This window comes from Nocardia sp. NPDC051981, from assembly GCF_040680715.1.
Taxonomy (GTDB): Bacteria; Actinomycetota; Actinomycetes; order Mycobacteriales; family Mycobacteriaceae; genus Nocardia.
On the sequence record NZ_JBFAXK010000018.1, the window covers coordinates 56,453 to 114,123 of the forward strand.

The following is a 57,671-nucleotide window of genomic DNA, read 5'->3' on the forward strand; positions in this document are numbered from 1 at the left end:
AACCGCACTGCGTCCGGTCCGCGACGCACTCGACGATGCCGCGTGGCAGGACTTCCGGGCCGAGCTCGCGCCACTGCTGCGAACGGCCTATCCGCAACAGCCGGACGGTGTCACCTGGTTGCCGTTCCGTCGCGTGTTCGCGGTCGCGCACAAACCGGAGTGAGAGGAACCGGCCCCCTCAGAACGACCAGTCGGCGCCGAATCCGGCAAATGTCGGAAACCCACCCTTCGATGCGATTCACGATCACGGCGTACGCCGCTGTGCCACGCTGGAAGTCGACACTTCCGGGTCAACCGAAGGATTCCGCCATGCTCTCGACACTCGCTCAGATCGTAGGCACCCTCGGCCGCGACATCCTGTCCATCGGAGGAGCGGCAGTGCAGCTCGTACAGGATCTCATCGCCTCCGGCGCACAGGGCCAGGGCGGCTCGGTTCCGCCCGGCCAGTACCCGTTCAACTGATCTCGATCGGCATCAGCACCCCGCCGGTGGTGGCATCCTCGTGATGCTGCCACCGATTTCTCTGTCCGCGAGGCTGGCGAGCATCGAGCACGCAGTAGCCCGCATCGTCGGCGAGGCGTACGACCTGGGGCTCACGCACCGGCAGGCGCAATCCGGCGCGGTCCAGGCCACGCGGGTCGGGCGGGCGCAGGCGGGCGGTGCGACCGCCGGGCTCCAGGGGCGGGGTGGGCGGCTGCGGGGGTCGGTCCGGCAGCCGGACCGGTTGCGGCACAGTGATATCCGACCAGGTGATGACGGTCTGGCGTTCGGCGCGGAAGAGCAGGCCGCCGCGAATCCAGTGCGAGGCCAGGATCCGCCCGGAGAGCGCGACCTCGAGCACGGTGAAGCGGCCGCCGTAGGGTTCCGGTGCGGCTTCGGATACGGCGTGGAAGCCGCAGCTGCAGTCCTCGTCCGGCACCGCGTGACTCCGGCCGCGCCGGCACTCGGCGATCGCGTCACGCGGGTAGGGCGCGCCGCCGGTCGCCGGTATGAACCGATCCCCGTCGATGTGCCGGGCCACCTTGCGGGCCATGACCACCCAGACCCCGTCGTCGGTCCGGCGCAGGCTGGGCCGGACCTCCTCGGGAACGTGAGGCCGCTCCCGCGTCCCGGCTTCGAAGGATCCGATCAGTCCATAGCCTTCGCACATGTGCGTTCCTTGCTCGGGGATGTCCTTCCTACCGAGCGTACGCCCGCACCCGCACCCCACTACCGCAATTATCCTGCGGCACAGTCCGATTCAGGCCAGCTGTTCGATCTTGGCAGCCAGCTCCGCGCCGGTCGTGGGCTCGCGGGCAATGACGGCGATGGTGTCGTCGCCCGCGATGGTGCCGACCACCTCGGGCAGGGCAGCGCGGTCGAGGGCGCTGGCCAGGAAGTGCGCGGCGCCCGGCGGCGTGCGCAGGACGGCGATATTGCCGCTGGCGTCGGTGGAGACCAGCAGGTCGCCGAGCAGTTTCGAGAGGCGTTCGGTGCCGCCGGTGACGCCGCGGACGGGGCTGCCGTCCTCCGGGACCACGTACACGCCCGCGCCGCCGTCGGCCGCGCGCAACTTGACCGCGCCGAGTTCGTCGAGATCGCGGGACAGTGTCGCCTGGGTGGTCTCGATGCCCTCGGACGAGAGCAGCACGGCCAGTTCCGACTGGCTGCGCACCTCGTGCTGGGAGAGGATGGCGACGATGCGGGCCTGCCGGCCGGCGCGGGTGCGGGCGATGGCCGCACCGGACTTGCTCGACACCGGTGCGGCCGTGCGACGTTCGCCGCTGCTCACCTCTCGCCTCGCTGGTATCGCTCCAGCAGCCACACCAGCAGCGCCTTCTGCGCGTGCAGGCGATTCTCGGCCTCGTCCCAGACCGCGCTGTGCGGGCCGTCGATGACCTCGTCGGTGATCTCCTCGCCGCGGTGCGCCGGAAGACAGTGCAGCACGGTCACATCCGTGGCCGCGCGGGCCAGCAGCTCGGCATTGACCTGGAACGGACGGAACGGGGCGACCCGGTCGCGGCCGTCGTTCTCCTGACCCATGGAGGTCCAGGCGTCGGTGACCAGCGCGTCCGCGCCCTCGGCCGCGGCCTGCGGGTCGTGGGTGATGGTGATGGTCGCGCCGGTCTCGGCGGCCCGCTTCTGGGCGGCGTCGACGATCCAGCCGAACGGCTCGAAACCCTCCGGGGCGGCGATGGTCACGTTCATGCCCGCGGTGACGCCGCCGAGCATGAGCGAGTGCGCCATATTGTTCGCGCCGTCGCCGAGGTAGGTGAGGTTGCGGCCGCTCAGGTCGGAGCCCTTGCGCTCCTTCAGCGTCTGCAGATCCGCCAGCACCTGGCAGGGGTGGAACTCGTTGGACAGCGCATTGACGACGGGAACCGTTGCGGCGCCGGCCATCTCGTCCAGGCGCGTCTGCTCGAAGGTGCGCCAGACGATGGCGTCCACATACCGCGACAGCACGCGGCCGGTGTCGGCGAGGGTCTCCTCGCGTCCCAGCTGGGTGTCGCGGCCGTCGACCACGACGGCGTGCCCGCCGAGCTGGGCGATGCCCATCTCGAACGAGAACCGGGTGCGGGTGGAGTTCTTCTCGAACATGACCGCGACGCCGCGCGGGCCCTCCAGCGGCCGCCGCGACTGCGGTGCGGCCTTCAGTTCCGCTGCCAGCGCGAGGATCTCGGCCTGCTCGGCGGGGGTGACGTCGTCGTCACGCAGGAAATGCCGGATGGTCACTTGGTCTCCTTCTGGGCCTGGGCGGCATCGAGGATGCCGGGCAGGTCGGACAGGAAGTTCTCCGCCTGGGTCTCGGTGAGCACCAGGGGCGGAGCGAGGCGAATCACGTTGGGCTTGGCCGGATTCAGCAGGTACCCGGCCTCCCGGGCGGCCAGCTCCACGTCCGTGGAGGCATCGGCGGTCAGCTGGATGCCGATGAGCAGACCGGCACCGCGCACGTGGTCGACCAGCGGGTGGCCGAGGTTCTCGATCCCGTCGACGAGGATCTTGCCCACCGTCTCCACGTGTGAGAGCAGGCCGTCTTCGTCGATGGTCCGCAGCACGGCCAGCGCCGCCGCCGCGCACACCGGATTGCCGCCGAAGGTGGTGCCGTGCATGCCCGGCTGCAGCAGCTCCGCGGCCGGGCCCTGGGCCAGCACCGCACCGATGGGCAGGCCGCCGCCCAGGCCCTTGGCCAGGGTGATGACATCGGGCACGATGCCCGCGGCCTGGTGCGCGTAGAACGCGCCGGTGCGGCCGATGCCGGTCTGCACCTCGTCCAGGATCAGCAGCGCGCCTTGCTCTTTGGTGATGGCGCGGGCCTTGGCCAGGTAGTCGGCCGGGGGCACCACGACGCCGCTCTCCCCCATGATGGGTTCCAGGAACACCGCGGCCGTGTCCTGGTCGACGGCGGCGGCCAGCGCCGGCGCGTCGCCGTAGGGCACGTGGATGACGCCGGGCGGCATGGGCTCGAACGGTTCCCGCTTCGAGGGCTGGCCGGTCAGTGCGAGCGCGCCCATGGTGCGGCCGTGGAAGGCCTCCTCGCAGGCGATGATCTTCCGGCGCCCGGTGAGCCGCGCCATCTTGAAGGCGGCTTCGTTGGCCTCGGTGCCGGAGTTGCAGAAGAACGCCTTGCCGTGCCCGTCGCCGAAGTGCGCGAGCAGCCGCTCGGCCAGCTCGATGACCGGTTCGCTGGCATACAGATTCGAGACGTGGCCCAGGGTGCCGAGCTGCTGGGTGACCGCGTTCAGGATGGCCGGGTGCGCGTGACCGAGGCTGTTGACCGCGATGCCGCCCAGGAAGTCGAGGTAGCGCTTGCCGTCGGCGTCGTAGACGACCGCGCCGGCGCCGCGCACCAGCGCCACCTTGGGGGTGCCGTAGTTGTTCATCAGCGCGGTGTTCCACCGCTGCTGGATGTCGGCTGTGCTCATGCTTCCACCTCGCTAGCGCTCGGCTCCAGCACGAGCACACTCGTGGCTGTGTTCATTTTCCGCTCGCTACGCTCGCTCATGAGATCTCCTGTGCGGGGGTGACCATCGTGCCGATGCCTTCCCCGGTGAACAGTTCCAGCAGGACCGAGTGGGCGACGCGCCCGTCGATCACGTGCGCGGTCGGGACGCCGCCCTCCACGGCGCGCAGGCAGGCTTCCATCTTGGGCACCATGCCCTCATCCAGCGACGGCAGCAACTTGGCCAGCTCGTCGGTGTCGATGCGGCTGGTCAGCGAGGACCGGTCGGGCCAATTCGTGTACAGGCCCTCGACATCGGTGAGGATGACCAGCTTCTCCGCGCCGATGCCCTGGGCCAGCGCGGCCGCCGCGGTGTCGGCATTGATGTTGTGCACCACGCCGTCGGCGTCCGGGGCGATGGTGGAGACGACCGGAATCCGGCCCGCCGCAATGAGATCCAGCACAGCGTCGGGATTCACCTCGGTGACGTCGCCGACCAGGCCGATATCGGTGGCCTCACCGTCGACCTGCACGGTGCGACGGGTGGCGGTGAACAGCCGGGCGTCCTCGCCGGAGATGCCGACCGCGTACGGGCCGTGGGCATTGACGAGCCCCACCAGTTCCCGGCCGACCTGCCCGAACAGCACCATGCGCACGACGTCCATGACCTCGGGCGTGGTGACGCGGAAGCCGCCGCGGAATTCGCCCGTCATGCCGAGCTTCTTCAGCATGGCGCTGATCTGCGGGCCGCCGCCGTGCACCACCACCGGGTGCACGCCGACGGTGCGCAGGAAGGCCATGTCGGCCGCGAAGGCCCGCTTGAGCTCGTCGTCGACCATGGCGTTGCCGCCGTACTTCACGACCACGATCTTGTCGCGGAACTTCTGCAGCCACGGCAGCGCGTCGGCGAGGACGTGCGCCTTGTCGAGGGCCGAAAGCTGTTTCACCACATCGCTCATGAGCTGTAGGCCGAGTTCTCTTCGACGTAGCCGTGCGAGAGGTCGGTGGTGCGAACAGTGGCCGCGCCGTCGCCCAAACCCAGCTCCACCAGCACCTGGATGTCCGGGCCGGACAGGTCGACCTCGCGGGCGCCCGGTGCGCCCACGCCGTCGATGCACACCGGAGATCCGTTGAACGACACCGAGACCCGGTTCGGATCCAGTTCGATAGGCGCGATGCCGATGGACGCCAGCACCCGGCCCCAGTTCGGGTCGGAGCCGAAGAACGCGGTCTTGACCAGGCTGTCGCGGGCCAGCGCCCGCGCACCGATGAGCGCTTCCTCTTCGCTGACCGCGCCCTGCACGGTGATGTGCACGCGCTTGGTGACACCCTCGGCGTCGGACATGAGCTGCTCGGCCAGGTCGTCGCAGACCGCGAGCACGGCCGCGTTCAGATCCGCCTGGCCCGGGGTGACGCCCGAGGCGCCGTTGGCCAGCAGCAGCACGGTGTCGTTGGTGGAGCAGGAGCCGTCCACGTCGAGCCGGTCGAAGGTGTACTTCGTGGCATTGCGCAGCGCCTCGTCCAGCTGCTGCGGGGTGGCGACCACATCGGTGGTGAGCACCACGAGCATGGTGGCCAGCGACGGCGCGAGCATGCCCGCGCCCTTGGCCATGCCGCCCACGTTCCACTTGTCCCGGTGGTGGAAGGCGGTTTCCTTCGGCACGGTGTCGGTGGTCATGATGGCCCGCGCGGCCTCGGCGCCGCCGGACAGGCCGCCGCCCATCTCGTGCACGATCTCGGTGACGGCCGGGATGAGCCTGTCCATGGGCAGCCGGTCGCCGATCAAACCGGTGGAGCAGACCGCGATCTCGCCCGCGCCGGTCTCGGTTCCCCAGTTGCTCAACGCCTTCGCCAGTTCCTCGGCGGTGGCGTGGGTGTCCTGGAAGCCGCCCGGGCCGGTGCACGCGTTGGCGCCACCGGAATTCAGGATGACCGCGCGCAGCCGGCCGCCGGTCAGCACCTGCTGCGACCACAGCACCGGCGCGGCCTTGACCTTGTTGCGGGTGAACACGCCGGCGGCCGCGTACTCCGGGCCCTCGTTGAACACCAGCGCCAGGTCCGGTTTGCCGCTCTTCTTGATGCCGGCGGCGATGCCCGCGGCCCGGAAGCCCAGCGGTGCGGTGACGCCCTGGGTCCGCACCAGCTTGCCGTTGTCGATCGTCACGGTGCCACTCCTACGGTGGAAAGTCCTGCGGTCTCGTCGATTCCGAGAGCCAGATTCATCGATTGCACCGCGGCGCCCGCGGTGCCCTTGGTCAGGTTGTCGATCGCGCCGATGACCACCAGCAGCCCGGCGTCGGTGTCCACGGTGACCTGGAGGGTGACGGCATTGGAGCCGAGCACCGAACCGGTCTGCGGCAGTACGCCTTCCGGCAGCAGATGCACGAAAGGCTCGTCGGCGTAGGCCTTCTCGTAGACGGCGCGCGCGGTGGCGGCGTCCACAGTGGTGGGGGCGGTGCAGGTGGCCAGGATGCCGCGCGGCAGCGGGGCCAGCACCGGGGTGAACGACACGCTCACGTCGGCGCCGGATCCGGTGGCGGCCTTCAGGTTCTGCGCGATCTCGGGGGTGTGCCGGTGCGCGCCGGCGATGCCGTAGGCCCGCAGCGAGCCCATCACCTCCGAGCCCAGCAGGCCCACATCGAGTTTGCGGCCCGCGCCCGACGTGCCGCTCACCGCAACCACATTCACACGCGGTTCGATGATTCCGGCCGCGACGGCCGGGGCCAGCGCCAGGCTCGACACGGTCGGGTAGCAGCCGGGGACGGCGATCCGGGTGGCGCCGCGCAGCTTCTCGCGCCCGCCGGGCAACTCGGGCAACCCGTAGGGCCAGCTGCCGGCGTGCGGGGTGCCGTAATACTTCTCCCACGCCGCCGGATCGGTCAGCCGGAAGTCGGCGCCGCAGTCGATGATGATCGTGGACTCCGGCAACGCCGTGGCGATCGCCGCGGACTGCCCGTGCGGCAGGCCGAGGAAGACCACATCGTGGCCGGAGAGCTCCTCGACGGTGGTCGGCGCGAGCACCCGATCGGCCAGCGGCAGCAGATGTGGCTGCAGCTCACCCAGGGTGGTACCGGCATTGGACCCCGCGGTCAGCGCCCCGATCTCGAGGCGCCCGCTTCGGTAGGCTGGATGACCGAGCAGCAGGCGCAGGACTTCACCGCCCGCGTACCCGCTCGCACCAGCTACCGCGACCCGCAGGGGCCCGTTCGAGGTATCCACCATGTGATGATTATGCACGACTGTGCAAGCTCATTCACAACCGGGCGGAAATCTGACAGAGAGCGCCGCTTACGGCACACTCGAGGGCGCCATGTACGACGACGCCACCCAACCGTTGCCGGTCGTCGGCCCCCAGCCGGGCCGCACCCGCCGGGCACCGGAGACGCCAAACCCGACTCCCCGCCGTTCGCGGCGCGCCGAGACGGACTCCACCAGCCGGCGCGCGGACAAGCGGCGTGCCGCTGGTAAGCGTGATGACACCGATGGCAAGCGTGATCGCAGCGGCGGCAAGCCCGATCGCACCGCGGCCCAGCGCGAGCGCGACAGGCGCCTGCGCCTCGCCGGACGCGGCATCACGGCCCTGGTAGCCGCGGGTGTGATCGGCGTAACAGGCATGGTCTGGTACGGCCGCAACGACTTCGATGCCGGCTTCGTCCGCTCGGGCGCGATCGCGCCGGAGGACGTCAATCTCGACGGCGACATCAACATGCTGCTGATCGGCCTGGACACCCGGAAAGACCTGAACGGCAACGATCTACCCAAGGAGATCCTCGACCAGCTGCACGCCGGTGACGGCTCAGAGGGCGGCTACAACGCCAATTCTCTTATCCTGGTGCATATTCCGAAGGATCTGAAGCACATCATCGCGTTCTCCATCCCGCGCGACGACTACGTTCCGGTGCAGGGCATTCCGGGTTACGACCACGCCAAGATCAAGGAGTCCTACGGCCTCAAGAAGTACACGGTCGAGGAGAAACTCAAGGCGAAGGGCATGGCCGACGGGCCCGATCTGGAGCGTCAGGGCCGAGAAGCGGGCCGCGCCAGCATCGTTCAGACTGTGAAAGCGCTCACAGGCGTGCCCATCAACCGGTTCGCGGAGATCTCCCTGGCCGGCTTCTACGACCTCGCGACCGCGCTCGGCGGCGTCGACGTGTGCCTCAATCACGCCGTGGACGACAGCTACTACTCCGGCGCGCAGTTCCCCGCCGGGCACCAGCACCTGGACGGCTCCGACGCGCTGGCGTTCGTGCGGCAGCGGCACGGGCTGGAGAACGGCGACCTCGACCGCACCCACCGGCAGCAGGCGTTCCTGACCTCAGTGGCCAATTCCTTGAAGGGCTCGGAGACGCTGGCCAATCCGGGCCGGCTCAAGGCGCTGATGGATGTGGCGCACAAGGACGTGGTGCTGTCGGACGGCTGGAGCCTCACCGATTTCGCCACCACGCTGGGCCGCGCGGAGAACCCGACGGTGGAGTTCCGCACGCTGCCGGTGCTGCGCTACGACACGGTCGACGGCCAGGACGTGAACGTCATCGATCCAGTGGCGATCAAGAAGACGGTGCGCGAGGCGTTCGGCGTCTCCACCCCGGCCGCGCCCAGCGCGCCGGCCACCACGCCCACCTCGACGCTGGACGTGGCCAATGCCAGCGGCACGCCCGGCCAGGCCGCCAAGGTGTCGAAGTTGCTGACCGCCAAGGGATTCCCGGCCGGTGACGTCGCCAACGCCACCTACGCCGACGGCACCACCTCGACCATCTACTACGGCACCGGCGCCGATACCGACGCCAAGCAGCTGTCGGAGATGTTCGGCGGGATCCCGGTGAGCCCGTCCACCGAGGTATCCAGCGGGCACGTGAAGCTGGTCGTCGGCGCGGATCTCGAGATTCCGGCGTCGCTGGACCCGACCGCCGCCACCACCAGCCCGACCACCACCGCGGGCGGCTCCTCGACCAGCGCCGCGGCCACCGACACCACCACGGACGCACCCGATTCCGGCAACCCCGTCACCACCCAGATCGGTTCGAAGATCCCCTGCGTGAACTGATCCGCCCGCGGCCGGCCGCTGAAATCTCCAGTCACACAACGGTTCAGCGACCGCCGAGCGCCCGGGTCACCGTTCCAGGGCGCGGGTCAGTTCGACGGTCCCCAGCTTGTCCGGGTTGCGGATGACGTACAGCCCGGTGATGCGGTCGCCGGAGGTCTTGATCAACTCGACGGTGCCGAGGCGTCCATCGGCGGTGCGCAGCAGCAGGGCGGGCAGCGCGTTGTAGGTGCCGACCTCGACGGTCATGTCCGCCATGGCTTTCCGGCTCAGCCCGATCAGATAGTGAGCGACGCGCTCCGCGCCGATGACCGGGCGGCGCGCCGCACTCACCTTGCCGCCGCCGTCGGAGATCTGGACGACATCGGGGGCCAGCACATCCATGAGGGTCCGCAGATCACCGGTTTGCGTGGCCCGCAGGAACCGGCCGATCACCTCGCGGCTGGTCTGAGCACGGCACCACCCTTCAGGAGCCACTACGTCAACTCACTGGACACCATGTACATTGAGCCCGTACGACCGCCGACCCGAGGGGACCTCCAATGCCCGGCACCGATTCCGGCCCGCTGACCCTCGCGGGTCGGTTCAACTACTACTCCAGCACCCATCTCGGCGCGGTCGCCCGCTTCTATGCCCGCCTGCACCGCCGCCTCTTCGACCGCTTCGGCGGCACCCGCTTCGCCACCCTCTTCGGCCACCCGGTCCTCGAATTGACCGTCCCCGGCCGCAAATCCGGCCAACCCCGCCCCGTCATGCTCATGCTGGTCCGCTCCGGCGACACCCTCCTGGTCTGCGGCTCCAACGGCGGCAACCCCGGCACCCCGAACTGGTGGAAAAACCTCCTGGCCGCCGACCACGCCAGCGTCCGCATCGGCCGCGAAACCTTTCCCGTCACCACCCGCGTAGTCACCGACGACACCGAATACGCCACCCACTGGCGAACCCTCACCGCCGCCTACCCCCACTTCACCACCTACCGAGCCCTCAGCCCCCGCCACTTCCCCATCGCCGTCCTCACCCGCGCTGACGCCTGAACCCAGCAGCGACCTGGGCGGAGACGGTTGAAAATCAGTTCTTGAATCTGGTTCAAGAAGTTGGTTAGGCTGCGAGGGTGGCCGAAGTTGAACGGGGTTCAAAAAGTGGGGCCCGGGCGGTTCAGGTGAATCGGCGGGGGCGGGAGTCTCGGGCGGCGTTGCTGGAGGCGGGGCGGAGGGCATTCTCGGACCGGCGGTACGAGGAGGTGTCGATCGCGGAGATCGCGGCGGCGGCGGGGGCCGCGGTGGGGTCGATCGGATATCACTTCGGGGGGAAGTACGAGTTGTATCTGGCGGTGCACGAGGCCGTGTTCGAGGACTTCTGGGATCGGCTGCAGGAGTTGCGGGGTTCCGCGATGGAGCGGCTGACGCTGGGGTTCGGGATCTATCTGGATTTCGTGCAGCAGCACGGGACCGCGCTGATCATGACGCCGCGCGCGGGGGCCGACGAGCGGTTGCTGGCGCAGCACGAGCGGCATCGGGACCGGCTGGTGGCGGCGCTGCTCACCGAAATCGTCTCCGCGGGTGAGGGTTCCGCCATCCGGATCGCCATGGACGGGTGGCTGGCCTTCGTGGAGGGCGCCACGGCGCGCTGGCTCACCGAGCCGGAGCCGGATCGCGCTCAGCTGCAGAGCCTGGTGCTCGCCGCCGGATTCGCCACGGTGCAAACGACTTTGGCGCTCGACCCGTCCATCACCCTGACCTCCCGCACCATCGCCGCCCTGCTGGACCCGACCGGCGCGCAGCAGCGCACCGAACCACGAGAACAGCGGACCGAACGAAGCGAGACGAGCTAGTGGAACTCCTCCACCGACCCAACAATGCCCTGGCGGCGGGCCCCGTCGGCCGGGCCGTAGCGTGGCTCATCGGCCCGCGCGGCATCGCCGACCCCGCCCGCCTGCGCCGCGAGGTGGAGGGCAAGATCGCCGTGGTCACCGGCGCGTCCCACGGCCTGGGCGCCGAGACCGCCCGGATGCTCGCCGCCGCCGGCGCGACCGTCGTGCTCGGCGCGCGCTCGGTCGATCAGCTGCGGGCGGTGGCGGACGAGATCACCGCGGCGGGCGGCAAGGCGGTGGCGATCCGCCTGGATCTGGCCGAGCCGGCATCGATCTCGGCCTTCGCCGAGGATATCTTCGCCCGCTTCGACCATGTCGACTATCTGATTCACAACGAGGGCAAGTCATTACGCCGCTCGATCCACCTGTCCTACGACCGGCCGAAGGATCTCACCGCCACCTCGACCGCCAACTATCTCGGCCCGATCAGCCTCACGCTGGCCCTGCTGCCGGGCATGCGGGCGCGCGGCAGCGGCCACATCGTGAACATCTCCACAGTCGGCGTGCTCTTTCCGGTGGTCCCGAAGTGGGGTTTCTACCTGTCCTCCAAAGCCGCCTTCGATGTGTGGATGCGCGCGGTGGGCATGGAGGCGCGGCCGGACGGGGTCACCCTCACCACCATCTACGCCGGGCTCATGCACACCCGGATGAGCGCGCCCAGCCGCTGGATGTCCGCGATGCCCGGCCAGTCCCCCGCCGAGGCCGCCAGGGGTGTGGCACGGGCGCTGATCACCAAGCCGCGCATGATGATTCCCGCCTACGGGTATGCGACCTCGATACTCACCCCGATCCTGCGCGTGCCACTGGAGATCGCCTTCACCGCCGTCTACCAGCGGCTCGGCGACACCGAGGCCGCTCTCCGCGCGGTGCACGGGAAGGGCACGGGCGATGCGCACTAGTACGCTCCTCTATTGGGGCACAGCCCTTTCCGCGATCACCACCTCGGGCGCACTGCACCCGATCGGCCCGGCTGCCGCGGTGTCGATCGCCCGCGGCTACCACGCCTACGGCCCGTCACTGGGTCTGCTCATCGCCGTCTCCGCGGCCCGCCACCCGGATCGGATCGCCCTGATCGACGAATCCGGCGCGGTCACCTACCGGGAACTCATGCGCCGCTCCGAAGCCATTGCCGCAGCGCTGCATTCGCTCGCGCCGGACCTGCGCACCGTGGGCATTCTGTGCCGCAATCACCGCGGCTTCGTCGAGGCGGTGATCGCGGGCAGCCGTCTGGGCTGCGAGCTGGTCTTCCTCAATACCGAACTCCCCGCCGCCCAGCTGGCCCGCATCCTGGAACGGCACGCGCCGGACATCCTCGTCCACGATGACGAATATCTCGCGGTGCTCGCCGAGGCGGGCTACCCCGGCATCCAGGTGCGCGGCTGGCGCGACGCCCAGGTCCGATCCGAGCTGCCGACGCTGGATCAGCTTGCCCGGCAACGGCATCCGTCCCCGCCGCTGGCCCGGCAGCCCGCCCGGATCACCCTGCTGACCTCGGGCACCTCCGGTATGGCCAAGGGCGTCGCCCGCAAGATCGGCCTGCGGCCCGCGCTGGAGGCTGCCGCCTCGCTGGCCGCCGCCGCACGCCTGTCCCACCGCGATATCGCGATCGTCGCGCCCCCGTTCTTCCATGGTTTCGGCCTCGGCGCGCTGGCCGGTCAGCTGGCCCTGGGCGCGACAGCGGTCACGCGCCGCCGCTTCGATCCCGAACTGGCCCTGGCCGATATCCAGCGCCACCGCGCGACCGTGTTCATCGGCGTCCCGATCATGATCCAACGGCTCGCCGCCCTGCCCGACGAGATCCGCCGCCGCTACGACCTGTCCGCACTGCGCCTGGCGTTGACCGGCGCGGCGCCGATCTCACCGAACACCATCGCGAAATTCCTGCGCGACTTCGGTCCCCGGCTGGTCAATGGTTACGGCTCCACCGAGGCGGGCGTCGTCTCCATCGCCACACCCGCGGATCTCGCGTACTCCCCCAAAACCGTGGGACGCCCCATTCTCGGTGTCTCCGTACGCATTCTGCGCGCCGACCGCACCCCGGCCGCGATCGGCGAGACCGGCACGGTCTTCGTGCGCGGCGGTCTGGGCTTCAACGGCTACACCGCCGATCGCGCCGGCTCCGCCCCCATCAAGGAGGTGCGCGACGGCTACGTCAATGTCGGCGATATGGGCCACCTGGATGCGCAGGGCCGCCTCTACATCGACGGCCGCGACGACGAGATGATCGTCTCCGGCGGCGAGAACATCTATCCCCGCGAGGTCGAGAACGCGCTGTCCGAGCATCCCGCCGTCGCCGATGTCATCGTGGTCGGCATCGCCGATCCCGAGTACGGCCAGGTGCTGCGGGCCTACCTGGTGACCACCGACGCCGACCCCGGCGACGACGCCCTCGCACAGCACATCCGGACCCGCCTGGAACGCTACAAGGTGCCCAAGCAGTTCATCCGTCTCCCCGAGCTCCCCCGCAACCCCAGCGGAAAAGTGCTGCGCCACAGGCTCGGCGAGCAGGCCGCCTCGTGACGCGTCGCTTGCGGCCTCCGGTCCGCGTTGGTACCGTGCCGTGGACCGTGACATCACGAAGGAGGTGAGACCCATGAACGACGTATCGAGGTGGGTGCTCCCCATCGTGGTCGCGGTTGGGCGTACGAAGTAGCTGTCGCCGGGAGTGCCTGTGTTGCAAGGCATCCCGAGAGGCAGAACATCATGCACCTGAACTTCACCGCGGAGACGTCGGAAAACGGCGTCCGTGAACGCGATTTCCTGCTGGGCGAGATCACCGGCGTCCTGTGGTCGCCTGAATCCGCGTCCGAGGCTACCGGCTCAGATGGTGGCGCATGAACGCCGCCGCGAAATCGGGCTGGGCTCTGGCCAACTGGTTGTGCCGGCCCAGATTCGCCAGCAGCGTCTTCTCCTCCGACGCGAACGCCTCGAACATCCGGCAACGGATGACGATCGACAAAGGGAAGCGGTGATCCCCTTCCCTTTTCAACTTATATCGCACCCCCGGGCTTGCGGCAAGACCCCCGGTATGCCGCAGAATCGCTGGCCGTAACCAGAATCCGCGGAATGGAGTAGCGCGAGTGCGTGTGACGAGTGCCGACGTGATCATTGCGGGCGCGGGCCCGACGGGTCTGATGCTGGCCGCCGAACTGCTGGCAGCCGGGGTGCGGCCGGTGGTCCTGGAGCGCAGTCCGGTGCTGCGGACCGTGCCGAAGGCCAATGGATTCAGCGGGCAGATCCTGCAATTGCTGAGCTATCGAGGATTGCTGGACCGGTTCGAATCGGCCGGCGCGGCGGTCGCCCCCGCGGCGGCCTTCCCGTTCGGCGGACTGCAGGTGGACCTGAGCCCGCTGCCGGATCCCCCGCTGCGCGCACTGCACCTCGCGCAGCCGCGACTCGAGCAGCTGCTCGACGAGTTGGTGCGCGAGCGCGGTGGGGAGGTGCGGCGCGGGCACACCGTGACCGGGATCGAGCAGGACGACGCCGGGGCCACCGTGGCGGTGTCGGGCCCGGACGGCCGGTATCAACTGACCGCCCACTATGTCGTGGGCTGCGACGGTGCGCGCAGCAAGGTCCGGGAGTTGGCGGGAATCTCCTTCCCCGGCATCACCTATCCGGAGGTCAACCGCCTGGGCCAGGTCACCGTAGCAGCCGGGGTGACCATGCTGGACAACGGCGATCTGGACGTTGTCGGGCACGGTGTCGTCCCCGCCGGTTTCACCCGCACCGAGCGCGGCGTGTTCGCGGTCGGCTCGCTCGCCGCCGGCATGCTCATGGTTCAGACCACCGAGGACACCGCCACGGAGACCGATGACAACGAGCCGATGACCTTGGCGGAGCTGAGCGACAGCATCCGCCGCGTCCTGGGCGTCGACCTGCCGCTCGGTGATCCGATTCGGTTGTCCCGCTACCAGTTCCAGGCACGCCGGGCCGAAAGCTTCCGCACCGGAAGGATTCTGGTGGCGGGCGATGCCGCGCACACGTTCCCGGCCACCGGTGTCGGCCTCAACGCGGGCATGCTCGACGCGGTCAACCTGGCCTGGAAGCTGGCCGCGGACATCGACGGCCGGGCCCCGGACGGGCTGCTCGACAGCTACCACGCGGAGCGTTCCTTCGCGGCGGCCCGCACCATGGTGCACACCCAGGCGCAGGCGGCGCTGCGCCGCGGCGACGATCCGGCGGCCGAGGCACTCCGGACGCTGTTCCAGGAACTGCTCACCGACGCACCGGCCCTGCAGCGGCTGGGGTCCATGATCGCGGGCGCCGACATCCGCTATCCGCTGCAGAATCCCAACGGCCACAACATGATCGGAGCCTTCCTCCCTGATCTGCGCCTGCACACCGGCATCACCCAGTCCCTGCACGACGTCCGCCCCGTGCTGCTCGATCTCGCCGACCGCGCGGACCTGCGCGAGATCGCCGAGCAGTGGGGCGACCGCGTCGACATCCGGACCGTCGCCACCGACGACCGGCCCGCCGATGCCGTCCTCATCCGCCCGGACGCCCATATCGCCTGGGCCGCAACGGTCGGCGAATCCCCCGCCACCGCCGAACCCGGGCTGCGGGAGGCACTGATCACCTGGTTCGGCGCTCCGACACGAGTGACTGTCCCGAGCGCGGGAAACACGGTCAGCGACTGACCGGATCGGCCACACCGCTGATCCGTCCGGCCCGAGCCCTCGGTCCGGATCGAATTCCGGCGTTCAATTCCGGCATGCCGCAAACGCGGCCGGAACGAAATCGCTTGGAAGGACCGGGAAATGACCGAGTTCGTAACGCTCGAGCACGGGCGGATCGCGTGTGATGTGGCCGGGGACGGACCGCTGGTGGTGCTGTCGCACGGCATGGGAACCTGGCGGCGGGAGTTCCGGCACCTGGTCGGGCCGCTGGTCGCGGCCGGATACCGGGTGGTGAACGCCGATATGCGCGGGCACGGCGAATCCAGCTCGAACTGGCCCTCGGTGACCGGGAAGGAAGCCATCAGCCGCACCGACGTTGCCCACGACCTGCTGGGTGTCATCCGGCATTTCGGGGGCCCCGCGGTCATCGTCGGGCATTCGCTGTCGGGCGGCTCGGCCACCATCGCGGCGGCGGAGGCCCCCGAGTTGGTGAGCGCCATCGTCGAAATCGACCCGTTCACCCTCACCCAGCAGCTGCACATCGGCACGATGATCACCAGCCGCCGGTACCGTCGCGGCATGGTGCGCCTGCTCGCCACCCAGGGCCTGCGGTCGTTCCGGTGGTGGTTCCGCTATCTGGAGATCGCCTACCCGACCAAGCCCGCCGATCACGAGGAGTTCCTCGCCGGCCTGCGGACCATCCTGCGGCAACCCGACCGCTGGGCGGAATTCATGAAGACCGGCGCCACCACCCCGGCCGACGCGCACGCTCGCATCGCCGACATCCGCTGTCCCGCACTGGTGCTCATGGGCACCCAGGATCCGGACTTCGCCGACCCGCGGGCCGAGGCCGAGGCGATCGTGGCGGCCATGCCGGCGGGACTGGGCCGGGTCGCCATGGTGGAGGGCGGCGGCCACTACCCGCACGCGCAGTGCGCCGACCGGGTAGCCGAACTGGTCATCCCGTTCCTCGACCGGCACACCGCCCGCCGCACATCCGAATCGGTCAGCCACTGACCATGGCGGCCGGGCCCGGCGGCTGCGATGATGGCGGGATGCCCGCCCCCCGCACCATCGTTTTCGTTGTCTACCAGGGCATGCAGCTGTCCGAGCTGGCCGGGCCGCTGGATGTGTTCGCGCTCCTCAACGGCGTCCGCGAGCGGCCGCCCGCGCAACTGCCGCCGGTGCTGCGCGAACATCCGATCAGCGCGGCGCACGGACCTGCCGAAATGAACGGCCGCCCAGCCGAAATGGACAGCCGCACGGCCGAGACCGACGCCGCGGCGGCCCCGCTTCCCTACCGACTGCTGACGGCCTCGCCGGGTGGCCGCCCGATCACCGCGGACGGCGGCCTCACCCTCTCGGTGGAGCATTCGCTGCACGACATCGCCGCCGGCGACGACTTCGACACCCTGATCGTGGTGGGCGGCATGGCCTCCGGGCCGGCCGGGGCGGAGGTGGTGCGGGAACTGCCCGCCCTGGCCCGCAAGGCGCGGCGGGTGACGTCGGTGTGCGCGGGCGCGCTGCTACTGGCCGCGGCCGGGTTGCTCGACGGCTACCGGGCCACCACCCACTGGGCCTCGACCGACCTGATGGCCCAGCGCTATCCGCGGGTCACGGTCGAACCGGATCGCATCTATGTGCGCGACCGCAATCGCTGGACGTCGGCGGGCATGTCGGCGGGCGTCGACCTGGCGCTGGCACTGGTCGAGGACGACTTCGGCCGCGAGGTCGCCGCCATGATCGCGCGGCTGTACGTGGTGTTCACCCGGCGTCCCGGCGGGCAGACCCAGTTCAGCGCGCAACTGCGCACCCAGCCCGCGCGCACGCCCGCCATCCGCGCGGTGCAGCAATGGCTGCCCGATCATCTCGACGCGAACCTCGGGGTGGCCGAGCTGGCCCGCCGCGCGGGCATGAGCGAACGCAACTTCGCCCGGGCCTTTCGCATCGAAACCGGTAGCACGCCAGCGGCTTTCGTGGAGGATCTGCGCGTCGAGGCGGCCCGCCGCCTGCTGGAGTCCACCGAGCTGACCATCGGTGCGATCGCCCGCCAGGTCGGCTACCGCCACGGCGAAACCCTGCACCGGGTGTTCGGCCGACGCCTGGCCACCACGCCCGAACGCTACCGGCAGCATTTCGCCACCGGTGCTGCTCAATTGGCCGGGACCAGCGAGTAGATCCACCAGGGGCGTTGCGGCAGTTCGAATTTGAATATCTGCATGCGGTAGCTCACCCACTCGCCGGTCTCGGGCGAGCGCACCCGCACCGGCCGGCGGGCGACCTTCTCGGGCGGAATCTCGGTGGACCAGAAGCGATCCCACTCCGGGGCCGCGCGGCAGCGGTCGACGATGGCCGCGAGTCGTTCGGGCGAGTGGGTGGCGGAGGCCATGTACCGGAATCCGTACACCATGAAGTGCGCTTCGCGTTCCCAGTCGTCGATGATCTCGCGCGCCCGCGGGTCCAGCAGCATCCATTCGACGATGACGTCGCCGGGCGCGAGTCCCGGAAACGCCCGCAGATAGGCGTCATTGGCGGCGACCAGGTCTATCGCGGGCATGGTCTGGAAGCAGGCGGGGTGCGGCATGGCATGCAGGAAGTCGAGCTCGTAGGGCTCCGGCGGCGTGATTTCGGTTCCGAAGCTGGCCAATTCGGGCTGCAGCAGGGTGGCGACGTGGTCTCGCACCTGCGCCGGCACCTGGAGCGCGGTGAACAGCGCGCCGAGGGCGACCGCGGTGGGCTGGCGAGTGCCCTGCTCGATCTTCTGGATCAGCGCCTCGGAGACACCGGCTCGCCGGGACAGCTCGGCTCGGGTCAGGCCGGCCGCTTCGCGACGACTCCGCAAATAGTCGGCAATCTCCGAGCGTGCCGCGGTCACCGATACCTCCAGAAGCCATGAAACGTTGTTCCGTCGCACAAGGTACCGGAACACCCGCGGTCGACGCAGTCCGCGAACTCCGAGGAATAAGGCAATCCAGCCGCTATTTTCGCTGGGACAAATTGGGACAGGAGTTCACCTTGACCCGCACCCGCGCCGATCGGGATGCTTGCCACGCCGTGCGGCACACCGCACGGCGACACCGGGTGTCCGCGAGGGGACGGCACGAACGCGGACCGCATCGCTGTCGCCGATGGATCGCGCCACGTGCCGCGAGGCATCCGTCGTCGCGGCGGTGGACCGGACCTCGAGGTCCACCCGCCGCGGCCGAAGCGGAGCGGCTGCGACATCCCGCTCAGAAATAGGTGTGCAGGAAGTCGACGATCCGCGGCCGCTCGGCGTCGGCGTCATCGATCACCGGGATGAGACGCCACTTGTCGAACGCGGTGCAGGGATGCGAAAGCCCCAGTCGCACCACACTTCCCACCGGCACCTGGTCGTCCGAGGCACCCGGCAGCCGCAAGAAGGCGTGCTGATCGTTCAAGGCCGAGACATGCGCGCCGGCCGGCAGCGAAGTGGCCGCAACCGTCGAGAGCCCGCTGGTCACCGGTTCGGTGATCCGCTGCGGAACAGGTAAACCCAAGTCGTACGGAATATCACGCTTGCCCGCATCGAGCAACGCGAGTTCCGCTTCCGGGCGGGACACACAGCGTGCCCATCCGTGCATCGCCGACCGCAGCGGACGCTCGGCCTGACCATCCGCCAGTGGCGAAATCCCGGAGTAGAACCCGTCATCGTGCACCAGATACGCGCCGGACCGCAGCACCACCACTGTCGGAGCTCCGTGCACGCCATCCTCATCCGCCAGTCCGGCCAGTCGCTCCACGACGAGGTCCGGATATGCGCTGCCGCCGGCGGTCACGATCACACGATCGTCGTATCTGCCCGCGGCCATCAGCTCCTGGTGCAGGATCGTGAGCTCGTCCAGGTAGTGCCGCACGGCCGCAAGGGCTTCCGGAGAGCGATCGTGGGCGAGTGCGGCCTCGTAACCGCCGACCCCTGCGAGTCGCAGGCGCGGTGACCTGTGGACCGCCTCGGCGACCGCGTGGGCGGCGGCCAGCCCGCGGGCGCCGGTACGGCCGTGCGGGCCACCGAGTTCCACGACGACGTTCAACTGGACCCCGTCGGGGGCGGACGCGAGGTGGCGCTCCATCTCCCGGACCGCGTCGACGCCGTCGACCCAGCTGTAGAGCTCGAAGTCGGGGTCACGCGCGATTTCCGTTGCCGCCCAGTGCAACCCGATCGGATCTACGAGCGTGTTGGCCAGCACGATGCGGTCGAGGCCGAACGACCGCCCGACCTGGGCCTGCCAGCCGGTGGCGAGGGTGATGCCCCAGGAGCCGGTCTCGAGCTGTTCGGCCCAGAGCTGGGGCGACATGGAGGTCTTGCCGTGCGGGGCGAGCCGGACGCCGGCGGCGCGCGCCCAGTCGGCCATGACGGCCCGGTTCGTGTCCAGCGCGGAGCGGTCCATGGTGAGCACCGGCGTCTGCAGGTCGTCCAGGTGCGGATTCGTGGCCAGGTATTCGCGGACGGTCAGTCCCCAGGCGGCCGGGGGCAGCGATTTGTGCCGCGGACCCAGGACAGCGTCGCCACAGGCGCGGACGCTGTCACTGAGGGCTGCGGCGACTCCCTTGTCGAGGGCCACGACGCTCCTTTCGGTCGAAGCAACCTTGCATTGCTCGAGTCGAAGCAATCATGCATGGCACGATCCGCGACGTGTGCACCCGCTCACGGGCTCGAGGCCCTACTCGACGCCGATGTGCTGGTGGTCGGTGCGGATGCGGCCGTCCTCGTCCAGCGCGAGGACATCCATCCCACCGCCGACCACGGTGCCATCGGCGGTCACCATCGACCAGGTGACAGCGATGACCCGCTTCAACAGCACCGTCGCTTCCCCACGCTGGACGAAGCGGTGTTCGCCCGCTGCCAGGAACATCTCGTAGGCCCGCTCCACACGCCGTTCCAGCGCATGATGCCCCCGCACCTCGAGCGACGGGATAGGAAAGTTCAAGCGAGTGGCGGCATCTCGCATATCCTCCGGCGGATCGACGAGAATCTGCGCGCCGTCCTCGGCCCACAATTCGCGAATGAGTTTGCGGCGCGGCTCCGGGTCGGGCTCGTTCCACATGACCAGGTACCGGTCGGCGAGTTCGTTGATGTCGATGTTCGTCATGGCATCGAGTCTGTGCGAGTGCGATGCGCTGCGCGATTCCCTCCAGGGAATGAGCGGGTTCTCCCGTCAGGGAATGAAACAGGGCCGCACGCGGTTTCAGCATGCGACCCTGTTCGCAGGTCTCGGGTCAGTTCCCGGCGAGCACCGCCAGCACCGGCTCGGACAGGAAGAACGGTTCCAGCCGCTCGCGAATCAGCTTGGCCAGCACGCCGTTCCGCTTGGCGGCCTCCACCACGGCCGGGCCGTAGCGCAGGATCTCCTCGGCGATGACCGCCTCGGACAGGCCCAGCTCGGGCAGCATGGCCGCCAGGGTGTGGTCGCCGTACTTCTCGAAGAACACCTCGACGCCCTCGTCCACCAGCACGCCGACGTATTCCTTGTTGCGGGTGGTCAGCGCGATCCGGTGGATGATCAGGGCCAGGTCGCGGAGATCCTGCTGGGACAGGTACTCGCGCAGGCCGCTGACCGGCTCACCGGCGTGCAGGTCCCAGAATTCCATGGCCGCGTCGTGCACCGGGGCGTCGCGCAGCATTTCTCGAATGGCGTTGTTGGTGCGTTTGAGCGCGAATTGCGCGCCCTTGCCGGCCATTTCGCCGATGAAGGTGCCGCCGGCCTTCTCCGCCGCCTTGCGCGCGGACTTGGCGGCATTGGTGCCCATGGAGACCAGGGAGCCGACGCCGGGAATCTTCGAGGCGATCTGCTTGTTGGTCTCCATCAGATCGTCGACCAGCTTGTCCACGAACTTGGCGGCCACGGTCGCGATGAGGGGGCTCTCGGTCAGTCGCTCCAGGATGCGTTCCTGGGCCTGGTGCATGCCGAAGAGCTTCTCCAGCAGCTGCTCGACCGGCTCGCGGTCCACCACGTCGCCGAGGGTGTAGTCGTGATTCCCGGCGATGTTCTCGTACAGCGAATCGGCCAGCGTGCCGACCATTTCGCCCAGTACCGGGCTGCCGCCGATCAGGTCGATGACATTGGCGACGGTCTGCTTGGCCTGATCGATCTCCACCACGTCACGGAAGATGATGGTGTCGGCGACACCGATCACCGCTTCCACATCGCGGGCGATCACTTCGGCGAAGCGGTCACCGCTGACCTCGGCGACAATGAAGTCGACCTGCAGATCCAGGAGCTTCTCGGCGATTTCGCGGGGCGCCCGGGACGGCGTATCGGACTCGGTCAAGGTTCCACCCATCAATTGAAGACGGAACGCCTGATCACTCGGAATCGTTGCCGTGCACCGATTTTCGAATCTGTTCCAGACGTTCCCGCGCGGCCTTCGCCCGCGCATCCCACTGTTCCTCGACGCTACGGCCCACTGGTGTCTGCCGATCGAGTTCGCCCATCCCCTGCGATGTCCCGTAGCGCTGCTCGACCTTATCGCGAACTGACTCGAAAGTAGGGACGCCGCCCGAGGTATACCCGCCGATGGCCGGACCTGCGGGGATACCCGCAGGCGGTACCGGTATCCCGGTGACCACGGGACCCGCTCCCACCTGCCCGGATGTCGAGACCGTCTCAGACTGCGGATAGCCTTCCACCGGAAGCGTGTCTGGAGTCACATCGATGACATCGGGTGCATGACCCAGGGTGGCCGCCAGTGACTGCGCCACCGCGTGCAGCGCGGCCAGCCCGGCCTTGCCGTCGGTGGCGGCCTCGACCACCGCCGCGAGTTCGGCGTCCGGCAGCTGCGCCAACAACGCCGCGAGTTCCTTGGCATCGCTCATGGGTTCCAGGCTACGCATCGCGAGGACCGCGGGGGCCTGGCACAGCGGCGCGGAGATCGGAACATTGCGCGGGAATCGAGGACGGCGTACGGTGAGGGCGTCGCAATCCCGTGGATGCAGGTCGACGCCGAGTCCCTCCCATGCGATTTCTTCCCTCCCCGAGCCGGTTACCCGGTGGCGCTGTAGCTCCCGCCCAGTGCTGCTCCGCCATTCGCGAATCACTCGGATTCACCGGCGGTTTCCTACCGCCTTCGGCCGCATCCGGCCACACCAATCACTCACTCCCGGTGCACAAGTCACCTGATCCCTACAAGGAGAACTCACATGACCACCATCGATCCCAGGCCGCGGGTCGCCCATACCGACGCGACCCCGGCCCTCGAACACATCGAAACCCTCACGCCCGCAACGGGAATCCTGGATATCCACGGCCAGAGCGGTGTGTTGCGCCGCAGCGGATACCTGCCCGGCCCCGAGGACATCCACGTGCCCACCCGATTGATCCGGAGCCACGGCCTGCGCCGCGGCGATGCCCTCACCGGCCTGGCGCAGCCGAACACCAAGAACGGCAAGCTCGCTCCCCTGGTACGGGTCGACACCGTGAACGACCTCCCGGTCGCCGAGATCTCCCCGCGACCGCACTTCCAGGACCTGACCCCCATCCACCCCAATGAGCGGCTGCGACTCGAAACCGGGCCGCACCAGCTCACCACCCGCGTCACCGACCTCATGATGCCGATCGGCAAGGGCCAGCGTGCCTTGATCGTGGCACCACCCAAGGCGGGCAAAACCTCTGTGCTGCAGGCGATCGCACACGGCGTCGCCGCCAACCACCCGGAGGCGCACCTGATGCTGGTACTGGTCGGCGAACGCCCCGAGGAGGTCACCGACCTCTCACGCGGGGTACCCGCCGAGGTGATCGCCGCGACCTTCGATCATTCCCCCGCCGAACAGACCGCCCTGGCCGAACTGGCCATCGAACGCGCCCAGCGGCTGGCCGAACAGGGCCGCGACGTCGTCGTCCTGCTCGACTCCCTGACCCGACTCGCCCGCGCCTACAACATGACCGGATCCGCCTCGGGCCGAATCCTTTCCGGCGGTGTGGATTCCATGGCATTGACGCCGCCGAAGCGGTTCCTGGGCGCGGCCCGCAATATCGAACACGGCGGATCGCTGACCATCATCGCCACCGCACTCGTCGAAACCGGTTCGCTCGCCGACACCGTCATCTTCGAGGAGTACAAGAGCACCGGCAATGCCGAGCTCAAACTCGACCGCGGGCTGGCGAGCCGCCACGTCTTCCCGGCGGTGGACATCGCCAAGTCCAGCACCCGCCGCGACGAACTGCTGTTCGCCCCCGACGAGCGGCTCGCCGTGGACAGACTCCGCCGCACCCTGGCCGAACTGGACGATCAGCGCGCCCTCGACCTGCTCCTCGACGGCCTGCGCAGGACCGGCAGCAATGCCGAATTCCTCGCCAATATCATCCGGAAGTGAGGCGCTTGGGCGGCAGCACCCCGGCCGCCCAGGTCGCCACCGTCTCCGCCCAGCCCGGGAATCCGATGAGGTCGTTGTGCATGCCGCCGGGATAGATCACCAGCTGTTTGGGCTCGGGCGCGGCGGCGTACAGATCGCGGCCCATCTGTACGGGCAGGAGTTCGTCCATGTCGCCGTGCATGATCATGACCGGGCAGGTCAGCATACGAATTCGCGGCAGGCTGGGATAGGCGTTGGGCACGAACAGCTTCGGCAGGAACGGATACACCGCGACCGCCGCGTCCCGCATGCCGGTGAAGGTCGACATGAGCAGCAGCGCGGCGGGCGGAAAGGCATTCGCCAGCTCGAGCATCACGCCGCCGCCGAGCGACTTTCCCAGATACACCACCCGGTTGGCATCCACACCGGGCTGCGCGAGCAGTGCCTCCCGCGCCGCCCGCACGTCCAGATACGTCCCACGCTCGTCCGTCCGGCCGGTGCTGCGCCCGTACCCGCGGTAATCGAAAACCATCACATCGAACCCGACCGCCGCGAGCATGCCCAGCATCGGCGACCGATCCCCGATGTTCCCGCCATTCCCGTGCGCGAACAGAATGTGCCCCAGCGGCTCCCCCACCGCCGGCACGAACCAGGCCTCGACGGTCTCACCATCGGTCGTGCGCAGCGACATCTCCTCATAGTCGAGGCCATACGTCTCCGGAGTCTCCAGAATCCGCCGGTCGCCCGGCTGATAGCTGAGCGCGTTGAGGATGGGGGTCGCCGGATGCCACATGGTTCTTTCTTACCTCCCTACCTCCCCGCCCGCGGAGAGACCTCACCTTCAATTCCCGATTCGACCAATTCGTCACCTTCGATTCGGACGATGCATTCGAACCGGACGGTTCTGTCAGTTACTCGAGATATGTTGCGGCACATTCCATTCGACGAGTATGACCTGATTCGGACAGACACCCTCGCCGGTCCCGAATCCCCCGACGGCGTGGTCATCCGGTCCGACCTGCTGCCGCCCGGCACGCACGGTTCCAGTATCCGCGGCCTCGTGGACCGGAAGATCTCGGATGCCCCGCGCATTCCGGTCTGCACAGCCGCCGGAGATCGCTGCGAGATCTGCGGCGACCAGGCGATCCGCAACGGCCGCATCGGACGCCCCGACTGCCACGAGAAATGGATCTTCGAGTTCCACGCCGACCGCCCCATCCAACGCCTGATCGCCCGCTGCCCCGGCTGCCACCAGGTCCAACACTCCGGCCTGGCCCGGGTAAAGGCCGGGAACAAGAGGTTATCGAGCGACCGTGCCGCCTGAACCGCTGGTCCAGCCGGCAAGCAGAACTCGACCTGAACCGCTCGACCTCCCGATGCACCCACCTCAACACTTCAACTCGGACCTCGACCTGTCAGCACTGCACAGCCGCCTGATCACCCACAGCTACCCGACCCTCCACATACCCGCCGCCGACCGAGTCACCCTCGACAATTCCTTCTTCGCACTCCCACCACGCAGATCAGCTCACCTCACTCGACCCAATTCGCCTGAAACATATGAAATTCTGAAACACATTGCATCACAATAGAATTCGCCAAAAACGCGATCATGTAAGCGGTAGAATTAGCGCATGGATTCGAAAGGGGAAACACTCGACACGTGCGGCATCGCCGACCTGGCAGCCGCCGTGGAAACCCTGTCGAATTCCGTCCTCCACGGAAACCTGAACCCGTTTTCCGATGGTGATGTCGTGGAGTTGATGCAGCGGCTGGAAACCTGCAAACGTCAACTGTCGGCGCTGGATTCACGCCTGATCGTCGAAGCCTGCAATCGTTCGCTGCCCGAAGGCAGTGGGGCAAAAGATGTGGTGTCGTTCCTGCGGCAGACGTTGGGCCTGTCGCGGTACGACGCGTCGGTGCGGGTGAAGATCACCCGCCGGTGCGGGGAATTCTTCGAGCCCACCGGTCATCTGCGCCCGGCCGCGTTGGAGAAGACCGCCGAAGCCTATGAGGCAGGCGATATCTCGCGCGATCACGTCCGCAACATCATCGACGTGATGACCCACCTGCCTGCCGACATCCCCGCCGAGACGCGCGCGGAGGCCGAGAACATCCTGGTCAGCCACTCCCGGGTCGGGTGGCCCGATGACCTGCCCAAGATCGGGCGCGACATCCTCGCCCGCATCGACCCCGACGGCAAGGTCGTCACCGACACCGATCGCCGTCGCCGCCGCGGCCTGATCCTGGGCCGCCCCGGCGTCGATGGCATGTCGTGGATCGAAGGCTGGATCACCCCCGAACTGCGGGCCCTGCTCGATGCGGTGTTCGCCAAGCTTGCCCGTCCGGGCATGTGCAACATCGACGACACCGACAGCGTTTCCGCCACGACCAAGGTCGTCGATTCGACGGTCCTCGAGGCTGCTGCGCGTCGTGACCGTCGTCATGCCGGGCAGCGCACCCACGACGCGGTGTTCGCGTTGCTGCAGCCCGGCGTCGACCCCGCCAGGCTCGGTTCGCACCGTGGTCTGCCGGTGCAGGCCATCCTGACCATGAACCTCGCCGACCTCGAGCGTGGGGCCGGGGTCGCGACCACCGCCTCCGGCGGCCACGTCTCGATCGACGAGGCGTTGAAGATGGCCGAGGGCAGGCGTCCGGTGCTGGCGGTCCTCGACGCCGACGGGCTGCCGCTGTATCTGGGGCGCTGCCAGCGACTGGCCACCCCCGCTCAGCGGTTGGCGTTGATCGCTCGCGACAAGGGCTGCACCCGACCGGGATGCGAGGCACCCGCGAGCATGTGCGCGGTGCACCACATCACCGACTGGGCCAAAGACGGCCCCACCGATCTGACCAACCTGACCCTGGCCTGCGACCACTGCCACGCGCTGGTGAACGACAGTGCCGGGGGCTGGAAAACCGTTGTCATGGGCAAGGATTCCCCGTATCGGGGGCGTACCGGGTGGATTGCCCCGAAACATCTCGACCCGACCGGCACGGCCCGCGTGAACGATCGACATTACGTGGGGCAGCAGGTCGCCGCTGCGATCGATTCCAGTTGCCGGAGGTGGGGTGCACGGGCGGCGTGATTCCCGGCTGCTCGTGTGCTGCCGGTGTGCGCAGGGACCGGGCAAGTGTGGTCACCTCGCCTGCCCTGCCGGACTGGGGGCTACCGCCGGGCTGGGAGCCATCTCCCGCCGATCCCGGCCCACGGACGGCACGCATCACCTTCTACAGAACCCCCCGCTACCGCACCAATGATCCCGAACCCCAACGCCCACAGCGATATACCCGCTGCCGCGATCGGCACGATCATCGCCACCGTGACCACCAATGCGACCGCGATTCCGACCGCCATCCATCATCACCGCGACCGTGACCGCCATGACCCGCCCCGCGGGCTCATCGGTTCTCGCCTATCCCCGGACGCCCGCGCCGACATTCCTGCCTCTGCTTCTCCGATCTCAACCGCGACTGCGAAGCCGACACCGTCATGTGGCGACCCAACCCCGTGATCTGAGGGAATACCTCCTGCAGCAACCCCACATGCGGCTTCAAAGGTGAGAGGGCTGGTAGGTGCGGACGTGAGCCCGGCCTTCTCCCTTCTCCAGGCAGCGGTGGCCGGGAATTGGGCCCAACCCAGCTCCCGGCCCACCGGATCGATCGCCGCAGCGGTGTGGGTGTCGTTATGGGTGTCCACGCCGGCGATGATCTCGACGACCGGATCGTTCATGATGGAGTTGTCCGTTCTGCGCTGTGACCAGGGGCAGGGCGGCACCACCAGAACGAGCGCACGGGACAAAGCAGTAACGGGACTCTGCTGGCACAGGCTCCTATCAAGTCACCAGCGCCACGACCGGGCAGTGCGTGAACCCCGCGACGGGACCGACCGACAGATCCTGTACACGACACCACGGTCAGCATCTTTTCGAGCCAGGACGACCACCGCGGGGGTTCACCCGCATCATCACTGCATCTTTTGTCTTTTCAGTTTTCGTTCGGGGCCAAGGCGCATACCTTCGGGCTGGTCGATACTGTGCTGCGAACGGTGAGTGCTGAACAGTGCCGGGAAATCTGGCTGCGAATCACCCCTACCGGCGGTGTCGAAGTTGAGCAAACCGGGGAAATGACAACGGAGGCCCCGGGTTCGGAGCCTCCGTTGTGTTTGCCGGTTCGGGTCAGGCGCGGATGACCGCTCCTACCGCGGAGGACGCGGCGGCGACGGCTGCGTCGCGGGCGGCGCTGGCCTCGTCCTCGGTCAGGGTGCGATCGATGGCACGGAAGCGCAGGGCGTAGGTCAGGGACTTGCGGCCCTCACCGGCCTGGGCGCCCTCGTAGACATCGAAGAGCGAGATGTTCTCGAGCAGTTCGCCCGCGCCGGTGCGGAGGGCGGCCTCCACGGCGGCGGCGGGCACGGCCTTGTCGACGCTGATCGACACGTCCTGCAGCACCGCGGGGAACGCGGAAACCACGGGGGTGGGCCGGATTTCGCGCAGCGGCAGGGCATCGAGGTCGAGTTCCACGGCGCAGGTGCGCGGAGGCAGGCCCGAGCGCTCCAGGACGGCGGGGTGCAGCTCACCGGCGTGGCCGACGACCACCCCGTCGACGACGAGCTCGGCGCACCGGCCCGGGTGCCACGGAAGGTATTGCGCGGCACGGCGTTCGATCACCAGGCCCGAAGCATCGGCGATCGCGTCCACCAGGGCGAAGGCGTCGCCCGCCTCGACCGCACGACCCGCACCCCACGGGCCCCGCGGCTCGCGGCGACCGGTGAGCACGGCACCGATGTGGATCGGCTGCTCCGGCAGCGACCGCAGCAGCATGCCGATCTCGTCCTCTGTGGGACGGCGGTCGACGGGCAGCGGGCCCACCGGCACGGTCTGCTCGTTCGGCAGCGTGACCTGGCCGATGCCGTAGATGGCGAGGTCCCGCTCCCCTCGGGAGATATTGCGGACGGCGATCTCCAGCAGACCGGGCAGCAGCGTGGACGACAGCTCGGCGCGCTCGACATCGAGCGGGTTGAGCACCCGCAACGTCTTGCGGCGCGAGTCATCCGCGTCCAGACCCCAGGTGTCGAAGACACCGCCGGGCATGAAGACCGGCGCGGGCACCTCGACACAGCCCTCGAATGCCAGCGCCTTGCTCACCGCGCGGCGGCGACGCTGCTGGGCGGTGAGGCCGCGGCCCGCGGGAGCGGTGGGCAGCACCGACGGGATCTTGTCCAGCCCCTCCAGGCGCAGCACCTCCTCCACCAGATCGGCGGGCTGGGTGAGGTCGGGCCGCCAGCTCGGCGGGGTCACGACCAGCTGCCCGTGCCCCGACTCGCTGACGCCGACCTCGATGGCGCAGCCCACCTGCTGCAGGCGGCGGGTGGCCGCGCCGGGCGCGTAGTGCACGCCCGCGGTGCGGTCGGCCAGGTCGATGTCCATGACGATCGGCTGCCCGGCCGGCGTGGGCACGCGCACGTCGGTCAGCACCGATTCGACTGTGCCACCGGCGATCTCGGCCAACAGCGTGGCGGCGCGATCCAGGGCGGCCACATTGACCTCGGGGTCCACGATCCGCTCGAACCGGCGGCTGGCCTCGGAACCGAGCTTGTGGCGGCGCGCGGTGCGGGCCACGGCCACCGGATTCCAGGTGGCGGCCTCGAGCAGGATGTCGGTGGAGGTGCCGGACACCTCGGTGCTCGCGCCGCCCATGATGCCCGCCAGCGAGATGACGCCGCTGTCATCGGCGATCACCACGTCCTCGGAGTCGAGGGTGCGCTCGGCCTCGTCGAGGGTGCGCAATGTTTCGCCCTTGTGCGCGCGGCGCACCACGAAACCGCCCTGCACCTTCGTGGCGTCGAAGGCATGCAGCGGCTGGCCGAGCTCGAGCATCACGTAGTTGGTGACGTCGACGGCCGGGGAGATGGGCCGCACGCCCGAGAGCAGCAGGCGACGCTGCAGCCACCACGGGCTCACGGCCGTCGGGTCGATGCCGGTCACCCGGCGCACCGCGAAGCGCGTGCACAGCGAATCGGGCTCGAGCTTCACCGACCAGGCATCGGCCTCGTCGTCCGGCAGCAGCCGCACGGCCGGATCGCCGTATTCCAGGTCGAAGCCGCAGGCCAGTTCACGCGCCAGGCCGCGCGCCGAGAAGGCGTAGCCGCGGTCGGGGGTGATGGCCAGCTCGATGACCGTATCGTCCAGACCCAGCAGCTCATTGGCGTCCGCGCCCGGCTCGGCGGTGCCGGGCTCGAGCACCAGGATGCCGCTGTGATCCTTCCCGATCCCCAGTTCGGCGACCGAGCAGATCATGCCATTGCTGGTGTGGCCGTAGGTCTTCCGCGACGCGATCTGGAAGCCACCGGGCAGCACGCCACCGGGCAACACCACGACCACCAGGTCGCCGACGGCGAAATTCCGTGCACCGCAGACGATCTCCTGCAGCTCGGGATTGCCGACGTCCACCTTGCAGAAGCGGATCGGCTTCTTGAACTCGGTCAGCTCGGTGATCTCGGCGACCCGTCCGACCACCAGCGGGTGCTCGATGTCACCCTGCACCTGGTGCAACCGGTCGACCTCTTCGACCTCCAGCCCGACCCGGACGAACCCCGCGTCGAGCTCCTCCGGCGTCACCGACCACCCGGGGGTGGTTCGCTGCAGGATTTCCGTCAGCCAGGACTGCGCTACTCGCACTTGACGTTTCGCTTCCTCGTATCGGGGTCAGGTCAGGGCTGGATGCCGAACGGCAGCGTGAAGCGCACATCGCCCTCGACGATGTCACGCATGTCCGGCAGGCCGTTGCGGAACTGCAGGGTCCGTTCCAGACCCATGCCGAACGCGAAACCGCTGTACACCTCGGGATCGATGCCGCTGGCGATGAGCACCTTCGGGTTCACCATGCCGCAGCCGCCCCACTCGACCCAGCCGGGGCCGCCCTTCTTGTCCTCGAACCACACGTCCACCTCGGCGGACGGCTCGGTGAAGGGGAAGAAGCTGGGCCGCATGCGCGTGGTGGTGTTCGGACCGAACAGCGCCCGCGCGAACGAGTCCAGGGTGCCCTTGAGGTGCGCCATGGTCAGGCCCTTGTCGATGGCCAGACCCTCGATCTGCGAGAACACCGGGGTGTGGGTGGCGTCCAGCTCGTCGGTGCGGAAGGTCCGCCCTGGGCAGACCACATAGATCGGCAGCTCGCGAGACAGCATGGAGCGCACCTGAACCGGCGAGGTGTGCGTGCGCAGCACCTGCCGCGAACCCTCCGGCGCGATGTGGAAGGTGTCCTGCATGGTGCGGGCCGGGTGGTCCGGCAGGAAGTTGAGGGCGTCGAAGTTGAAGTGCTCGGTCTCCACCTCGGGACCCTCGGCGACCTCCCAGCCCATGGCCACGAACACGTCCGCGACCCGCTCGGACAGCACCGAGATCGGGTGCCGCGCGCCCTCGGCGTGCCGACGGGCGGGCAGGGTGACGTCGATGGTCTCGGCGACCAGGACCGCCGCGTCGCGCTCGGCGAGCAGCTCGGCCTGGCGGGTCTCGTACGCCTGCGATACCCGGCCGCGCGCGACATTGACGCGCTTGCCGGCGTCGGCCTTCTCCTCCTTGGGCAGCGTGCCCAGCGAGCGCTGCGCCAGCGAGATCGGCGACTTGCCACCCATGTACTCGGTCTTGGCGGCAGCCAGCTCGTCCAGGGTCGAGGCCGAGGCGAACGCCTTCTCAGCAGCTTCCGCGGCGGCGGAGAGCGACTCCTCGCTCAACGCAGCGGTCTGCTCGGCACTGTTGTCATCGGCCACGATGGTTCGTCACTCCCCAGGCTGGTTACGGGTCGGGCGGATACTCTTCGGCAGCATCGGTACTGCGTACCCATTCTTGCTGGTCGCATCGTAATCCTTGTAATCAGGCCACCTCACCCGGATTTTCCCAGCTCGCGGACCCCTTCCTGGCGTGGTGCGCCCAGCTGGGCACGCAGCTCGGCGATGTCGGCGCGCAACGACCGCACCTCGCCGATCAGCTCGTCGAGTTCGCGGTCGGCCCGTTCGACACCCTCGTCCACCGTGCGCAGCTGGTCGATGACCCAGCTGGTGACGGTACCGATGACGAAGGAGATCAGGCCGATTCCGACGGTCATCAGCACCACCGCGATCAGCCTGCCCTGGACTGTCACCGGGTAGAAGTCCCCGTAACCGACCGTGGTGACAGATACCACCGACCACCATGCCGCCTCACCGAGACTGTGGATATTGCTCCCCGGGGCATCCCGTTCGGCGTCGAAGATGGCGACGCTGCACAGCAATACGAGCAGCATCGAACTCACGCCGACGAACATCGTCAGACGCACCCGCGCCTGGAACCGCGTGTGCCGGTCGACCGCGTCGATGATCAGCAAGGCCGCACGCAGCAGTCGCAGCGGGCGCAACGGTGGCACCAGCACGATCGACAGGTCCAGCCAGTTGTTGCGCAGGAAGCGCCTCCGATCGGTCGAAATGCGAAGGCGGAAAAGGAAATCGGCGGAGAAGAGCAGCCAGATCGCGATATCGACCCGGGTCAGCCAGGCATCCAGCGACGGGGTGCGGCCGTGGTCGAGCACCTGCCACACATAGGAGACCAGGAAGGCGACGGCCAGGACAGTGAAGGGGGCGGTGGTCGCCCGCTCCCAGCGCACACGCCGGCTCGGGTGGCGGGCGAACATCACGACCGCGGTATCGGTCTCGGGCATGGGCTGACCATCTCGTGTCCTATCGATTGGATGTCGACGAAAGGCGGCGTCGACACACAGCAGGATCGCATTGGCGGCCGGGCCCGGGCACGCCGGGCGGCGGTGGTACCAATGAAGCTGTGAAGTCCCGGCCGCTGACCCTCATCGACGACACCGACAGCCTCATCGAGTACTCGGCGGCGATGGACCGCATGCAGGAGATGTGGGAGGAGCGCGTCGCCGACCAGCGGCCTGACACCCTGTGGCTCCTGAGCCACGAACCCATCTTCACCGCCGGGGCCCGTACCCCCGAGGCCCACTTCCCCGCCCCCGAGACCGATATCCCGGTCCTCCTGACCCGCCGCGGCGGCCAGCTCACCTATCACGGGCCCGGCCAGCTCGTGGGCTATCTCATCGTCAAACTGCAACCCGGCGAGGGTGTCGTCGACCTCATCCGCGACGTCGAGCGCCGACTCGTCACGGCCCTGGCCGAGCTCGGGATCCCCGCCGAACGCCGTGACACCCCACCTGGTTCCGAGCTCCTCACCGGCGTCTGGACCCGCGACAGCGGCCGCAAGATCACGTCGATCGGTATGCGCGTCGGCCGTAATGTCTCCACGCACGGTTTCGCTCTCAATGTCACCGGCGACCTCACCCCCTGGAAGCTCGCGGTCGCCTGCGGCATGCCCGATGTCGACATGACCTCCGTCGAGCGGGAACTTTCCGGGCAAGAGCCGCCGACAATGGATCGGGTGGTCGCCGCCATCACCACCGCCTTCGAGGCCGCCGCTGCTCCGAGCCCGGCTCCGTAGCCACCTCCCGAGTGCACCTGAATGCGTTGCCGGAGACGCCGTTCGAGGGGCGAATCGGATCGTCGATGCCGATCCGAGGGTGGTGAACAACGCTACGCCGATGTAGATCAGTTGTTCGGGGATGCGGAACCACAGCGGTGTGGCCGCCCGATCTGCCCGTCAGTGAGCGACAGCCGCTGCACCGGTGGATGATTCGGCGATCGCCTGCCGACTGGGCAGCAGCAATGCAACCAGCGCACCGACCGCCACGATGGCCGCGCCCACCTTGACCGCCGGAACGAGGCCGTCCACGTATTCCTGCGGGCTCAGATACGAACCGTGCGAGGCGAATACCGACGCCAGCACTGCGACACCCATGGCGACACCCACCTCACGGATGGTGTTGTTGGTGCCGGAGGCCATGCCCTGATCGGCCGGGGCCGCACTGGCCATCACGGCGGTGGCGGTGGGCGCGAAGGTCAGGCCCATGCCGATGCCGCCCAGTACGAAGGGCAGGACGAAGGAGCTGTAGGAGACGTCGACCGTCGTGATCAGCGCCATCCACAGCAGCGCCGCCGACAGGAACACCTGGCCGATGGCGATCAGCGGCCGCACACCCACCCGATCGACGATCAGCCCGGCGAGCGGAGCCACCACCATCGGGGCCATGGTCCACGGCAGCGTCCGGATACCGGACTGCAGCGGCGTGTAGCCCTGCACCACCTGGAAGTACTGGGCCAGCAGGAAGATCGAGCCGAAGACGCCGACGGAGAAGGTGAAGAGCACGGTATTGACCGCGGTGAAGCTGCGCGACCGGAACAGTCGCAGCGGCAGCATGGGATCGGCCGAGCGGTTCTCCCACAGCACGAATGCCGCCAGCAGCGCCGCGCCGCCGATCAGTCCGGTCAGCACCTTGGCCGAGGTCCATCCGTCGTCTGCGCCGTGGATCACGCCCCAGACCACCGCGAGCACGCCACCCGCCGAGAGCAGCAGGCCGATCGGATCCAATTTCCTTGTGCCGCCGAAGGATTCGTTCAGGATGCGGGCAGCCAGCGGAACGGCGACGATGCCGATCGGAACGTTGATCCAGAAGATCCACTGCCAGCTGAGTCCGTCGACGACCGCGCCGCCGACCACGGGTCCGAGCGCCACGCCGAGCCCGGAGATGCCGCCCCAGATGCCGATGGCCGCACTGCGCATCTTCTCCGGCACCGCCGCCGACAGCAGTGTCAGCGACAGCGGCATCACCGCCGCTCCGCCGAAGCCCTGTACCGCCCGCGAGGCGATGAGCATCCACGGCTCGGTGGCCAGCGCGCACGCCGCCGAGGCCGCCGTGAACAGGGCGATGCCCATGACGAACATCCGCCGGCGGCCGATCCGGTCGCCGACCGCGGCGGCGGTGAGCAGCAGCGAGGCGAAGGACAGCGTGTAGGCGTTCACGAACCACTGCAGGTCGGTGAGCGATGCGTGCAGTTCGGTGCGGATGACCGGCAGCGCGTTGGTGACCACGAGATTGTCCAGCGTGACCATGAACATCGGGATGCCCACCGCCGCCAGGATCGCGGCCAGCGGCCGCTGCCGGGCGGCATCGACGACCTTGTCGGTGAGATTCGAGGTTTCGAGTGTTTCAGCCATGACCAATCCTTGTTGTTATCGACTGATAACTAGAGAGTATGCATTGACTGATAACATGTCAATGGCATACGGGATCGCCGACGACGAGGAGGCACGACAGCCATGACCAGAACCCGGATGACGGCGACCGAACGCAGCGCGGAAGTCCTCGCGGCGGCAACCGCCGCCTTCGCTGAATCCGGTTACGCCGCAACGAAAACCGACGATATCGCGCGCCGGGCGGGGGTCTCGCAGCCCTATGTGATCCGGCTGTTCGGCACCAAGCAGCAACTGTTCCTGGCAGTGCTGGACCAGGTGTGCGGGCGCATCGAGGAGCTCTTCCGCACCGGGGCCGCCCAGGCCGCACCGGACGCCTCCCCCAAAGACCGCCTCGATTCCCTCGGCAGCCACTTCGGCGACCACTTCCTCACCGACCGCGATCTGCCCAGGGTCTTCCTGCAGGGCATCGCGGCGGCGAGCGAGCCGGCCATCGGCGACAACATCCGCGATCACTTCGGACGCCTCTACAACCTGGCCAAGGAGCTCACCGGCGCGACGACCTACGAGGTCCGCCGCTTCTTCGCCACCGGCATGCTGCTCATCGACCTGACCGCGCTCCAGGTCACCGATCGCGACGACGCCGACACCCCGCCGTGGGCCACCGAGATCCTCGCCAACCTCAGCGAGGACGGCATCTGATCAGATCCGGCCGGCTCGCCGGGTTTCGGCACCGCGTCGGCCTCGACGATGGCGTCGGCAGACTCGGCCGACGTCACTTGGCGTGCTGGACCCGAGAGCTCGCATAGAGGCAAATGGCAGCCGCGGCAGCGAGATTCAGACTTTCGGCGCGGCCGTGAATGGGGATCCGGACCCGGTGGGTGGCGCGGGCGGCGATGGCCTTGTCCAGGCCGTGCGCCTCGTTGCCGAACAGCCAGGCGACCGGGCCGCGCAGGATCTCGTCGGCATCGTCCAGGTCGACCTCGCCCTTGGCGGTGGTCGCCAGCACGGCGATCCCGGCGTGCTCGAGGGCGTCGAGGGTGGCATCGATATCGCGGGAGCGGGCCACGGGAACGTGGAAAAGGCTTCCGGCACAGGCGCGCACGCATTTGCCGTTGTGCGGATCCACCGAATCGCCGGCCAGCACCACGCCCTCCGCGCCGACCGCGTCGGCCACCCGGATCAGGGTTCCGGCATTGCCGGGGTCGGCGATCTCGACCGGGACCGCCAGTATGCGCGGGGACGCGTCGATGATCTCCGACAGCGGCACATCCACCTGGCGGCACACCGCGATCAGGCCGGGCGGCGTCACGGTCTCCCCCAGCATCTCCGCGGCACGGTCACTGACCAGCGTGGTCCGCACCCGTTGCGCCGCAGCGCCGGCCACCAGCTCGTGCTCGCGTTCGGCGGCCTTGGAGGAGTAGAACAGCTCCTCGATCCGCCCGGTATCAAGCGCGGCCTCCACCGAATTCGCGCCCTCGGCCAGGAACAGGCCGGTCTTGCGGCGCACCGGTGCGCGATGGAGCTTGACCGCAGAAACGACCCGCGGGTTGTGCTCGGAGAGCACGTCCGCGGGTCGCTTCGAGTGTTGCGTCGTCACGCAGGCCGAATCAGGCGGCCGGGGCGTTGACGTCGGCGGGCAGCGCGGCCTTGGCGGCGGCCACCAGCTGGGCGAACGCCTCGGCGTCGTTCACCGCGAGCTCGGCCAGGATCTTGCGGTCCACCTCGATGCCGGCGGCCTTCAGGCCCTGCATGAAGCGGTTGTAGGTCATGTCGTTCAGACGCGCGGCGGCGTTGATACGAGTGATCCACAGCTGGCGGAAGTCACCCTTGCGCGCCCGGCGGTCCCGGTAGGCGTAGGTGAGCGAGTGCAGCTGCTGTTCCTTGGCCTTGCGGTACAGGCGCGACCGCTGGCCACGGTAGCCCTTGGAGGCCTCGAGAACGGAACGGCGCTTCTTCTGAGCGTTGACGGCCCTTTTGACGCGTGCCACTTGTCAGTCCTTGATCGAATAGGGGGCGCTGGGTCTTTCGCGTGAACCCGGCGTGTGCGCCCGAGGTTGGTCGGTGATGCGTTCCGCGAACGGATCGCGAGCGGCTGGCTCAGCCGAATTACTTGGCGAGCAGCTTCTTGACGCGAGCGACGTCCGCCTTCGCGACGACCTCCACGCCGTCCAGACGACGAGTCCGGGTGGACGGCTTGTGCTCGAGCAGGTGGCGACGGTTCGCCTGCTGGCGCAGCAGCTTGCCGCTGCCCGACACCTTGAATCGCTTCGAGGCGCCGCTGTGGCTCTTCATCTTCGGCATGGATTCCTCAATCTGTCGTGCCGGAGGCGCGCGTCAGCGCGCCACCGGAGCTTCTCGTTATTACTGCTGCGGGGTGGCCGGTTCGGCAGCCGGGGCTGCGGTCTCGGCCGGGGCCGGAGCCGGGGTCTCGGCCGGGACGTTGCCGCCCTGGGCCGCAGACTGCTGGGCCTTCACCCGCGTCTTCGCACCCTTGTGGGGCGCGAGGACCATGGTCATGTTCCGGCCGTCCTGCTTGGCGGAAGTTTCGACGAAACCGAGGTCGGCGACGTCGGCGGCCAGTCGCTGCAAGAGCCGGAAGCCTAGTTCCGGACGCGACTGCTCGCGACCGCGGAACATGATGGTGACCTTGACCTTCGACCCGGCCTCGAGGAAGCGCATCACATGGCCGCGCTTGGTGGCGTAGTCGTGGTCATCGATCTTCGGCCGGAGCTTCTGCTCCTTGATCACGGTCTGAACCTGGTTCTTCCGGGACTCACGCGCCTTCTGCGCGGTCTCGTACTTGAACTTGCCGTAGTCCATGATCTTGCACACCGGCGGGCGTGCATCCGGCGCGACCTCGACCAGGTCGAGGTCAGCTTCCTGAGCGACGCGTAGTGCATCTTCAACACGCACGATCCCAACCTGCTCGCCACCCGGTCCGATGAGTCGGACCTCGGGAACGCGGATGCGATCGTTGATGCGGGTCTCAGTGCTGATGGGGCCTCCTAGGTCAAGCGGTTCGTCAACGACCGCAAGCAATAACTGCAACCCCAATTTCAACACGAAAGCCCCGTGCTGGTATTTCACCACCACGGGGCCCGAGTCGACCGATCCGCGACGCAAACAGCTGGCATCGCACCACACGCAGGGCAAACCCATGTGCAGAACCCATCAGGTAAATGATGGGCGACCGGACCGCCTGATCTGACCGGAAGGGCCGATCGACGGTGGGAGTCGGGCTCCACTTGATGCCCCGAGTCGGTTACAGGAACCAGTCCGGGACGGTCGTCGCGGAAGAGTCTAACACTCATAGCCGTGAGCTCCGAATCGACGGCCCCCGCGACCAGCGCCGACCCGCACGATGGGATGCTCTACCGCATGAGCGAGGCAATCACCAGCGACGAATCGGCCCTCATCGACGGCGAGGTCGTCCGCGAACTGGCCGACATCCCTGCCGTCGAGGTCATCAGCCGCGCCGCCGTCATGTTGATGAGCTCCGCCGCCGAGAAGCTCGGCCTCGGCGAAGCCGATCCCGCCACCAGCCCCCACCTCGACCTCGACGAGGCCCGCCGCGTCATCACCGCCCTCGCCGGCCTGATCACCGCCTCCGTCGAATACCTCGGCCCGCACGCCGGCCCCCTCCGCGAAGGCCTCCAATCCCTCCAGCGCGCCTTCCGCGAATCCTCCGCCTACCCCGACGCCCCCGGCGCCGGCCCGGGCGAGAAGTACACCGGCCCGGTGTACTGAGCCAACCGCTCGGCCCCTGGGTCGACCGTGACCCAGCGGCGGAAATCGCAATCGCCGTGTTGGCGGTCCGCGCGACGCCGGCCTGGGTTCCCCGAATCAACTGTGGCGCAAAGCCTTCAGTTCAATAAGGTCTCATCGGCTGAGCAAGGTCGCGACAGTGGCGGCAGCCGGATGCCTCAGGGGTGGGGTGCGATTCCGGCGAGGAGCGTCGCGACTACTGCGTCAACCTCGACTTCGGCGTGCGGGGTGCCGGGGAGCATGGCGGTGAGGACTGCGTCGTGGCAGATGCCGACGAGGATGGCGGTTGCGGCGGCGGTGTCGGCGGCGGGGGCGAGGCGGGACAGGTCGCGTTCGGCCCGGAGGTAGCGGGCCAATAATTCGCGCCAATCATCGTCGCGGGCTTCGGATTCGGCGTAGCGGGCCAATACGGATGGGCTGGCCAGCAGGCCGGCGAAGACCGGGAGGACTGCGCGATGCAGGGCGAGGCCGGCGGATAGGTACAGCGCCAGGTTCTCCTGGACGGTGGCGGTACCTGGGGCCGGCAGGGGGCCCAGGGCGGCGTGGGCGGCGGCGACGTGGGCGCTGAGGGCTGCGGCCAGGAGGGCGTCCTTGTCGGGGAAATGGTTGTAGAGGACGCCGTCGGCGACGCCTGCGGCGCGGGCGATGGCGCGGACGGTGAGGCCGGGTGCGCCCTGGTCGGAGAGGAGGCGCTGGGCGGTGGTGACGAGGTGGTCGCGGAGGTTGCGGTCGTCGTCGGTGCCGCGCAGCGCCGCTGCCTTTCTCGGGGACATGGGTGGTTACGGTAGCGGGCGGGTCGCGGTGACCAGGTAGGCCGCGTTGCGGAGGCGGACGCCGCCGGGGGTGACGAAGGGGGCCAGGGCGGTCGAGATGGCTGCGCGGACTGCGGTATCGGTGGTGAAACCGGACAGCGAGCGGTGGTAGCGCAGCGGGCCCCAGTCGATGATGAAGTCGGTGGCGTCGTCCAGGTCGTGGCCCCAGAGACCTTCGGCCTCAAGGTATTCGACGTCGATATCGCGGAAAACGGCGGCGCTCAACAGGTCTCGGATGACGTCGGGGTCGGCGAGCGGGCCGCGGGTGTGCGTGATCTCGAAGTCGGCGAGATGCTGTGCGGCCGCGCCGAATACGGCGCCGAGGTCGGTGCCGGGCATGGGCGGCATGGTGACGAAGGCGAGCCGGCCGCCCGGGCGCAGGGCGCGGGCGATATTGGCGAAGGCGGCCACCGGGTCGGCGAAGAACATGATGCCGAAGCGGCTCAGAGCGGCGTCGAAAGCGTTGCCGGGGAAGGGGAACACCTGGGCGTCGCCTCGTTCGAAGGTGACATTGGGGACGACCTCGGCCGCGGCGAGGGTGCGGGCCCGGGTGAGCATCGGACCGGAGAGGTCGATTCCGGTGGCGGATCCCGTGCCGGCCCGGCGGGCGACGACGCGGGTCAATTGGCCATTGCCGCAACCGATGTCGAGGACGTGGTCACCGGCGGAGATGCGGGCGGCGGTCAGCAGGGGTTCGTTGAAGCCGTGGTTCACCGCGTCGTAGCGGTCGTGGTTGCCGGCCCAGTGTTCGCCCTCGTAGCCGTTCCAGGCATCGGACTGAGCGGTATTGACGATCTCGGTCATGATCGACTCCTATATGAACGCTGGTTCATGAACGTACGTTCATAATGCGCCGCACTCGCCGCTCGGGTCAAGAGCCCCCAGGAGACATGGGGTTTCGACTGTCGGCGGGCTGTGCAATCCTCAGGACATGGCACGGATACTGCTGGTTCCCGGCTTCTGGCTGGGCGCATGGGCGTGGGAGGAAGTGGCCGGGCAGTTGCGGTCACGCGGGGACGAGGTCGAGGCGCTGACCCTGCCGGGTCTGGATCCGGCGGATCCGGAGCGATTGTCGGCAACCCTGGAGACACAGGCGCGCGCGATCGTCGCGGCCGGCCGCGAGGGCGATGTGCTGGTGGCCCATTCGGGCGCCGGTGCGGTCGCGTATATGGCGACAGATCTGGCGCCGGAACTGTTTTCGCGCGTCGTGTACGCCGACAGCGCACCCATGCCGGAGGGGTTCGTCCTCAACCCGGCCTTGGGGGACGCGGCAGAGTTTCCGCTGCCGGACACCTGGGCCGAGGTGGAGGCCATGGGGAACAGCCTGGCCGGATTGGACGAGGCGATGCTGGCCCGGTTCCGGGAGCGGGCGGTGCCGGTCCCGGCCGGCGTGGCGGGCCGCCCGGTGACACTCGGCGATTCGGCTGCGCGACTGAAGGTTCCGACCACCGTGATCTGCTGCAGCTTCCCCTCCGAGCTGGTCCAGCAGCTCCGCGACGCCGGGGAGCCGCCGCTGTTCCGGGAGCTGCGGAACATCGATGCGGAGTACGTGGACCTGCCGACCGGACACTGGCCGATGTGGTCGAAACCGGAGGAACTCGCCGAGCTGATCCACGAGACCGCACAGCACTGATTCCGCCGAAATTTCAACGATCAGCTGAAATTTCAAGAATCAATTGGCTAATCTCCAGCGACAGAACTGCGCCCACATTAGCGGTCGCTCGGCTTGCCACCGACGCAGCGACGCTGTTAACGCTCGCCGCCACGTGGGAAATACTGGGTTGCAGGGTAATCGCCTGCGCGGCTGGATGATCTAAAGCTTTGGCGTCACGCAGGTGGTGCTGGTTGGATGCCGGAGTATCGCCTCGTTCGACACGGACGCGGGCGAGTCCTGCATACTACGACGGGCAGCGGCAAGGCTGTCCTCACAACGAGATCGAACGGAATCTTCGGGGGTTGTACATGAATGAACTGATGTCCCAGGGCAAGCGCACCGCTGGACGCCGCGTCCGGCGCAGTGTCCTTCCGATCATGATCGCCGCCGCCGCGGCCGCCGCGCTGGTGTCGGGCTGCTCCTCGTCCTCCAGCTCGGACAGCAAGGCCACCACCTCGCAGGCGGCCCCGCCGTCGCAACTGCCCGACGGCGCGCAGATCGTCGCCGAATCCGCCAAGACCACCCAGACCCTGCAGTCGGTGCACGTGGTCATGGATGTCCAGAACCTCCCGACCCTCCCGGTCGAGAGCCTCAAGGCCGACGTCACCAACCAGCCGCAGGGCCAGGGTCAGGCCATCGGTGAGGCCAAGGTCAAGGTCAAGCAGGACGCCGACTTCACCGACACCAAGTTCATGGTCGTCGACAAGACCCTCTACACCGGCGATGGCAGCAAGTACTCCCCCGTCGGCCCCGCCGAGAAGATCTACGATCCGGGCGTCCTCCTGGACAAGGACAAGGGCCTCGCCAATGTCATTGCGCAGGTGAAGAACGCGAAGGCCGAGAGCCGCGAGAAGATCGACGGCGTCGACACCGTGAAGGTGAGCGGCACCATCGACGCCTCGGTGTTCGACCCGGTCGTGCCGCAGATCGGCAAGGACGGCGGCACCTTCCCCATCACCCTGTACATCAAGGACGTCGCTCCGCCGAGCGGCGCCGGCACCACCTTGCCGTCCACGGCCGCCTCGCCGGGCACCGGTCCCAATCTGGTGCGCGCCGTGGTCACCAAGGACACGGGCACCGTCACGGTTACCCTGTCCGACTGGGCGAAGCCGGTCCACGTCACCAAGCCCGGCAGCTGATCGCGCACATCCCTGTCATGTGAGTTCGGAGCCGGTTCGGGGAAAAAGCAACGGCGGCAACGCCTGTCGTCCGCCCTCCCCGGACCGGCTTTCGCATTTCGGCACACGGTCCGAAATTCCATTGCCTACAACCAATTCCGGCTCGCTCCGCGAGCTGGTTAGTCCGCAGCTATCTCGGCTGCACGCTTAAGAGATTGTTCAGTGAAATGCAAGGCGCAGCAGCGACGATTTCGTCCGAAAGTTCAAACGTCGTGCCTGCGTGTGGAGGGATGAGATGACGATCGAACGACCAGAGGCCGAGGCGACGATCGAACGCCCAGAAACCGAGGCGACGATCGAACGCCAGGAACCCGAAGGGGAGTTCCGCCGGCCCCCGATGGACGGCCCACCGCCGGTATCGAATGTCTGGGTCTACAACGGCAAAGCCTACGACCTCAGCGACTGGATTTCCAAGCATCCGGGCGGCGAGTTCTTCATCGGCCGGACCAAGAATCGCGATATCACCTCGATCGTCGGTTCGTACCACAAGAATCCGGAGGCCATCGGCCGCATCCTGAAGAAGTACGCGCTGGATCGCGACGCCCTGCCGGAGGACATCCACCCCAAGGCCAACGCGCCCGCCTTCCTCTTCAACGAGGGCTTCGACAGCTGGCGCGACACCCCGAAGTTCACCTTCGACAACAAGGACGACCTGCTCCACCAGGTGAAGGCCCGGCTCAAGGAACCCGAGCTGGCCGCCCGCATCCGGCGCATGGACACCTACTTCAATATCGTGGTGGCCACGCTGGCGGTGCTGTACTTCGCGGTGCAGGGCCTACGGCTGTTCGAGCGCAGCTGGATGCCGCTGCCGGTGTTCGTGATCGCCATGGTGCTGCTGCGCAGCTCGCTGGCCGGCTTCGGGCACTACGCCATCCACCGCGCCCAGAAGGGCATGAACAAGATCTACACGAATGCCTTCGACTTCAATTACGTCGCACTGGCTTTCGTGACCGCGGACGGCCACGCGCTGCTGCACCACCCGCACACCCAGAGCGAAGTCGACATCAAGAAGAACGTCTTCACCATGATGATGCGGGTCCCGCGGCTGTACCGGGTGCCGATCCACACCCTGCACAAGTTCGGTCACACCATCACCGGCATGACCATCCGCCTGCTCGACGTCTGCCGCCTCACCCGCAAGGTGGGCATCAAGGACATGTACGGCACCTGGGGCGGTGCGCTGCCGCACTTCATCGGTTCTTTCGGCGTGCGCTTCCTGCTGCTGGGCGAGCTGATCGTCTTCACCGTGATGGGCGACTTCTGGGCCTGGGCACTGCAATTCGTGATCACGCTGTGGATCTCCACCTTCCTGGTGGTGGCCAGCCACGACTTCGAACTGGAGACCGAGGAGATCGAGTCGAACTCCGAGGACTGGGGCGTCAACCAGATCGAGCAGGCCTACGACCTCAGGGTGGTCGGCAACCGCTACGTCGACTGCTTCCTGTCCGCGGGCCTGAGCTCGCATCGGGTCCATCACGTATTGCCCTACCAGCGCAGTGGTTTCGCGAACATCGCGACCGAGGACGTGCTGCGCGAGGAGTCCGCGAAGTTCGGGGTGGAGTGGCTGCCGGCCAAGAGTTTCTTCACCGACCGCTTCCCCAAGCAGATCCGCACCTACATTCTCGCGCCGTCCGACGACGCGGTGGAGCGCAAGTGGGGGTTCGTCAAGGAGCACTTCTCACCACTTGCCCTGAAGACCTGCGCCGTCTACACGGTTCAGGGCTTCACCGGAATCGGAACCGTCTGAACCGATTCCACTACCGCGGTGCGTCCATACATGCGCCGGCCGCACCGCGGGTCGTCATATCGAAACGAGGGGAGAATTTCGTGTCAATCACCATCGATGAAGGGGGCGCCCGTCCCTCGACGGCGGCGACCCGGCTCGTGGGGAGCGAGCCCGGCTCGGCCTTCCTACACCGGGAAGGCTTCGCACCCGCACCGCTGCCGCCGACCCCGCCGACCTCCGTCGGCGTCATCGAATCCATCGCGACCGGTTCGCCGAGCCAGATCTTCTCGCAGGCCGACGCCGCCGCCCAGGTGGCCGGACTGTTCACCGATCCGGTGCAGCAGGCCCGGATTCCGCGGATCTACCAGAAGACCCGCATCACCACCCGCCACCTCGCGGTCGACCCGATCGACCCCGAATTCCTGTCCTACAGCAAGGAAGTCGGCACCATCCGGGACCGCATGAACACCTTCTACGAGCACGCGGTGCCGCTGGCCGTGGATGTGGCCGGACGCGCCACCGCGCACCTGGAGGACCGGGCGTCGGAGATCGGCATGCTGGTCTTCGCCACCAGCACCGGCTTCATCGCGCCCGGCGTGGACGTGGCCGTGGTCAAGCAGCTGGGCCTGTCCCCCGCCGTCAACCGCGTCATCGTGAACTTCATGGGCTGCGCCGCGGCCATGAACTCGGTGCGCGCCGCGGTGGACTACGTCCGGGCGCACCCGGACAAGAAGGCACTGGTCATCTGCATCGAACTGAGCTCGGTGAACGCCGTGTTCGACGACAATATCAACGATGTCATCATCCACAGCCTCTTCGGGGACGGCTGCGGCGCGGTGGTCATCGGGGCCAGCCAGCCGCACCAGCCGCTGCCGGCCGGAGCGGTGGTCATCCGCGACAGCTTCAGCTACCTGTTCGACGACGCGGAGGACGGAATCGTCCTGGGCGTCAACGACAATGGCATCACCTGCGAGCTGTCGGAGAACCTGCCGCAGTACATTCTGCGGGGCGTGGACCCGGTGGTGACCGAGGTGCTGGCGCGCAATGGCATGACCAAGTCCGACATCGACCTGTGGGCGATCCACCCGGGTGGCCCGAAGATCATCGAGGAGTCCGTGCGCTCGCTCGGCCTCGGCTCCGAGCAGGCGGCGACCAGCTGGGACGTGCTCGCCGAGTACGGCAACATGCTCAGCGTCTCGCTGATCTTCGTGCTCGAGCAGATGATCGCGCAGCAGGCCACGCAGCCTATCTCGACCGGGGTGGCGTTCTCGTTCGCGCCCGGCGTCACCCTCGAGGGTGTCGTCTTCGACATCATCCGCCCCTGATCCGGGCACAGTTTCCGTCCAGAGAGCCCAGCAGCCATGCAACTCATCAGATTCCTCATCTCCATCTCGTGGATGCGGATCGCCGGCGTCATCGCCTCCGGTCTGGTCTGCGGTGCGGCCAATACCTACCTGGTGACATTGATTCGGGGAGTGGTGTCACCGGAACCGCATCCGGGCGTCACGGTCCAGGCGTTCGTCGCGACCGCGCTGATCATCCTGATCAGCGGCGTGATCTCGCAGGTGCTGCTGATCCGGCTCGCGCAGGAGGCCATCTACCGTCTGCGCGCGGACCTGAGCGCCCGCATCGTGTCCGCGCCGCTCGAACACCTCGAGCGGCTCGGGCAGCACCGCCTCATCGCGACCCTCACCGAGGATGTGCGGTCACTGTCGCAGGCGGTCACGGCAATTCCGAGCATCTGCATCGACCTGGCGACCATCATCGGCTGCTTCGTGTTCCTCGCGATCGTGTCCGGCCCGATCTTCGCCACCACCGTCGCGGGTACCCTGCTCGGAATCGCCTGTGTCGAAACGGTTCTCAAGAAGGTGCGGCACCTGTACCAGGCCGCCCGCGAGAACGAGGACGGCCTGCTGCGGTCCTTCCAGGAAGTGTCGCTGGGCATCAAGGAGCTCAAGCTGCACCGCGGGCGGCGGCGCGACTTCATGGATCGGCAGCTGCTCGGCTCCGCTGAGCGGCTGCGGGTGCAGAACGTCGAGGCCGGCTCCAAGTTCACCTTCGCCCAGGGTTTCGGCCAGCTGCTGCAGCTCGGCACCATGGCCCTGATCCTGTTCGGCCTGGCACGCGCCCTGGATCTGCCGCAGAACGTCATGGTCGGCTACGTCCTGGTCACCACGTTCCTCTCGATGCCCATGCAGAACTTCATGCACCGCATTCCCGACCTGCTGCGCGGTGACGTGGCACTGGCCAAGATTCGCTCGCTGAATCTGTCCATCCAGACCGCGCACGACGAATCCACGCTGCCCTACACCGAGCGTCCTGCCGCCACGGCAGCGCGGCTGGAACTCAACGACGTCAGCTACGACTACCTGAGCGAGGCGCCGCCGGCCTTCCCGCCCGTGCCGGGTGGTCCGCCGCCCGGTACCGGAGCCCATCCGGGTGGCGGTGCGCGACCGCACCCGGGCCGCGGTGGGCGGCCCGGCGCACCCGGTGCGCCCATGGGCGGACGCCCCGGCCCGCATCCAGGCGGGCGTCCCGGCGGCCCGCCGCCCGGCCACGGCCCGCGCGGCACCGATCGGCCGGATGTCAACGGCCACCGGTTCGTCGACCACGGCGGCCACCCCGTCCCGATGGGCGCGCCCATGGCGCCGCCCCAGGCCGACGGGTCCGGCTTCCACCTCGGACCGCTGGACCTGACCTTCTCACCCGGTCAGATCAGTTTCATCGTGGGCGGCAACGGCAGCGGCAAATCGACACTGGCCAAACTGATCACCGGCCTGTATGTCCCGCAGCACGGCCACCTGTCGCTCAATGGCGAGGCGATCGACCACGAGAACATCGAGTGGTTCCGGCAGAACTCGTCGGCGGTCTTCTCCAACTTCCACCTGTTCGAGGACTACCTGGGCTTCGACGAAGGCGTCGACGACGAGGTCCGCAAGTACCTGAAGGAACTCCAGATCGACCACAAGGTCACCGTGGAGAACGGCCGGCTGTCGACCATCGCGCTGTCCCAGGGGCAGCGAAAGCGCTTGGCGCTCTTGACCGCTCTGCTCGAGGATCGCCCGATCTACATGTTCGACGAGTGGGCCGCGGACCAGGAACCGAAGTTCCGCGACGTCTTCTACCGGGAAATCCTGGTGAAGCTCAAGGAGCGCGGCAAGACCGTCATCGTGATCACCCACGACGACCGCTACTTCGACTGCGCCGACCAGATCGTGAAACTCGACTTCGGCCACATCGCCGAGGTCAAGGAACTCAGCCCGCCCCTGGCGGCCGCCGAGTAGGCACGAAATACGAAGGCCCCGCACCGATTCCGGTGCGGGGCCTTTCGTCTGCGGTCAGCCGTCTCGGCCGCGACGGTGACCCAATAGCGGAGGGCCAGCGTGGTCATGCCGAGGGCCGTGCGTGCGTGCCGCCGTCTCTCGGCGTCAGCGGAGGGCGGCGGCCTTGCGGCGGGCGGCGGCTGCCTTCTTGGCGGCGGTGGCCTGGGCATCCGTCTTGGGAGCCGCCTTCTTGGCCGGAGCCTTCTTCGCTGCCTTCTTCGCCGGCCTGCGTTCGGCGAGGGAGGCGGGCTGGGCGGCGAGGACGTGCTTCAGGAACTGGCCGGTATAGCTTTCCGGGACTTCGGAAATGTCCTCCGGGGTGCCCTGGGCAATGACCAAGCCGCCGCCGGAGCCACCCTCGGGGCCCATGTCGAGGACCCAGTCGGAGGTCTTGATGACGTCGAGGTTGTGCTCGATGACGATGACCGTATTGCCCTTGTCGACCAGGCCGTTGATGACCGTCAGGAGCTTGCGGATGTCCTCGAAGTGCAGGCCGGTGGTGGGCTCGTCGAGGATGTAGATGGTGCGGCCGGTGGAACGCTTCTGGAGTTCGGCGGCCAGCTTCACGCGCTGCGCCTCACCGCCGGAGAGCGTGGGGGCGGACTGGCCGAGGCGGACATATCCGAGGCCGACGTCAACCAGGGTCTTCAGGTAGCGGTGGATGGAGGTCACCGGCTCGAAGAACTCCGCCGCCTCCTCGATCGGCATATCGAGGACCTCGGCGATGGTCTTGCCCTTGTAGTGCACCTCGAGGGTCTCGCGGTTGTAGCGCGCACCGTGGCAGACCTCGCAGGGGACGTAAACGTCCGGGAGGAAGTTCATTTCGATCTTCAGGGTGCCGTCACCCGAGCATGCCTCGCAGCGGCCGCCCTTCACATTGAAGGAGAACCGGCCCGGCTGGTAGCCACGCACCTTGGCCTCGGTGGTGGCCGCGAACAGGGTGCGGATCTTGTCGAAAACGCCCGTGTACGTGGCCGGGTTCGAGCGCGGTGTACGGCCGATCGGCGACTGGTCGACCTGCACCAGCTTGTCCAGGTGATCCAGGCCGTTGACCCGGGTGTGGCGGCCCGGAACCTGCCGCGCGCCGTTCAGCTTGTTCTGGAGCACGGTCGCCAGAATGTCGTTGACCAGCGTCGACTTACCCGAACCCGACACGCCGGTGATCGACGTCAGCACGCCCAGCGGGAAACTCACGTCGATGTTCTGCAGGTTGTGCTCGACCGCGCCGACCACCGTGAGCTGCTTGCGCTTGTCGACGGGTCGCCGCACCAGCGGCACCTCGATCTGCTCGCGGCCGGAAAGGTAAGCGCCCGTGAGCGATCCCTTGTCCTCGAGCAGCCCCTCGTACGGACCCGAGTACACCACCTGACCGCCGTGCTCACCGGCCAGCGGGCCGATGTCGACCACCCAGTCCGAGGCGTGAATGGTGTCCTCGTCGTGCTCGACCACGATGAGCGTATTGCCGAGATTCTTCAGCCGCGTGAGGGTTTCGATGAGCCGGCGATTGTCGCGCTGATGCAGGCCGATCGACGGCTCGTCCAGCACGTAGAGCACACCCACCAGGCCGGACCCGATCTGGGTGGCCAGGCGAATACGCTGCGCCTCACCGCCGGACAGCGTGGCCGCGGCGCGCGAGAGCGTCAGGTACTGCAGACCGACATCCAGCAGGAACCCCAGGCGCGCCTGGATCTCCTTGATCACCTGCGCCGCGATCGCCGCCTGGCGATCATCGAGGGTCAGGGTGTTCAGGAACTTCGCGGCATCACCAATGGACAGATCCGACAGGTCCGCAATGGATTTGCGCTCCGGGCCCGCCGACAGCGTGACGGCCAGAATCTCCGGCCGCAGTCGCGCGCCATTGCAGACGGGGCACGGGATGTCCCGCATGTACCCGTCGTAGTGCTCCTTCATCGCCTCCGATTCGGTGGCGTCCATGCGCCGCTGCAGGAACGGCATCACGCCCTCGAAATCGGCGTAGTACGAACGCTTGCGGCCGTAGCGGTTGGTGTAGGAGACGTGCACCTGCTCGGAGCTGCCCTCCAGCACCGCCTTGCGGGCCTTGAGCGGCAACTGATTCCACGGCGTGTCCATGGAGAAGCCGATCGCCTCGGCCAGGCCCGACAGCAGGCGGGTGAAGTATTCGGCGGTCTGCCCGCGCGACCAGGGGGCGATCGCGCCGTCATTGAGGCTCAGATCCGGGTCCGGCACAACCAGATCCGGATCGACCTCCTTGCGGATACCCAGACCCGTGCAATCCGGGCAGGCGCCATAGGGCGAGTTGAAGGAGAACGACCGCGGTTCCAGATCCTCGATATCGAGCGGGTGCCCGTTCGGGCAGGCCAGCCGCTCGGAGAAGCGCCGCTCCCGATCGTGGGCGTGCTCGTCGCGATCCACGAAGTCCAGCACCACGATGCCGTCGGCCAGCCGCAGCGCCGTCTCGATCGAATCGGTCAGGCGCTGTTTGGAACTCGGCTTCACGGCGAGGCGGTCCACGACCACCTCGACATCGTGCTTCTCCTGCTTCTTCAGCTTCGGCGGATCGGTCAGCGGATGCACCACGCCGTCGACCCGGACGCGCGAGTAGCCCTGCGAGTTCAGCGACTCGAACAGGTCCACGAATTCGCCCTTGCGGGTGCGCACCACGGGCGCGAGCACCTGGAACTTGGTGCCCTCCTCCATCGCCAGCACCTGATCCACGATCTGCTGCGGGGTCTGCTTGGCGATCAGATGACCACAGACCGGGCAGTGCGGGGTGCCCGCGCGCGCGAACAGCAGACGCAGATAGTCGTAGACCTCGGTGATGGTGCCGACCGTGGACCGCGGATTGCGGTTGGTCGACTTCTGGTCGATGGACACCGCCGGGGACAGGCCCTCGATGAAATCCACATCCGGCTTGTCCATCTGGCCGAGGAACTGCCGCGCATACGCCGACAGTGATTCCACGTACCGCCGCTGGCCCTCGGCGAAAATCGTGTCGAAGGCGAGCGAGGACTTTCCGGACCCGGACAGACCAGTGAAAACGATGAGACTGTCGCGAGGTAGGTCGAGATCGACCCCTTTGAGGTTGTGCTCCCGCGCTCCGCGCACCGTCAGGCGATCCGCCACTGGCCATCCTTCCAACGTTTCAGCATCCAGACATACCCCCGACGCCATGCTAGGGGCACCCACCGACAATTCCGCCTCTCCGTGCCTTCAGCGGGCAGCGAAGAGCCGTTGACGTTGACATTCCGTGCCGGCGGATTGGGTGCCGAACCGATTCTGGACGTACCCGACGAGTTACCCTCGACTCGCGAAATCAGTCGTCACCTCGGTCAAGCCTACGGGCAGTGCCCGTCGCACGCAGCTCGCGATCGACCGCGGCTGCCGCACCCGATCCCGATCGCAATCGCGCGAGCGGTCCTCGGCGCCGGCCGCGGTGACCAGCCCGAGATCGCCGTCGAAGCGCCGATACAGCAGCCGGCCGCGGCGCGTATCGGCATCGGTGAAACACAGATAGGGCAGCCCGCCCAGGCACAGCCGGGCCACCGCGTCGTCTTCGAGCAGGACCGGCACGCCGTCGCGCATCCGGCCCAGGGTCCGCACGCCGAGCGGACCGGTCCAGCAGACCACCGCCTCGGATCCGGTCTCGGCGTCGATGAACAGGTGCGCGTCGTAATCCATGGCATCGAGCACCCGCGCCGCCGCGGCGGGTGTGGCCACCTGTAGTCGACAATCCTTGCGCCGCACGATCGGTCGTGGCTCGGTCACCGCGGACAGCGACGGCCGCGCAGGATCCGGCCAGGGCCGGGACAATTCGTCCGGCGGGCAGCCCAGCCGCAGATCCAGCCGCTCCAGCGCGAAGGTGGACGCGAACCGCCCAGGCCCGGCGACCTGCACCCGGAATGTCTTTCTCAGCGTTCGGACACCCGCCTGCACCAGCGTCGTCTCGTCCTCGGCGGCGGGCCAGTGCAGACGTGCCCGCACCGGGCCTGCGACCCCGTGCCGGCGCAGGATCCTGCCCAATCCGCGCACCACCCGGGTGACCTCCCCCGACGGGACGGGTCCGTGCGTGGTCACCACGAAATCCGGATCGATTCCACTCGACCACACATCGAATGCGCCCATAGCCGAACCCCGCTCTCCCTGTTCCGAGCCGGCAACCCGTCTCCATGGCAACACACCCAAGTCACCCCCGACAGTGCCGAAAGTCCCGAACCAGGCCACTTTCGGGGAAAATTCTCCGACAAAAATAACCGGACAAATTTCCGGACGGTCCGCACACCGGAAATTAGGGACCTTCGGCGGTATCCGGGCGTCTTCCCGCGAGATACGTTTGCCACTACTATTTCGCGCGCCCGCGACCCGAGCTTGGAGGCTGTCGTGATCAAAGTCTTCCTGGTCGACGATCACGAGATCGTCCGCCGCGGTCTGACCGACCTGCTGGAGGAGGATCCCGAACTGACCGTCGTCGGCGAGGCGGGCGACGTCGCCCAGGCGCTGGCCCGGATTCCGGCGCTGCGCCCCGACGTGGCGGTGCTGGACGTCCGCCTGCCCGACGGCAACGGCATCGAACTGTGCCGCGACCTGCTCGCCGACATCGACGACCTGCGCTGCCTGATCCTCACCTCCTACACCGACGAACAGGCCATGATGGACGCCATCCTGGCCGGCGCCAGCGGCTACGTGGTCAAGGACATCAAGGGCATGGAGCTGGCCAAGGCCATCAAGGAGGTGGGCGCGGGCCGTTCGCTGCTGGACAATCGCGCGGCGGCGGCGCTGATGGCGCGGCTGCGCCGCAGCACCGAATTCGACGGCCCGCTGGCCGGTTTGACCGATCAGGAGCGCAAGCTGCTGGACCTGCTCGGCGACGGCCTCACCAACCGGCAGATCGCGGAACGGATGTTCCTGGCGGAGAAGACCGTCAAGAACTACGTGTCCCGGCTGCTGGCCAAACTCGGTATGGAACGCCGCACCCAGGCCGCCGTGCTGGCCTCGAAATTGCGTACGGGACAGTCACGTTCGGCATGACAACCTCTCGGCAACCTCGGCCCGCATAGAATTCCGCTTGCCGTGTCGTATCCGCCGGACCGCAGGACAACCATGCACGACACACCCCGCACCGGTCCCTACTCGGTGCGTGAAACGCTGTCGCAGCTGCGATTACGCGAATTGCTCACCGAGGTCAAGGACCGGGTCGAACAGATCATCGACGCCCGGGATCGCATCGACGGGCTGGTCGAGGCCATGCTCGCGGTCACCTCCGGCCTCGATCTGGACCAGACCCTGAGGACGATCGTGCGCGCCGCCACCATTCTGGTCGACGCGCGCTTCGGGGCGCTGGCGGTGCGCGGGCACGAACAACAGCTCAGCCAGTTCACCTTCCACGGCATCGACGAGCAGACCCGGTTGCGGATCGGCGCGCTGCCCGAGGGCCACGGCGTGCTCGGCCTCATGCTCGACAAGCCCGAACCGCTGCGCCTGGACGATCTCGCGCGCCATCCCGCCGCGACCGGATTCCCCGAGCACCATCCGGTCATGCGCACCTTCCTCGGCATGCCGGTCCGGATCCGCGGCGAGATCTTCGGAAACCTGTACCTCACCGAGAAATCCGGCGGGCACCCCTTCACCGAGGACGACGAGGTGCTGCTGCAGGCGCTGGCCGCCGCGGCCGGTATCGCCGTCGACAATGCCCGCCTCTACGAGCAGGCCCGCACCCGACAGGCCTGGATCGAGGCCACCCGCGATATCGCCACCGAATTCCTGGCCGACACCGAACCCAGCAAGGTGCTGGCCCACGTGGTCGAGCACGCCCGCGAACTGACCGCCTCCCAGCAGGCGCTGCTGGCCGTGGTCGCCGATCCCGACGACGCGCCCGAGGATGTCGCCGAACTCGTTGTGGCGCAATGGTCCGGCCCCGACGAGCCGCCGCACGGACACGCGGTGCGCGCGGGGGCCACCGCCGTCGGGCAGGCCCTCACCACTCGCACCCCGCTGCGCTTCGACGACGCCCGCCACATCGACCTGGGCACGCCCCTCGCCGATATCGGCCCGGCCCTGGTGCTGCCGCTACACACCCCGGACTCCATCCTGGGCGTGCTGATCACGCTGCGCGCCACCGAATCCGCGCCCTACACCGACGAATTGGTGGAGCTGATCGCCGCCTTCACCGATCAGGCCGCGCTGGCCATGCAACTGGCGGTGGCGCAGCGCCGGATGCGCGAACTCGACATCCTCACCGACCGCGACCGGATCGCCCGCGACCTGCACGACCACGTCATCCAGCGGCTGTTCGCCATCGGGCTCTACCTGCAGGGCACCGTGCCGCGCGCCCGGGTGCCCGAGGTGCAGAAACGGCTGGCCGACGCCATCAACGATCTGCAGGACGTGGTGGAGGAGATCCGCACCTCCATCTTCGATCTGCACGGCGGCGACGGGCACAGCACCCGGCTGCGCCAGCGCATCGAACGCGCGGTGAAACAGCAGACCACCGCCACCGGCATCCGGGCGCTCATGCACATCACCGGACCGCTGTCGGTCGTCGAGCCGGCGCTCGCCGATCACGCGGAAGCCGTTGTGCGCGAGGCAGTCTCGAACGCGGTCCGGCATTCCGGGGCCGACACCATCACCATCGACATCGGCGTGGCCGACGATCTCACCATCGTGGTCTCCGACAACGGCCGCGGCATTCCGGACGACATCACCCCCAGCGGCCTGACCAGCCTGGCCCGGCGCGCCGTACAGTCCGGCGGCAGCCTGGCGGTGTATCCGCGGCGCGATCCCAGCGGCGACGGCACCGGCACCAAACTGCACTGGTCGGTGCCACTGCATTGACTCGCTGAGATCTCGGTCTCGTCAGCCGACCGGGCCGAGCACCACCGCGGAGTTGTTGCCGCCCATGCCCAGCGCGGTCTTCACCGTGATGCCGTCGACCCCGCGCCGGACGCCGTCGACCAGATTGGGATGCGCGGGCGCCACGATCGGGGCGGACACCAGCAGCCCGCGCTCGTAACCCAGTGCCGCGACGGCCACTTCGACCCCGGCCGAGGCGGCCTGGCAGTGCCCGGCCAGCGGCTTGAGCGCCACCACCGCCGGGCGATCGTCGAAAAGTTGCGCCAGCAGCGCGGTTTCGGCGGCGTCGCACTGGGCGGTGCCGGAACCGTGCGAATTGAGGTACGCGACCTCGCCGGGATCGACATCGGCGCCGACCAGGGCGCGGCGCACGCACTCGAAGATCTGGGAGTAGGACGGCTCGACGGAGATCACGTGGTGACCGTCGTTGGACATGGCCCCGCCGAGCATCGCCGCATAGGGCCGCTCGGCGTCACGTGTCGCCAGGAACGCGACCGAGGCCTCGCCGAAACCGAAGCCGCGACTGCCCTGCTGGAAGGGACGGCAGGCGTCGAGGGGGTCGGTGTCGTCCACCGCCGCGCCCAGTACCACGAACGGCTGCACCATCTCAGGAATCCCGGACAGGTCGGTCGCGACCACCAGCACGTCGTCGGCGATGCCCTGGGCCAGCCACAGCTGCGCGGTGACCAGGGCCACGTTCGCCGAGGAGCAGGCGGCGGTCACGTTCATGGCCGGGCCGTGAAACCCGAACTCGCTCATCAGCATCGACACCGGGGTCGAGGGAAGTAATCGCAGATAGTCGCGCGAACGCCGCTGCCCGCCGTCGACGGTGTAGAAGTCCCGCCACTCGTAGGCGTCTCCGAGCACGATGGCGTGCAGCAGGCCGACCGTCCGGCCGGGCCGCCAGCCGCGTTCGCGCGCATCGGCCACCGCCTCGCGCGCCGAGCCGATGACCGCGCGTAGGTAGCGGCTGGGTGGTAGCTCCGGATCGCCGCCGTCCGGCACGCGGGCGATCCACCCCTGCCGATCGCGTTCGGGCCCGTACCCTGGAAAGAGCCGGGCTGCGGGTTTGCCGGTCAGCAAACCTTTCCAGAGGGTTTCGCGGCCCCAGCCGTACCCGGTGACAGCGCCGATGCCGGCCAGGGTCATATGATCTTGATGCCGACCTGCGGTCATCGGGACGGGGATGATGCCTGGCATTTGCATCGCTCCTCTCGGGCCGTTGCCCGTAATGGTCCCACTCGCGGGCCGATGCTGTGCGGAACTGCAATTCATTCAATACGGTCGGCAAGGGGCACCAGCAAATTTACAGATAACAGAATGGTGCCGTGCTCCAGTGACGTGTCGGAACGACGATCAGGGGGTGCATGACGTGATGGGTAACGATCGGGCAAATGACTCGGCCAATGCCGAACAGCTGGCCCAGCGATACCGGTCCCTGGTGGATTACAGCCCCGACGGGGTCGTGGTCCACGAGCGTGGCACCGTCGTCTACGCCAACCCGGCCATGCTGCGGCTGCTGGCGGCCGCGGATCCTGACGACGTGATCGGGCAACCGGTCACCAATTTCGTCGAACGAAGTTCCGTCCCTCCCATGCTCGACCGCATCCGCCGCCTCACCATCGCGGGCACCGCGTCCGACCCCGCCGAGATGACGCTGATGCGATGCGACGGCGGCAGCGTCGACGTGGAGACCGTGTCGGTGCTCACCGCCTGGCACGAACACCTCGCCTACCAGGTGGTGGTGCACGACCTCACCGCGCAGCGCCGCGCCGAGGCTGCCCAGCAGCGCGCCGAACAGTTCTTCACCACGGTGGTGTCGCAACTGGAGGAGGGGGTGGTGGTGATCGACCGGCACGGGCGCATCGAATCCGCCAATCCGGCCGCACGACGCATCTTCGGCTACGACTCCGACGATCTCGTCGGCACCCACATCTACGACATCCCGCTGTCCCTGCTGGACGCCAATGCCCAGCCCATGCCCACGTCCTGGTATCCGGTGATCCGTACCCTCGCCACCGGCGAGACGGTGACCCGCTTCGTGTTCGGGCTCGACCGGCCCGACGGGCAGCGGCGCTGGCTCTCGGCCAACAGCCGGCTGCTCGATCCCAGCGATCCGGAGTCGGCGGCGGTGTCGTCGTTCAACGACATCACCGAATTCCGGGCCAGCCGAAGGCAATTGGAGTACCAGGCCACCCATGACCCGCTCACCGGGCTGGCCAATCGGGCGCTGGTGCTGTCGCAGCTGGCGGCGGCGCTGGGCACCACCGAGACCCTGCCGGTGTCCAGCGTGCTGTTCATCGACCTGGACGGCTTCAAGGCCATCAACGACACCCTCGGGCACGCCATCGGCGATACCGTGCTGCAGATCGTGGCACAGCGGCTGCAGCGCGGGCTGCGCTCCGAGGACATCGTGGGCCGGATCGGCGGTGACGAATTCCTGGTGCTGCTGTCCGGCCGCACGCTGGGCGTCGATATCGACACGCTCATCGCGCGGCTGCGCCAGACCATGGCCGAGCCGATCATCGCGCGCGGGCACCGCATCCAGGTCGACGCCTCGATCGGGGTGACGGACCTGTGCGCGGGCGACAATCGCACCCCGGAGGCCGTCCTGCACGATGCCGACGTGGCCATGTACCGGGCCAAGCCGCCCAACCATCAGAACGGCACCCTCGCACGCCGCAGCGACAGCACCCACGCCTCCTGAACCCGGCAGTTTCAGGGCCTGTTACCTGGCGGTACGGCGCGCGAGGGAATCGCGAACTAGACTCGACAACTCTGTTCTCGATGCTTCGCGCCCCGTACCCAACACGGCGGACGTGGTGAACAAGGAGTTCCGTTTTGCCCGACCTCACCGAGGAGCGTTCCGTGTCCGATTCCGCTAACGCGGCTTCCCCGGACCTGGAGCGCGAGCAGCAGTACCTCACGAAGCTCTACGAACAGCTCGACGGCATGCGCGCCTACGCCCAGCGGCGGCTGCGCACCGTGCTGCTGGAGACCGGCGGCACGCCGCAGGCCCGTAGTGAGCGCGAGTCGTTCACCCAGCTCTACTCCGAGGACCTGGCCAAGTACGACGCCGCCGAACACGGCCTATGCTTCGGCCGCATCGACATCGCCGAGAACGGTGACAGTGAGCACCGCTACATCGGGCGCATCGGCATCCTCGACGAGAGCGCCGATTACGAGACACTGCTGCTGGATTGGCGCGCTCCCATGGCCCGGCCCTTCTACCTCGCCACCACCGCCGCGCCCGACGGCGTGACCCGGCGGCGGCACATCCGCTCGCGCAACCGCACGGTCACCGGGGTCAACGACGAGTACCTGGACCTGGATGCCGCGCAGCGCGCCGGGGTGGTCGGCGGCGACGGCGGCGTGGGCAGCGAGAGCGCGCTGCTGGCCGCGCTCAATGCCGCCCGCACCGGGCACATGAACGACATCGTCGAGACCATTCAGAGCGAGCAGGACGCCATCATCCGCTCCGAGCACAAGAGCGTGCTGGTGGTGCAGGGCGGGCCCGGCACCGGCAAGACCGCGGTGGCACTGCACCGCGCGG

At 68.1% G+C, this 57,671-nt stretch carries 53 protein-coding genes and 1 pseudogene (2 of these 54 running past the window's edge); 26 read left to right on the forward strand and 28 right to left on the reverse strand.

Annotated features, from left to right (window positions below; genetic code table 11):
• A protein-coding gene (locus AB0L60_RS27605) for a trans-aconitate 2-methyltransferase (RefSeq protein ID WP_364619336.1) crosses the window boundary here: on the forward strand, window positions 1–163 show its end. It extends 605 nt beyond the left edge of the window; 163 of the gene's 768 nt are visible here — the last part of the coding sequence; the start codon falls outside the window, past its left edge; the stop codon is at window positions 161–163.
• Between the two features lie 146 nt (window positions 164–309).
• Window positions 310–462, forward strand: a complete 153-nt coding sequence (locus tag AB0L60_RS27610; RefSeq protein WP_364619338.1) for a hypothetical protein — start codon at window positions 310–312, stop codon at window positions 460–462.
• Here the strand turns inward: AB0L60_RS27610 and AB0L60_RS27615 are convergent.
• The 7 genes from AB0L60_RS27615 to argC form a co-directional block, all read right to left on the reverse strand.
• Window positions 455–1,150 (reverse strand): hypothetical protein, encoded by a 696-nt coding sequence (locus AB0L60_RS27615; protein ID WP_364619341.1) that lies wholly within the window; start codon window positions 1,148–1,150, stop codon window positions 455–457. The genes AB0L60_RS27610 and AB0L60_RS27615 overlap by 8 nt on opposite strands.
• Before the next feature lie 90 nt (window positions 1,151–1,240).
• Complete coding sequence (locus tag AB0L60_RS27620) at window positions 1,241–1,738, reverse strand: arginine repressor (protein ID WP_364619629.1); 498 nt, start codon at window positions 1,736–1,738, stop codon at window positions 1,241–1,243.
• A gap of 29 nt (window positions 1,739–1,767) precedes the next feature.
• On the reverse strand, window positions 1,768–2,712 hold the full coding sequence (argF, locus tag AB0L60_RS27625; protein WP_364619344.1) for an ornithine carbamoyltransferase: 945 nt from the start codon (window positions 2,710–2,712) through the stop codon (window positions 1,768–1,770).
• Window positions 2,709–3,902: an acetylornithine transaminase gene (locus tag AB0L60_RS27630; protein ID WP_364619347.1), complete on the reverse strand. Its 1,194-nt coding sequence runs from the start codon at window positions 3,900–3,902 to the stop codon at window positions 2,709–2,711. Before AB0L60_RS27630 ends, argF begins: the two co-directional genes overlap by 4 nt.
• A 76-nt stretch (window positions 3,903–3,978) precedes the next feature.
• The gene (argB, locus tag AB0L60_RS27635) at window positions 3,979–4,878 is read right to left on the reverse strand and encodes an acetylglutamate kinase (protein WP_364619349.1); all 900 of its coding nucleotides are present in this window, start codon (window positions 4,876–4,878) and stop codon (window positions 3,979–3,981) included.
• On the reverse strand, window positions 4,875–6,083 hold the full coding sequence (gene argJ / locus AB0L60_RS27640; RefSeq protein WP_364619353.1) for a bifunctional glutamate N-acetyltransferase/amino-acid acetyltransferase ArgJ: 1,209 nt from the start codon (window positions 6,081–6,083) through the stop codon (window positions 4,875–4,877). The genes argB and argJ overlap by 4 nt, the downstream gene beginning before the upstream one ends.
• Window positions 6,080–7,141 carry an N-acetyl-gamma-glutamyl-phosphate reductase gene (argC, locus tag AB0L60_RS27645; protein ID WP_354848526.1) on the reverse strand — a complete coding sequence of 354 codons (1,062 nt, stop codon included), beginning with the start codon at window positions 7,139–7,141 and terminating at the stop codon, window positions 6,080–6,082. The genes argJ and argC overlap by 4 nt, the downstream gene beginning before the upstream one ends.
• A gap of 19 nt (window positions 7,142–7,160) precedes the next feature.
• On the opposite strand from argC, the gene AB0L60_RS27650 reads away from it, so the two are divergent.
• Complete coding sequence (locus AB0L60_RS27650; RefSeq protein ID WP_364619356.1) at window positions 7,161–8,963, forward strand: LCP family protein; 1,803 nt, start codon at window positions 7,161–7,163, stop codon at window positions 8,961–8,963.
• A gap of 66 nt (window positions 8,964–9,029) precedes the next feature.
• On the opposite strand, the gene AB0L60_RS27655 is transcribed toward AB0L60_RS27650, so the two are convergent.
• Window positions 9,030–9,437 carry a hypothetical protein gene (locus AB0L60_RS27655; protein ID WP_364619359.1) on the reverse strand — a complete coding sequence of 136 codons (408 nt, stop codon included), beginning with the start codon at window positions 9,435–9,437 and terminating at the stop codon, window positions 9,030–9,032.
• A 65-nt stretch (window positions 9,438–9,502) separates the two neighbouring features.
• Here AB0L60_RS27655 and AB0L60_RS27660 point away from each other — a divergent pair, with 65 nt between their 5' ends.
• From AB0L60_RS27660 to AB0L60_RS27680, 5 genes and pseudogenes are all read left to right on the forward strand, one after another.
• Window positions 9,503–9,994 carry a nitroreductase/quinone reductase family protein gene (locus tag AB0L60_RS27660; RefSeq protein ID WP_364619362.1) on the forward strand — a complete coding sequence of 164 codons (492 nt, stop codon included), beginning with the start codon at window positions 9,503–9,505 and terminating at the stop codon, window positions 9,992–9,994.
• Window positions 9,995–10,119: 125 nt separating this feature from the next.
• Window positions 10,120–10,791 (forward strand): TetR family transcriptional regulator, encoded by a 672-nt coding sequence (locus tag AB0L60_RS27665; RefSeq protein ID WP_364619364.1) that lies wholly within the window; start codon window positions 10,120–10,122, stop codon window positions 10,789–10,791.
• On the forward strand, window positions 10,791–11,729 hold the full coding sequence (locus AB0L60_RS27670; protein ID WP_364619367.1) for an SDR family NAD(P)-dependent oxidoreductase: 939 nt from the start codon (window positions 10,791–10,793) through the stop codon (window positions 11,727–11,729). The genes AB0L60_RS27665 and AB0L60_RS27670 overlap by 1 nt, the downstream gene beginning before the upstream one ends.
• Entirely contained in the window at window positions 11,719–13,350 is a 1,632-nt protein-coding gene (locus AB0L60_RS27675) for an AMP-binding protein (protein WP_364619369.1), read from the forward strand. Before AB0L60_RS27670 ends, AB0L60_RS27675 begins: the two co-directional genes overlap by 11 nt.
• 189 nt (window positions 13,351–13,539) lie before the next feature.
• Window positions 13,540–13,638 (forward strand): annotated as a pseudogene (locus AB0L60_RS27680) (alpha/beta hydrolase); the annotation flags it as partial.
• Window positions 13,639–13,642: 4 nt separating this feature from the next.
• Here AB0L60_RS27680 and AB0L60_RS27685 read toward each other — a convergent pair.
• The gene (locus tag AB0L60_RS27685; RefSeq protein WP_364619372.1) at window positions 13,643–13,765 is read right to left on the reverse strand and encodes a hypothetical protein; all 123 of its coding nucleotides are present in this window, start codon (window positions 13,763–13,765) and stop codon (window positions 13,643–13,645) included.
• Between the two features lie 145 nt (window positions 13,766–13,910).
• On the opposite strand from AB0L60_RS27685, the gene AB0L60_RS27690 reads away from it, so the two are divergent.
• The 3 genes from AB0L60_RS27690 to AB0L60_RS27700 all read left to right on the forward strand — a co-directional run bounded on the left by AB0L60_RS27690 (window position 13,911) and on the right by AB0L60_RS27700 (window position 17,626).
• Window positions 13,911–15,470, forward strand: coding sequence for an FAD-dependent monooxygenase (locus AB0L60_RS27690; RefSeq protein ID WP_364619375.1), 1,560 nt, complete (start codon window positions 13,911–13,913; stop codon window positions 15,468–15,470).
• Window positions 15,471–15,590: 120 nt separating this feature from the next.
• Window positions 15,591–16,466, forward strand: coding sequence for an alpha/beta hydrolase (locus AB0L60_RS27695; RefSeq protein ID WP_364619377.1), 876 nt, complete (start codon window positions 15,591–15,593; stop codon window positions 16,464–16,466).
• A 38-nt stretch (window positions 16,467–16,504) separates the two neighbouring features.
• On the forward strand, window positions 16,505–17,626 hold the full coding sequence (locus AB0L60_RS27700) for a DJ-1/PfpI family protein (protein ID WP_364619380.1): 1,122 nt from the start codon (window positions 16,505–16,507) through the stop codon (window positions 17,624–17,626).
• Here the strand turns inward: AB0L60_RS27700 and AB0L60_RS27705 are convergent.
• From AB0L60_RS27705 to AB0L60_RS27725, 5 genes are all read right to left on the reverse strand, one after another.
• Window positions 17,602–18,324, reverse strand: a complete 723-nt coding sequence (locus AB0L60_RS27705; protein WP_364619383.1) for a helix-turn-helix domain-containing protein — start codon at window positions 18,322–18,324, stop codon at window positions 17,602–17,604. The genes AB0L60_RS27700 and AB0L60_RS27705 overlap by 25 nt on opposite strands.
• A 355-nt stretch (window positions 18,325–18,679) precedes the next feature.
• Window positions 18,680–20,029, reverse strand: a complete 1,350-nt coding sequence (locus tag AB0L60_RS27710) for an amino acid deaminase (RefSeq protein ID WP_364619386.1) — start codon at window positions 20,027–20,029, stop codon at window positions 18,680–18,682.
• Between the two features lie 99 nt (window positions 20,030–20,128).
• Window positions 20,129–20,557, reverse strand: a complete 429-nt coding sequence (locus AB0L60_RS27715) for a hypothetical protein (protein WP_364619389.1) — start codon at window positions 20,555–20,557, stop codon at window positions 20,129–20,131.
• Between the two features lie 127 nt (window positions 20,558–20,684).
• On the reverse strand, window positions 20,685–21,737 hold the full coding sequence (locus tag AB0L60_RS27720; protein ID WP_364619392.1) for a hypothetical protein: 1,053 nt from the start codon (window positions 21,735–21,737) through the stop codon (window positions 20,685–20,687).
• A 34-nt stretch (window positions 21,738–21,771) separates the two neighbouring features.
• Window positions 21,772–22,503: a hypothetical protein gene (locus AB0L60_RS27725; protein ID WP_364619395.1), complete on the reverse strand. Its 732-nt coding sequence runs from the start codon at window positions 22,501–22,503 to the stop codon at window positions 21,772–21,774.
• A 102-nt stretch (window positions 22,504–22,605) separates the two neighbouring features.
• Here AB0L60_RS27725 and rho point away from each other — a divergent pair, with 102 nt between their 5' ends.
• Window positions 22,606–23,778 (forward strand): transcription termination factor Rho, encoded by a 1,173-nt coding sequence (rho, locus tag AB0L60_RS27730; RefSeq protein WP_364619398.1) that lies wholly within the window; start codon window positions 22,606–22,608, stop codon window positions 23,776–23,778.
• Here rho and AB0L60_RS27735 read toward each other — a convergent pair.
• Window positions 23,765–24,550: an alpha/beta hydrolase gene (locus AB0L60_RS27735; RefSeq protein WP_364619401.1), complete on the reverse strand. Its 786-nt coding sequence runs from the start codon at window positions 24,548–24,550 to the stop codon at window positions 23,765–23,767. The genes rho and AB0L60_RS27735 overlap by 14 nt on opposite strands.
• 129 nt (window positions 24,551–24,679) lie before the next feature.
• On the opposite strand from AB0L60_RS27735, the gene AB0L60_RS27740 reads away from it, so the two are divergent.
• A complete protein-coding gene (locus tag AB0L60_RS27740) occupies window positions 24,680–25,081 on the forward strand; it encodes a hypothetical protein (protein ID WP_364619404.1) in 402 nt (133 codons plus the stop codon).
• A gap of 310 nt (window positions 25,082–25,391) precedes the next feature.
• Complete coding sequence (locus AB0L60_RS27745) at window positions 25,392–26,843, forward strand: DUF222 domain-containing protein (protein ID WP_364619407.1); 1,452 nt, start codon at window positions 25,392–25,394, stop codon at window positions 26,841–26,843.
• A gap of 1,089 nt (window positions 26,844–27,932) precedes the next feature.
• On the opposite strand, the gene pheT is transcribed toward AB0L60_RS27745, so the two are convergent.
• From pheT to AB0L60_RS27760, 3 genes are all read right to left on the reverse strand, one after another.
• Entirely contained in the window at window positions 27,933–30,434 is a 2,502-nt protein-coding gene (gene pheT, locus AB0L60_RS27750; RefSeq protein ID WP_364619410.1) for a phenylalanine--tRNA ligase subunit beta, read from the reverse strand.
• Window positions 30,435–30,466: 32 nt separating this feature from the next.
• Window positions 30,467–31,525, reverse strand: a complete 1,059-nt coding sequence (gene pheS / locus AB0L60_RS27755; protein ID WP_364619413.1) for a phenylalanine--tRNA ligase subunit alpha — start codon at window positions 31,523–31,525, stop codon at window positions 30,467–30,469.
• A gap of 113 nt (window positions 31,526–31,638) precedes the next feature.
• Entirely contained in the window at window positions 31,639–32,448 is an 810-nt protein-coding gene (locus AB0L60_RS27760; RefSeq protein WP_364619416.1) for an ion channel, read from the reverse strand.
• A gap of 119 nt (window positions 32,449–32,567) precedes the next feature.
• On the opposite strand from AB0L60_RS27760, the gene lipB reads away from it, so the two are divergent.
• Window positions 32,568–33,239 carry a lipoyl(octanoyl) transferase LipB gene (lipB, locus tag AB0L60_RS27765; protein WP_364619419.1) on the forward strand — a complete coding sequence of 224 codons (672 nt, stop codon included), beginning with the start codon at window positions 32,568–32,570 and terminating at the stop codon, window positions 33,237–33,239.
• A gap of 159 nt (window positions 33,240–33,398) precedes the next feature.
• Here lipB and AB0L60_RS27770 read toward each other — a convergent pair whose 3' ends face one another.
• Window positions 33,399–34,853, reverse strand: coding sequence for an MFS transporter (locus AB0L60_RS27770; RefSeq protein WP_364619422.1), 1,455 nt, complete (start codon window positions 34,851–34,853; stop codon window positions 33,399–33,401).
• Window positions 34,854–34,955: 102 nt separating this feature from the next.
• Here AB0L60_RS27770 and AB0L60_RS27775 point away from each other — a divergent pair, with 102 nt between their 5' ends.
• The gene (locus AB0L60_RS27775; RefSeq protein WP_364619425.1) at window positions 34,956–35,531 is read left to right on the forward strand and encodes a TetR/AcrR family transcriptional regulator; all 576 of its coding nucleotides are present in this window, start codon (window positions 34,956–34,958) and stop codon (window positions 35,529–35,531) included.
• Between the two features lie 73 nt (window positions 35,532–35,604).
• Here the strand turns inward: AB0L60_RS27775 and AB0L60_RS27780 are convergent, their stop codons facing one another.
• The 4 genes from AB0L60_RS27780 to infC all read right to left on the reverse strand — a co-directional run bounded on the left by AB0L60_RS27780 (window position 35,605) and on the right by infC (window position 37,880).
• Complete coding sequence (locus tag AB0L60_RS27780) at window positions 35,605–36,429, reverse strand: RNA methyltransferase (protein WP_364619428.1); 825 nt, start codon at window positions 36,427–36,429, stop codon at window positions 35,605–35,607.
• Window positions 36,430–36,439: 10 nt separating this feature from the next.
• The gene (rplT, locus tag AB0L60_RS27785; RefSeq protein WP_354846199.1) at window positions 36,440–36,820 is read right to left on the reverse strand and encodes a 50S ribosomal protein L20; all 381 of its coding nucleotides are present in this window, start codon (window positions 36,818–36,820) and stop codon (window positions 36,440–36,442) included.
• A 118-nt stretch (window positions 36,821–36,938) separates the two neighbouring features.
• Entirely contained in the window at window positions 36,939–37,133 is a 195-nt protein-coding gene (gene rpmI, locus AB0L60_RS27790) for a 50S ribosomal protein L35 (protein WP_040856904.1), read from the reverse strand.
• A 60-nt stretch (window positions 37,134–37,193) separates the two neighbouring features.
• The gene (gene infC / locus AB0L60_RS27795; protein ID WP_364619631.1) at window positions 37,194–37,880 is read right to left on the reverse strand and encodes a translation initiation factor IF-3; all 687 of its coding nucleotides are present in this window, start codon (window positions 37,878–37,880) and stop codon (window positions 37,194–37,196) included.
• Window positions 37,881–38,210: 330 nt separating this feature from the next.
• Here infC and AB0L60_RS27800 point away from each other — a divergent pair, with 330 nt between their 5' ends.
• The gene (locus tag AB0L60_RS27800; protein ID WP_364619634.1) at window positions 38,211–38,579 is read left to right on the forward strand and encodes a DUF1844 domain-containing protein; all 369 of its coding nucleotides are present in this window, start codon (window positions 38,211–38,213) and stop codon (window positions 38,577–38,579) included.
• 176 nt (window positions 38,580–38,755) lie between these two features.
• Here the strand turns inward: AB0L60_RS27800 and AB0L60_RS27805 are convergent, their stop codons facing one another.
• Window positions 38,756–39,370 (reverse strand): TetR/AcrR family transcriptional regulator, encoded by a 615-nt coding sequence (locus AB0L60_RS27805; protein WP_364619433.1) that lies wholly within the window; start codon window positions 39,368–39,370, stop codon window positions 38,756–38,758.
• 6 nt (window positions 39,371–39,376) lie between these two features.
• Entirely contained in the window at window positions 39,377–40,213 is an 837-nt protein-coding gene (locus AB0L60_RS27810) for a methyltransferase domain-containing protein (protein ID WP_364619436.1), read from the reverse strand.
• 127 nt (window positions 40,214–40,340) lie between these two features.
• Here AB0L60_RS27810 and AB0L60_RS27815 point away from each other — a divergent pair, with 127 nt between their 5' ends.
• The 5 genes from AB0L60_RS27815 (at window position 40,341) to AB0L60_RS27835 (ending at window position 47,251) form a co-directional block, all read left to right on the forward strand.
• A complete protein-coding gene (locus AB0L60_RS27815; protein ID WP_364619439.1) occupies window positions 40,341–41,042 on the forward strand; it encodes an alpha/beta hydrolase in 702 nt (233 codons plus the stop codon).
• A 329-nt stretch (window positions 41,043–41,371) separates the two neighbouring features.
• Window positions 41,372–42,202: an LppX_LprAFG lipoprotein gene (locus tag AB0L60_RS27820; RefSeq protein ID WP_364619442.1), complete on the forward strand. Its 831-nt coding sequence runs from the start codon at window positions 41,372–41,374 to the stop codon at window positions 42,200–42,202.
• Between the two features lie 376 nt (window positions 42,203–42,578).
• Entirely contained in the window at window positions 42,579–43,988 is a 1,410-nt protein-coding gene (locus AB0L60_RS27825) for a fatty acid desaturase (protein ID WP_364619637.1), read from the forward strand.
• A 137-nt stretch (window positions 43,989–44,125) separates the two neighbouring features.
• Window positions 44,126–45,292 (forward strand): 3-oxoacyl-[acyl-carrier-protein] synthase III C-terminal domain-containing protein, encoded by a 1,167-nt coding sequence (locus AB0L60_RS27830; protein ID WP_364619640.1) that lies wholly within the window; start codon window positions 44,126–44,128, stop codon window positions 45,290–45,292.
• Window positions 45,293–45,328: 36 nt separating this feature from the next.
• On the forward strand, window positions 45,329–47,251 hold the full coding sequence (locus AB0L60_RS27835; protein WP_364619445.1) for an ATP-binding cassette domain-containing protein: 1,923 nt from the start codon (window positions 45,329–45,331) through the stop codon (window positions 47,249–47,251).
• Between the two features lie 144 nt (window positions 47,252–47,395).
• Here the strand turns inward: AB0L60_RS27835 and uvrA are convergent, their stop codons facing one another.
• Window positions 47,396–50,395 carry an excinuclease ABC subunit UvrA gene (gene uvrA, locus AB0L60_RS27840; RefSeq protein WP_364619448.1) on the reverse strand — a complete coding sequence of 1,000 codons (3,000 nt, stop codon included), beginning with the start codon at window positions 50,393–50,395 and terminating at the stop codon, window positions 47,396–47,398.
• Between the two features lie 171 nt (window positions 50,396–50,566).
• On the reverse strand, window positions 50,567–51,394 hold the full coding sequence (locus AB0L60_RS27845) for a sigma 54 modulation/S30EA ribosomal C-terminal domain-containing protein (protein WP_364619451.1): 828 nt from the start codon (window positions 51,392–51,394) through the stop codon (window positions 50,567–50,569).
• Window positions 51,395–51,649: 255 nt separating this feature from the next.
• Here AB0L60_RS27845 and AB0L60_RS27850 point away from each other — a divergent pair, with 255 nt between their 5' ends.
• The gene (locus AB0L60_RS27850; protein WP_354846173.1) at window positions 51,650–52,297 is read left to right on the forward strand and encodes a response regulator transcription factor; all 648 of its coding nucleotides are present in this window, start codon (window positions 51,650–51,652) and stop codon (window positions 52,295–52,297) included.
• Between the two features lie 72 nt (window positions 52,298–52,369).
• Complete coding sequence (locus AB0L60_RS27855; RefSeq protein WP_364619454.1) at window positions 52,370–54,100, forward strand: GAF domain-containing sensor histidine kinase; 1,731 nt, start codon at window positions 52,370–52,372, stop codon at window positions 54,098–54,100.
• A 21-nt stretch (window positions 54,101–54,121) separates the two neighbouring features.
• On the opposite strand, the gene AB0L60_RS27860 is transcribed toward AB0L60_RS27855, so the two are convergent.
• Window positions 54,122–55,318, reverse strand: coding sequence for a beta-ketoacyl synthase N-terminal-like domain-containing protein (locus AB0L60_RS27860; RefSeq protein WP_364619457.1), 1,197 nt, complete (start codon window positions 55,316–55,318; stop codon window positions 54,122–54,124).
• A 175-nt stretch (window positions 55,319–55,493) separates the two neighbouring features.
• Here AB0L60_RS27860 and AB0L60_RS27865 point away from each other — a divergent pair, with 175 nt between their 5' ends.
• Window positions 55,494–56,825, forward strand: a complete 1,332-nt coding sequence (locus tag AB0L60_RS27865) for a diguanylate cyclase (RefSeq protein ID WP_364619643.1) — start codon at window positions 55,494–55,496, stop codon at window positions 56,823–56,825.
• Window positions 56,826–56,986: 161 nt separating this feature from the next.
• Window positions 56,987–57,671: the start of an ATP-binding domain-containing protein gene (locus AB0L60_RS27870; protein WP_364619460.1), read on the forward strand. 1,592 nt of this gene lie beyond the right edge of the window; 685 of the gene's 2,277 nt are visible here — the first part of the coding sequence; it begins with the start codon at window positions 56,987–56,989; its stop codon lies off the right edge, out of view.

What these genes read in the sequence shown, in the direction of transcription:
- AB0L60_RS27610 (WP_364619338.1), top strand. Translation starts at nt 310, where the DNA reads ATGCTCTCGACACTCGCTCAGATCGTAGGCACCCTCGGCCGCGACATC.
- AB0L60_RS27615 (WP_364619341.1), bottom strand. Translation starts at nt 1,150, where the DNA reads ATGTGCGAAGGCTATGGACTGATCGGATCCTTCGAAGCCGGGACGCGG.
- AB0L60_RS27630 (WP_364619347.1), bottom strand. Translation starts at nt 3,902, where the DNA reads ATGAGCACAGCCGACATCCAGCAGCGGTGGAACACCGCGCTGATGAAC.
- argB (WP_364619349.1), bottom strand. Translation starts at nt 4,878, where the DNA reads ATGAGCGATGTGGTGAAACAGCTTTCGGCCCTCGACAAGGCGCACGTC.
- argC (WP_354848526.1), bottom strand. Translation starts at nt 7,141, where the DNA reads ATGGTGGATACCTCGAACGGGCCCCTGCGGGTCGCGGTAGCTGGTGCG.
- AB0L60_RS27660 (WP_364619362.1), top strand. Translation starts at nt 9,503, where the DNA reads ATGCCCGGCACCGATTCCGGCCCGCTGACCCTCGCGGGTCGGTTCAAC.
- AB0L60_RS27675 (WP_364619369.1), top strand. Translation starts at nt 11,719, where the DNA reads ATGCGCACTAGTACGCTCCTCTATTGGGGCACAGCCCTTTCCGCGATC.
- AB0L60_RS27685 (WP_364619372.1), bottom strand. Translation starts at nt 13,765, where the DNA reads ATGTTCGAGGCGTTCGCGTCGGAGGAGAAGACGCTGCTGGCGAATCTG.
- AB0L60_RS27695 (WP_364619377.1), top strand. Translation starts at nt 15,591, where the DNA reads ATGACCGAGTTCGTAACGCTCGAGCACGGGCGGATCGCGTGTGATGTG.
- AB0L60_RS27700 (WP_364619380.1), top strand. Translation starts at nt 16,505, where the DNA reads ATGCCCGCCCCCCGCACCATCGTTTTCGTTGTCTACCAGGGCATGCAG.
- AB0L60_RS27715 (WP_364619389.1), bottom strand. Translation starts at nt 20,557, where the DNA reads ATGACGAACATCGACATCAACGAACTCGCCGACCGGTACCTGGTCATG.
- rho (WP_364619398.1), top strand. Translation starts at nt 22,606, where the DNA reads ATGACCACCATCGATCCCAGGCCGCGGGTCGCCCATACCGACGCGACC.
- AB0L60_RS27735 (WP_364619401.1), bottom strand. Translation starts at nt 24,550, where the DNA reads ATGTGGCATCCGGCGACCCCCATCCTCAACGCGCTCAGCTATCAGCCG.
- AB0L60_RS27740 (WP_364619404.1), top strand. Translation starts at nt 24,680, where the DNA reads ATGTTGCGGCACATTCCATTCGACGAGTATGACCTGATTCGGACAGAC.
- AB0L60_RS27745 (WP_364619407.1), top strand. Translation starts at nt 25,392, where the DNA reads ATGGATTCGAAAGGGGAAACACTCGACACGTGCGGCATCGCCGACCTG.
- AB0L60_RS27760 (WP_364619416.1), bottom strand. Translation starts at nt 32,448, where the DNA reads ATGCCCGAGACCGATACCGCGGTCGTGATGTTCGCCCGCCACCCGAGC.
- AB0L60_RS27770 (WP_364619422.1), bottom strand. Translation starts at nt 34,853, where the DNA reads ATGGCTGAAACACTCGAAACCTCGAATCTCACCGACAAGGTCGTCGAT.
- AB0L60_RS27775 (WP_364619425.1), top strand. Translation starts at nt 34,956, where the DNA reads ATGACCAGAACCCGGATGACGGCGACCGAACGCAGCGCGGAAGTCCTC.
- rpmI (WP_040856904.1), bottom strand. Translation starts at nt 37,133, where the DNA reads ATGCCGAAGATGAAGAGCCACAGCGGCGCCTCGAAGCGATTCAAGGTG.
- AB0L60_RS27800 (WP_364619634.1), top strand. Translation starts at nt 38,211, where the DNA reads ATGAGCGAGGCAATCACCAGCGACGAATCGGCCCTCATCGACGGCGAG.
- AB0L60_RS27805 (WP_364619433.1), bottom strand. Translation starts at nt 39,370, where the DNA reads ATGTCCCCGAGAAAGGCAGCGGCGCTGCGCGGCACCGACGACGACCGC.
- AB0L60_RS27810 (WP_364619436.1), bottom strand. Translation starts at nt 40,213, where the DNA reads ATGACCGAGATCGTCAATACCGCTCAGTCCGATGCCTGGAACGGCTAC.
- AB0L60_RS27815 (WP_364619439.1), top strand. Translation starts at nt 40,341, where the DNA reads ATGGCACGGATACTGCTGGTTCCCGGCTTCTGGCTGGGCGCATGGGCG.
- AB0L60_RS27820 (WP_364619442.1), top strand. Translation starts at nt 41,372, where the DNA reads ATGAATGAACTGATGTCCCAGGGCAAGCGCACCGCTGGACGCCGCGTC.
- AB0L60_RS27825 (WP_364619637.1), top strand. Translation starts at nt 42,579, where the DNA reads ATGGACGGCCCACCGCCGGTATCGAATGTCTGGGTCTACAACGGCAAA.
- AB0L60_RS27835 (WP_364619445.1), top strand. Translation starts at nt 45,329, where the DNA reads ATGCAACTCATCAGATTCCTCATCTCCATCTCGTGGATGCGGATCGCC.
- AB0L60_RS27845 (WP_364619451.1), bottom strand. Translation starts at nt 51,394, where the DNA reads ATGGGCGCATTCGATGTGTGGTCGAGTGGAATCGATCCGGATTTCGTG.
- AB0L60_RS27855 (WP_364619454.1), top strand. Translation starts at nt 52,370, where the DNA reads ATGCACGACACACCCCGCACCGGTCCCTACTCGGTGCGTGAAACGCTG.
- AB0L60_RS27860 (WP_364619457.1), bottom strand. Translation starts at nt 55,318, where the DNA reads ATGCCAGGCATCATCCCCGTCCCGATGACCGCAGGTCGGCATCAAGAT.
- AB0L60_RS27865 (WP_364619643.1), top strand. Translation starts at nt 55,494, where the DNA reads ATGGGTAACGATCGGGCAAATGACTCGGCCAATGCCGAACAGCTGGCC.